The organism is Aquimarina intermedia, assembly GCF_008124785.1.
In the GTDB taxonomy this organism is placed as follows: domain Bacteria; phylum Bacteroidota; class Bacteroidia; order Flavobacteriales; family Flavobacteriaceae; genus Aquimarina; species Aquimarina intermedia.
The window spans coordinates 57,672-115,342 of record NZ_VNHU01000007.1; the positions used below are offsets into that span (position 1 = coordinate 57,672).

The 57,671-nt window shown below is 36.6% G+C and carries 46 protein-coding genes (2 of these 46 cut by a window edge); 13 read left to right on the forward strand and 33 right to left on the reverse strand.

Annotated features, from left to right (window positions below):
- The 3 genes from BD809_RS11115 to proC (BD809_RS11125) form a co-directional block, all read right to left on the reverse strand.
- On the reverse strand, positions 1 to 3,939 hold the 5' portion of the coding sequence (locus BD809_RS11115) for a CusA/CzcA family heavy metal efflux RND transporter (RefSeq protein ID WP_148783049.1). The gene continues 402 nt to the left of window position 1, outside the view; the window shows 3,939 of its 4,341 coding nt (coding positions 1-3,939); the start codon lies at positions 3,937 to 3,939; the stop codon falls past the left edge of the window.
- Between the two features lie 95 nt (positions 3,940 to 4,034).
- Positions 4,035 to 4,337 (reverse strand): DUF6660 family protein, encoded by a 303-nt coding sequence (locus tag BD809_RS11120; RefSeq protein ID WP_246131517.1) that lies wholly within the window; start codon positions 4,335 to 4,337, stop codon positions 4,035 to 4,037.
- Between the two features lie 185 nt (positions 4,338 to 4,522).
- The gene (gene proC, locus BD809_RS11125; protein WP_148783051.1) at positions 4,523 to 5,326 is read right to left on the reverse strand and encodes a pyrroline-5-carboxylate reductase; all 804 of its coding nucleotides are present in this window, start codon (positions 5,324 to 5,326) and stop codon (positions 4,523 to 4,525) included.
- Between the two features lie 286 nt (positions 5,327 to 5,612).
- On the opposite strand from proC (BD809_RS11125), the gene BD809_RS11130 reads away from it, so the two are divergent.
- From BD809_RS11130 to BD809_RS11150, 5 genes are all read left to right on the forward strand, one after another.
- Complete coding sequence (locus tag BD809_RS11130; protein WP_148783052.1) at positions 5,613 to 6,101, forward strand: acetyl-CoA carboxylase biotin carboxyl carrier protein subunit; 489 nt, start codon at positions 5,613 to 5,615, stop codon at positions 6,099 to 6,101.
- A 74-nt stretch (positions 6,102 to 6,175) separates the two neighbouring features.
- Complete coding sequence (accC, locus tag BD809_RS11135; RefSeq protein WP_148783187.1) at positions 6,176 to 7,618, forward strand: acetyl-CoA carboxylase biotin carboxylase subunit; 1,443 nt, start codon at positions 6,176 to 6,178, stop codon at positions 7,616 to 7,618.
- A 3-nt stretch (positions 7,619 to 7,621) separates the two neighbouring features.
- Positions 7,622 to 9,163 (forward strand): acyl-CoA carboxylase subunit beta, encoded by a 1,542-nt coding sequence (locus BD809_RS11140; RefSeq protein ID WP_148783053.1) that lies wholly within the window; start codon positions 7,622 to 7,624, stop codon positions 9,161 to 9,163.
- Between the two features lie 164 nt (positions 9,164 to 9,327).
- Positions 9,328 to 10,332: a metal-dependent hydrolase gene (locus tag BD809_RS11145; protein WP_148783054.1), complete on the forward strand. Its 1,005-nt coding sequence runs from the start codon at positions 9,328 to 9,330 to the stop codon at positions 10,330 to 10,332.
- A 38-nt stretch (positions 10,333 to 10,370) separates the two neighbouring features.
- A complete protein-coding gene (locus tag BD809_RS11150; RefSeq protein ID WP_148783055.1) occupies positions 10,371 to 10,718 on the forward strand; it encodes a hypothetical protein in 348 nt (115 codons plus the stop codon).
- 429 nt (positions 10,719 to 11,147) lie between these two features.
- On the opposite strand, the gene argH is transcribed toward BD809_RS11150, so the two are convergent.
- The 10 genes from argH to BD809_RS11200 form a co-directional block, all read right to left on the reverse strand.
- Positions 11,148 to 12,425 carry an argininosuccinate lyase gene (argH, locus tag BD809_RS11155; protein ID WP_148783056.1) on the reverse strand — a complete coding sequence of 426 codons (1,278 nt, stop codon included), beginning with the start codon at positions 12,423 to 12,425 and terminating at the stop codon, positions 11,148 to 11,150.
- A 16-nt stretch (positions 12,426 to 12,441) separates the two neighbouring features.
- Positions 12,442 to 13,539: a M20 family metallo-hydrolase gene (locus tag BD809_RS11160; protein WP_246131518.1), complete on the reverse strand. Its 1,098-nt coding sequence runs from the start codon at positions 13,537 to 13,539 to the stop codon at positions 12,442 to 12,444.
- A 9-nt stretch (positions 13,540 to 13,548) separates the two neighbouring features.
- Positions 13,549 to 14,331 carry an acetylglutamate kinase gene (gene argB, locus BD809_RS11165; RefSeq protein ID WP_148783057.1) on the reverse strand — a complete coding sequence of 261 codons (783 nt, stop codon included), beginning with the start codon at positions 14,329 to 14,331 and terminating at the stop codon, positions 13,549 to 13,551.
- Between the two features lie 4 nt (positions 14,332 to 14,335).
- On the reverse strand, positions 14,336 to 15,292 hold the full coding sequence (locus tag BD809_RS11170) for an N-acetylornithine carbamoyltransferase (RefSeq protein WP_148783058.1): 957 nt from the start codon (positions 15,290 to 15,292) through the stop codon (positions 14,336 to 14,338).
- Positions 15,293 to 15,315: 23 nt separating this feature from the next.
- On the reverse strand, positions 15,316 to 16,488 hold the full coding sequence (locus BD809_RS11175; RefSeq protein WP_148783059.1) for an aspartate aminotransferase family protein: 1,173 nt from the start codon (positions 16,486 to 16,488) through the stop codon (positions 15,316 to 15,318).
- Between the two features lie 40 nt (positions 16,489 to 16,528).
- Positions 16,529 to 17,323, reverse strand: a complete 795-nt coding sequence (gene proC / locus BD809_RS11180) for a pyrroline-5-carboxylate reductase (RefSeq protein ID WP_148783060.1) — start codon at positions 17,321 to 17,323, stop codon at positions 16,529 to 16,531.
- 18 nt (positions 17,324 to 17,341) lie between these two features.
- Positions 17,342 to 18,319, reverse strand: a complete 978-nt coding sequence (argC, locus tag BD809_RS11185) for an N-acetyl-gamma-glutamyl-phosphate reductase (RefSeq protein WP_148783061.1) — start codon at positions 18,317 to 18,319, stop codon at positions 17,342 to 17,344.
- Positions 18,316 to 19,509, reverse strand: a complete 1,194-nt coding sequence (locus BD809_RS11190; protein WP_148783062.1) for an argininosuccinate synthase — start codon at positions 19,507 to 19,509, stop codon at positions 18,316 to 18,318. The genes argC and BD809_RS11190 overlap by 4 nt, the downstream gene beginning before the upstream one ends.
- Positions 19,497 to 20,129, reverse strand: a complete 633-nt coding sequence (locus BD809_RS11195; protein ID WP_148783189.1) for a GNAT family N-acetyltransferase — start codon at positions 20,127 to 20,129, stop codon at positions 19,497 to 19,499. The genes BD809_RS11190 and BD809_RS11195 overlap by 13 nt, the downstream gene beginning before the upstream one ends.
- A gap of 493 nt (positions 20,130 to 20,622) precedes the next feature.
- A complete protein-coding gene (locus tag BD809_RS11200) occupies positions 20,623 to 21,180 on the reverse strand; it encodes an outer membrane beta-barrel protein (RefSeq protein WP_148783063.1) in 558 nt (185 codons plus the stop codon).
- 452 nt (positions 21,181 to 21,632) lie between these two features.
- Between BD809_RS11200 and BD809_RS11205 the strand changes: the two genes are divergently transcribed.
- On the forward strand, positions 21,633 to 21,965 hold the full coding sequence (locus BD809_RS11205; protein WP_148783064.1) for a hypothetical protein: 333 nt from the start codon (positions 21,633 to 21,635) through the stop codon (positions 21,963 to 21,965).
- A gap of 4 nt (positions 21,966 to 21,969) precedes the next feature.
- On the opposite strand, the gene ilvA is transcribed toward BD809_RS11205, so the two are convergent.
- The 8 genes from ilvA to BD809_RS11245 form a co-directional block, all read right to left on the reverse strand.
- Entirely contained in the window at positions 21,970 to 23,235 is a 1,266-nt protein-coding gene (ilvA, locus tag BD809_RS11210; RefSeq protein WP_148783065.1) for a threonine ammonia-lyase IlvA, read from the reverse strand.
- Between the two features lie 89 nt (positions 23,236 to 23,324).
- Positions 23,325 to 24,800 carry a ketol-acid reductoisomerase gene (gene ilvC / locus BD809_RS11215; protein ID WP_148783066.1) on the reverse strand — a complete coding sequence of 492 codons (1,476 nt, stop codon included), beginning with the start codon at positions 24,798 to 24,800 and terminating at the stop codon, positions 23,325 to 23,327.
- 72 nt (positions 24,801 to 24,872) lie between these two features.
- A complete protein-coding gene (gene ilvN, locus BD809_RS11220; RefSeq protein WP_148783067.1) occupies positions 24,873 to 25,406 on the reverse strand; it encodes an acetolactate synthase small subunit in 534 nt (177 codons plus the stop codon).
- Positions 25,407 to 25,423: 17 nt separating this feature from the next.
- Positions 25,424 to 27,151 (reverse strand): biosynthetic-type acetolactate synthase large subunit, encoded by a 1,728-nt coding sequence (gene ilvB / locus BD809_RS11225; protein WP_211356716.1) that lies wholly within the window; start codon positions 27,149 to 27,151, stop codon positions 25,424 to 25,426.
- Between the two features lie 53 nt (positions 27,152 to 27,204).
- Entirely contained in the window at positions 27,205 to 28,881 is a 1,677-nt protein-coding gene (ilvD, locus tag BD809_RS11230) for a dihydroxy-acid dehydratase (protein ID WP_148783068.1), read from the reverse strand.
- A 508-nt stretch (positions 28,882 to 29,389) separates the two neighbouring features.
- On the reverse strand, positions 29,390 to 30,043 hold the full coding sequence (locus tag BD809_RS11235; protein WP_148783069.1) for a response regulator: 654 nt from the start codon (positions 30,041 to 30,043) through the stop codon (positions 29,390 to 29,392).
- 12 nt (positions 30,044 to 30,055) lie between these two features.
- Positions 30,056 to 30,847 (reverse strand): sensor histidine kinase, encoded by a 792-nt coding sequence (locus BD809_RS11240; RefSeq protein WP_148783070.1) that lies wholly within the window; start codon positions 30,845 to 30,847, stop codon positions 30,056 to 30,058.
- 673 nt (positions 30,848 to 31,520) lie between these two features.
- Positions 31,521 to 31,916 (reverse strand): hypothetical protein, encoded by a 396-nt coding sequence (locus BD809_RS11245; protein WP_148783071.1) that lies wholly within the window; start codon positions 31,914 to 31,916, stop codon positions 31,521 to 31,523.
- Between the two features lie 288 nt (positions 31,917 to 32,204).
- On the opposite strand from BD809_RS11245, the gene BD809_RS11250 reads away from it, so the two are divergent.
- Positions 32,205 to 33,035 (forward strand): N-acetylmuramidase domain-containing protein, encoded by an 831-nt coding sequence (locus tag BD809_RS11250; RefSeq protein ID WP_148783072.1) that lies wholly within the window; start codon positions 32,205 to 32,207, stop codon positions 33,033 to 33,035.
- 1,478 nt (positions 33,036 to 34,513) lie between these two features.
- Here the strand turns inward: BD809_RS11250 and BD809_RS11255 are convergent.
- Together BD809_RS11255 and BD809_RS11260 are read right to left on the reverse strand one after the other, a co-directional pair.
- On the reverse strand, positions 34,514 to 36,052 hold the full coding sequence (locus tag BD809_RS11255; RefSeq protein ID WP_148783073.1) for a YifB family Mg chelatase-like AAA ATPase: 1,539 nt from the start codon (positions 36,050 to 36,052) through the stop codon (positions 34,514 to 34,516).
- Between the two features lie 187 nt (positions 36,053 to 36,239).
- Positions 36,240 to 37,577: an aspartate kinase gene (locus tag BD809_RS11260; RefSeq protein ID WP_148783074.1), complete on the reverse strand. Its 1,338-nt coding sequence runs from the start codon at positions 37,575 to 37,577 to the stop codon at positions 36,240 to 36,242.
- Between the two features lie 100 nt (positions 37,578 to 37,677).
- Here BD809_RS11260 and BD809_RS11265 point away from each other — a divergent pair, with 100 nt between their 5' ends.
- Positions 37,678 to 38,322, forward strand: a complete 645-nt coding sequence (locus BD809_RS11265) for a hypothetical protein (RefSeq protein ID WP_148783075.1) — start codon at positions 37,678 to 37,680, stop codon at positions 38,320 to 38,322.
- Positions 38,323 to 38,390: 68 nt separating this feature from the next.
- On the opposite strand, the gene BD809_RS11270 is transcribed toward BD809_RS11265, so the two are convergent.
- From BD809_RS11270 to BD809_RS11285, 4 genes are all read right to left on the reverse strand, one after another.
- Positions 38,391 to 40,466: a M13 family metallopeptidase gene (locus BD809_RS11270; RefSeq protein ID WP_148783076.1), complete on the reverse strand. Its 2,076-nt coding sequence runs from the start codon at positions 40,464 to 40,466 to the stop codon at positions 38,391 to 38,393.
- A gap of 137 nt (positions 40,467 to 40,603) precedes the next feature.
- Positions 40,604 to 41,062, reverse strand: coding sequence for an RES family NAD+ phosphorylase (locus tag BD809_RS11275; protein WP_148783077.1), 459 nt, complete (start codon positions 41,060 to 41,062; stop codon positions 40,604 to 40,606).
- The gene (gene parS, locus BD809_RS11280; RefSeq protein ID WP_148783078.1) at positions 41,062 to 41,514 is read right to left on the reverse strand and encodes a type II RES/Xre toxin-antitoxin system antitoxin; all 453 of its coding nucleotides are present in this window, start codon (positions 41,512 to 41,514) and stop codon (positions 41,062 to 41,064) included. The genes BD809_RS11275 and parS overlap by 1 nt, the downstream gene beginning before the upstream one ends.
- A 38-nt stretch (positions 41,515 to 41,552) precedes the next feature.
- Positions 41,553 to 43,883, reverse strand: a complete 2,331-nt coding sequence (locus BD809_RS11285; RefSeq protein WP_148783079.1) for a patatin-like phospholipase family protein — start codon at positions 43,881 to 43,883, stop codon at positions 41,553 to 41,555.
- A 319-nt stretch (positions 43,884 to 44,202) separates the two neighbouring features.
- On the opposite strand from BD809_RS11285, the gene BD809_RS11290 reads away from it, so the two are divergent.
- The 5 genes from BD809_RS11290 (at position 44,203) to BD809_RS11310 (ending at position 50,163) form a co-directional block, all read left to right on the forward strand.
- Positions 44,203 to 44,736, forward strand: a complete 534-nt coding sequence (locus tag BD809_RS11290; protein ID WP_148783080.1) for a hypothetical protein — start codon at positions 44,203 to 44,205, stop codon at positions 44,734 to 44,736.
- Between the two features lie 271 nt (positions 44,737 to 45,007).
- Positions 45,008 to 46,405 (forward strand): response regulator, encoded by a 1,398-nt coding sequence (locus BD809_RS11295; RefSeq protein ID WP_148783081.1) that lies wholly within the window; start codon positions 45,008 to 45,010, stop codon positions 46,403 to 46,405.
- 169 nt (positions 46,406 to 46,574) lie between these two features.
- The gene (locus BD809_RS11300) at positions 46,575 to 47,891 is read left to right on the forward strand and encodes a carboxypeptidase-like regulatory domain-containing protein (protein ID WP_246131519.1); all 1,317 of its coding nucleotides are present in this window, start codon (positions 46,575 to 46,577) and stop codon (positions 47,889 to 47,891) included.
- A gap of 152 nt (positions 47,892 to 48,043) precedes the next feature.
- Positions 48,044 to 49,498, forward strand: coding sequence for a S41 family peptidase (locus BD809_RS11305; RefSeq protein WP_148783082.1), 1,455 nt, complete (start codon positions 48,044 to 48,046; stop codon positions 49,496 to 49,498).
- 74 nt (positions 49,499 to 49,572) lie between these two features.
- Positions 49,573 to 50,163, forward strand: coding sequence for a DUF4202 domain-containing protein (locus tag BD809_RS11310; protein WP_148783083.1), 591 nt, complete (start codon positions 49,573 to 49,575; stop codon positions 50,161 to 50,163).
- A 19-nt stretch (positions 50,164 to 50,182) separates the two neighbouring features.
- On the opposite strand, the gene BD809_RS11315 is transcribed toward BD809_RS11310, so the two are convergent.
- The 6 genes from BD809_RS11315 to BD809_RS11340 form a co-directional block, all read right to left on the reverse strand.
- Positions 50,183 to 51,049, reverse strand: coding sequence for a BadF/BadG/BcrA/BcrD ATPase family protein (locus BD809_RS11315; protein WP_148783084.1), 867 nt, complete (start codon positions 51,047 to 51,049; stop codon positions 50,183 to 50,185).
- A 73-nt stretch (positions 51,050 to 51,122) separates the two neighbouring features.
- Positions 51,123 to 52,124, reverse strand: a complete 1,002-nt coding sequence (gap, locus tag BD809_RS11320) for a type I glyceraldehyde-3-phosphate dehydrogenase (RefSeq protein ID WP_148783085.1) — start codon at positions 52,122 to 52,124, stop codon at positions 51,123 to 51,125.
- Positions 52,125 to 52,174: 50 nt separating this feature from the next.
- Entirely contained in the window at positions 52,175 to 53,161 is a 987-nt protein-coding gene (pfkA, locus tag BD809_RS11325; RefSeq protein ID WP_148783086.1) for a 6-phosphofructokinase, read from the reverse strand.
- A gap of 239 nt (positions 53,162 to 53,400) precedes the next feature.
- Positions 53,401 to 54,783, reverse strand: a complete 1,383-nt coding sequence (locus BD809_RS11330; RefSeq protein ID WP_148783087.1) for an alpha-amylase family glycosyl hydrolase — start codon at positions 54,781 to 54,783, stop codon at positions 53,401 to 53,403.
- 5 nt (positions 54,784 to 54,788) lie between these two features.
- Positions 54,789 to 56,645: a glycoside hydrolase family 13 protein gene (locus tag BD809_RS11335; RefSeq protein ID WP_148783088.1), complete on the reverse strand. Its 1,857-nt coding sequence runs from the start codon at positions 56,643 to 56,645 to the stop codon at positions 54,789 to 54,791.
- Positions 56,646 to 56,722: 77 nt separating this feature from the next.
- On the reverse strand, positions 56,723 to 57,671 hold the 3' end of the coding sequence (locus BD809_RS11340; RefSeq protein WP_148783089.1) for a glycoside hydrolase family 65 protein. It continues 1,358 nt past the right edge of the window; only the last 949 of its 2,307 coding nucleotides appear in the window; its start codon lies beyond the right edge, outside the window; the stop codon is at positions 56,723 to 56,725.

Sequence of the window (57,671 nt, forward strand, 5' to 3'; positions counted from 1 at the left end):
CAGCCCACCTTGTAGATTTAATTTGGGAAGCCTGTCAGAGCGTGCTGTACGATATCCTGCTTGTGAAACTTCGAGACGCTCTTGTATAATCTTAAGCTCCGGATGCAAAGTTTTCTCGATACTTCCCAAAAACATCAGTGCATCGGGAGCGATGGTATCGGTTACGGTATAAAACATCGTGTCGCCCAACCACAAATTGAATTGTTCTAAGGCAATCGTATAATCATGCGCCAGTTGCTCCATTTTATTTTGGATCTGCGCAGCTTGATTTTGTGCGGCTTTAAACTCCAATTTCGAGATAGCTTCTACTTCATAATTCAACGCTACGGCTTTAGAAAAATTACTGTATATGGAATCCAGTTCTTTATATAAGGCAAGTTTTCTTTTTGCTAAATAGACAGCAGTCCATAGTGTTTTTACCTCCTTTTCTACCTCAAGCACAGATTGATCATAAAATGCCTCTGCTAACAGTACACGTTTGTTCTGGAGTCTTTTTTTTGCTGTGATTCCAAAAAGATCAATATTCGATTGCCCTACACCAACAAGCGTATAAATTCCGCGAGTCTCATTTATTTCTTCTCCTCCCGTGAAAATTTTGGTAGTTCCAAAATCATATGCTGCACGTTGTTGCGCTACTTGTTTATCTATTTCTAATTGTCGTATTTTTAATAACGGATAATTATCTTTTGCTAAGGCTATTGATTGTTCTAAAGAAATCTCCGGATATTGATTTTGAATACTTTGCGCTTCCGCGGAAGCTGAATAGAAGAACAGTACACCCACAAATGATGCTACAATAACGGACTTTTTTAGGAGGAATCGTTTTTTAGAACGCTTTTCAATCCATTGGTAACATATGGGCAGTACAAAGAGGGTTAATAAGGTGGAAGTCACCAAGCCACCTATCACTACTGTTGCCAAAGGGCGTTGCACCTCTGCCCCTGCCGATGCTGATATCGCCATAGGTAGAAAGCCCAGAACATCGGTTAACGCGGTAAGCATGATAGGACGTATTCTTCGTTTTGTACCCTGCACAATTCGATCTTTTAAATTTGTGACACCTTCATCTTTTAATTCATTGAGTCCGCTTATCATAACGAGTCCATTAAGCACTGCGACGCCAAATAAAACTATAAAACCAACGCCTGCCGAAATACTAAAGGGCATATCCCGCAACCATAAGGCAAAAATACCTCCGATAGTCGCCATAGGAATCGCCAAATAAATCATGAGCGTTTGAGAAAAGGATTTTAAGGCAAAATAAATCAATATAAAGATGAGCAATAACGCAATAGGAACAACGGTTTGTAACCGTTTGCTGGCTCTTTCCAAATTTTCAAAAGCACCACCATATCGAATAAAATAACCGGGAGGCAAAGTAAAGTTTTGATCGAGACGTTCTTTTATCTCTTCGACTACCGATTGCACATCACGTCCCCGAATATTGATCCCAACATACGTTCTACGATTCGTATTATCACGACTTATTTGCATCGGTCCCTGTTCATACCGTACACTGGCTATCTCGCGTAAAGGAATCTGGGATCCACCCGGTAAGGTCACAAACAGCTCCTGAATATCGTTAATACTAGTCCGATCCTCCTTTTGAAAGCGTACCACCAGATCAAATCGTTTTTCACCCTCAAAAATAACCCCTGCTTTACTTCCTGCAAAGGCTGCCTGAATAGTTGAATTGACTGTTTTAATATTGAGACCATATTGCGACAGCTTATCTCTATTATAACGCACCGTAATTTGAGGGAGTCCATCGGTAGCCTCTACTTTGTAATCGGCAACCCCAGGGACCTTACTTATAATGTTCCCCATTTCTTCAGCTTTGCTGGAAAGCACATCTAGGTCTTCGCCAAACAACTTAATAGCAACATCTTCCCGTACCCCGGTAAGCAATTCGTTAAAACGCATCTCGATAGGTTGGGTAAATTCAAAATTAACGCCGGGAAGTATGCTGATCTCTTCCTTAATTTTTTGAACCAGTTCTTCTTTCGTTTCCGCCGAAGTCCATGCATCCATGGGTTTAAGGATCGCAAATACATCGGCTATGTCCATTGGCATGGGGTCAGTCGGTACATCTGCGACACCGATGCGACTCACTACAGTCTTCACTTCGGGAAATTTGGCCTTAATTATCTGTTCTATTTTGGTGGTGGTCGCTATGGTTTCCTGTAAGGAGCTTCCGGGTTTTAAAATTGCGTGAAATGCAATATCTCCTTCATCGAGATCGGGTATAAATTCGCCTCCCATGCGACTAAATGTAAACAGCGCTATTCCAAATAACAGGATGGAAACGCCTATAATCAGTTTGCCTTTTCTAAGGGATTTAATTAGTACGTTCTCATATTTTGATGCTATCCAATACACAAATCTGTCACCATATGATTTTTTTGAATGTGATACTTTTCTAATAACCAATGAAGTCACCATAGGGACATAGGTCAGACATAAAACCATCGCTCCCAACATGGCAAATATAAATGTAAGTGCCATAGGTCGAAACATTTTTCCTTCCACCCCTTCCAGCGCTAAAATCGGTAAAAAAACGATGAGAATTATTAACTGCCCAAAAAATGCGGTGTTCATCATTTTTTTGGAAGCTTTTGCGGTGATCGTATTGCTTTCTTTTGAGGTAAGCTTGCGGACCTTGTCCTTTACGCTGTATCGATAGATTATAAAGACGGTACTCTCAACAATTATCACGGCACCATCCACTATAATTCCAAAATCAATCGCACCCAAACTCATGAGATTGGCCCACACATCAAAAATATTCATAAAGATAAAGGCGAATAGCAATGATAACGGAATTGTCGAAGCAACAATGAGTCCTGCTCGCCAGTTACCTAACAAGAGAACCAACACAAAAATGACGATAAGTCCACCCTCTAGTAAATTACTAAACACGGTAGTTGTCGTTTTTTGAATAAGTTCACTACGATCCAGAAAGGGTTCGATGACAACACCGTCCGGCAGAGATTTTTGGATTTGACGCATCCGTTCTTTCACTTCTGCAATTACAGCATCAGAGTTTGCACCTTTGAGCATTAAAATCATACCACCTACTGCTTCGCCTTTCCCATCTTTGGTCAAGGCTCCGTATCGTACAGCACTTCCTAAGGTCACAGTACCAATATCTTTAATCCGAATAGGGATATTATTTACTGTTTTAATGACCATGCGCTCTATATCACTAACCGTTCTGGCAAGTCCCTCTCCTCTTATAAAGTTTGCTTGATGATTTCTTTCAATATAGGCGCCGCCTGTATTTTGATTGTTATTATTTAGTGCTGTAAACACTTCTGATATGGTGATACCAATCGCCCGCAATTCGTTGGGATTGATTGCAACCTCGTATTGTTTTTTATTCCCTCCAAAGGCATTTACTTCGATGACACCGGGTACCATTGCCATTTGACGTTTGATAATCCAGTCCTGCATGGTACGTAGCTCTGTCGTAGTATATCTATCTGTATAAGCTTCCTCTACTGTTAAAGTATATTGGTAGATTTCGCCTAATCCCGACGAAATGGGACCCATAGTAGGTTCGCCAAAACCTTCAGGAATTTGGTCTTGCACTTCGGATAACTTTTCGGCAACTAACTGCCTTGGTAAGTAGGTGCCAACGTCGTCATCAAAAACAATGGTAACTACCGATAATCCAAATCGTGAAATCGATCGAATTTCTTGGACATTGGGTAAATTACTCAGGGCAACCTCTACCGGATAGGTTACAAATTGTTCAATATCCTCGGTTCCCAAATTTGGAGATTGCGTGATGACTTGCACCTGATTATTAGTAATATCAGGAACGGCATCGATGGGAACTTGGGTTATACTCCATATCCCAACGCCAATAAGTACGCAGGTGAGTAACCCAATAATAAATTTATTTTGGATTGAAAAATCAATGATTTTATTAATCATGAACTATGTATTAATTCAGTTAAAACTAAAAGAATAGCTTTCGCGATAGCGAAAACCAGTATAGTAAGGACATAGGTGTCCTAAAAAGAACTGAATTATACCCTGGGAGGTTGTAAAATGGTATGAGGTATATCTTTGCCCAAACTATCAAAGTGTACAAACACCTCTGAGGTAATTTCGGTAATAATAGGCGCAAATGCGATCATATTAAAATTGATAGTATGTACATGACAGCAGTGACATTGACAGAAGGGAGAACACAACTCTGCGGAATCATGGGTATGATCATCCTCCAATTCAGCAGCAATCTCTATAGCTGCCTCCTCTGAATGCTCTTCGGCATCACTGCACGCCAGAAAGTTGAGTGACAAAAAATAAATGGATAGTATGACGGTCATAATTTTCACATGACAAAAATACAAATAAAATGATGCACAACTGTTGCAAAAGGTATTTTGAATAAATGAAAGTTTTAATTAGTTTGAGGTTTTAAATGCCCTTCCCTCGAGGGAAGGGTTAGGGATGGGTGTTCTAATCTATGACTCGTCCTAAAAAAAGTTTACTTTACTTGAGCTTTTAAACTCTACTCCTCCCCTAACTCAACCGCTCTATGAAACGCGGCAAAAGCAGCTTCTTTTATCAATTCGTTTACATTATTATCCTCCATAGAGTCCAGAGCAGCACGTGTTGTACCACCTTTAGATGCTACACGCTCCATCCATGAATTGGGAGAGAGATCTGATTGGTTAAAAAGTTCCACCGCTCCTGTAAACGTCTGACTAACCAAGTCTTTAGAATCATCTGCTGAGAATCCCATTTGCAATGCAGCCTCCATCATGCTCTGCATAAAATAAAAAACATATGCGGGACCACTTCCGGAGATCCCTGTAGAGGCATCGATGTATTTTTCATTTCTTACCTTTATAGTCTTCCCTGTAGTACACAATAAGTCTTCTATGGTTAATAATTCTATTCGCGATACTTCCTCAGAAGCGGTGTAGGAGGTTAAACCTTTACCAATTTGGGCTGGTAAGTTAGGCATGGCACGCACAACCTTAGGCAACCCTATTTCATCTTGCATGGTTTGTATTGTAACCCCGGCCATAATCGAAATTACAATCTGTCCTTCAAAAACTAGCGATTTTAATCGGGTAAATAAATCTGTACTATGATAAGGTTTTACTGCTAAAAAAATTAAATCGGCTTTTGGTACGCAATCTTCCGGTCTGTGAAAAACATCAAAATGAGATATTTTATCTAAGCGTGTTCGCGTTTCTTCTGAGTTGTCCAGGATCATAATATTACGCTTCTTTAAAATTTTTGATTTTGACATGGCTTCAGCATATGTCAAACCCATGTTTCCTGCACCTATTACTAATACTTTCATTCGATTGTTTATCATTTTTATTAGAATCCATAGTATAACGTTTTTTTTCCGTTTCTTAAAATTTGAATTGCTTTACGCCACTCCAACAATACAATCATGCTAGCAATACTTGCATACAATCCCAAGTAAATTCAAAATTTCTCAAAGAAATCCTCCATTTTAATCATTTATCGCAAAAAAAATAACTAAAAAACTATTTTACTACTAAAAATGCGATCAAAATCCCGAAAGCATTATGGTATGCTCTACCGAATACATTATATTTACTCTCTAAAATATTTCTCATATGACGACTAATAATTTCAAAGTTAAAGTGGATGACACTTTCGAATTTGATTTTAATGATACAACTCTATCCGAAATTGACGCAGTTGCTACCGGTAAGAATTCATATCACGCATTGGATAAATCCAAATCATTTCACAGCGAAATCATTGATCAAAATTTTACTGACAAAGAATATACAGTTCGTGTGAATAACACCGATTTCAAAGTTCATATTGACAATGCCCTGGATATAGCAATCAAGGCAATGGGTTTTACCATAGGTGCAACCAAAAACGTAAATTCAATCAAAGCTCCTATGCCGGGGTTAATTTTGGATGTTCAGGTACAAGTTGGAGATACCGTAACACAGGACACTCCTTTACTAATTTTAGAGGCTATGAAAATGGAAAATCTTTTATCTTCTCCTCGGGATGGCGTTATTAAATCTATCACAGCAGCTGTTGGTGACGCTGTAGACAAAGGACAACTCTTAATTGAATTTGAATAATCAATGCATTATAACTGAAAGTTTATAGCAGTATAAGAATCAACATTTTCTATTCTATGAAATCAAAAAAAAATATACATAAAATACTGATTGCCAACCGTGGCGAAATTGCCATTCGCGTTATGCGAACTGCCAAAAAAATGGGAATCCGCACCGTGGCGGTATACTCGACCATTGATCGCAACGCTCCACATGTGCGCTTTGCAGATGAAGCGGTACTTATTGGGGACGCACCCTCCAATAAATCCTATTTGTTAGGAGATAAAATTATTGAAGTTGCAAAGCGTCTCGACGTGGATGCCATACATCCAGGATACGGTTTTTTGAGTGAAAATGCTGAATTTGCGGAAGCTGTGACTGCAAGCGGACTTATTTTTATTGGTCCGGAATCCAAGGCCATTAAAGTGATGGGTAGCAAACTCGCCGCTAAAGATGCGGTAAAAGCATATGATATTCCTATGGTTCCGGGTATCGACGAAGCTATTACAGATGTGGTAAAAGCAACTAAAATTGCTAACGAAATTGGGTTTCCAATCCTAATCAAAGCATCAGCCGGTGGTGGTGGTAAAGGGATGCGTGTGGTAGAGAAAGAAAGTGATCTCGAATCACAAATGCAACGAGCCATTAGCGAAGCTGTATCTGCCTTTGGTGACGGATCCGTGTTTATTGAAAAATATGTTGGATCTCCGAGGCATATCGAGATACAGGTTATGGCAGATGAACATGGTAATGTGATTCATCTGTTTGAGCGTGAGTGTAGCGTACAACGACGCCATCAAAAAGTAGTTGAAGAAGCACCTTCGGCCGTCTTAACACCTGCGTTACGTCAGAAAATGGGAGAAGCTGCTGTAAAAGTCGCTAAAGCCTGTGATTATGTAGGAGCGGGTACGGTTGAGTTTCTTCTGGATGAACAACATAACTTCTACTTTCTTGAGATGAATACTCGTTTACAGGTAGAGCATCCGGTGACCGAGCTTATCACCAACTTGGATTTAGTTGAACTTCAAATAAGGGTGGCACGTGGCGAAAAACTACCGCTTCAACAAGAGGAAGTACAACTTAAAGGGCATGCCTTAGAATTGAGAATTTATGCCGAAGATCCGTTGCATGACTTTTTACCGAGTGTAGGAAATCTGGAGGTCTATCAATTACCACAAGGTGAAGGTATCCGTGTGGATAATGGATTTGAGGAGGGTATGGATATTCCAATTTATTATGATCCAATGCTGGCCAAATTAATTACTTATGCCGATACGCGAGAAGAAGCTATTCAACGTATGATTGATGCTATCGCACAATATCAGGTAAAAGGAGTGGAAACTACTTTACCGTTTGGAAAGTTTGTTTGTGAACATGAAGCGTTCAGAAGTGGAAATTTTGATACACATTTTGTAAAGAATTACTACTCTGCCGAATTTTTACACCAAGAAATTGAGGAAGAAGCCAAAGTTGCTGCCATGATAGCCTTGCAACATTATTTAAAAGATCAAAAAAAATTACGCTTACCGATACATTAGACTATGGAATCCAAAATAAAAACTTTAGAAGAGAAAATTGATAAAGCCCATTTAGGGGGTGGTGAACATCGTATTGCAAAACAGCATGAAAAGAAAAAACTTACTGCACGTGAGCGTGTGAACTATTTGCTAGATGAGGGTTCGTTTGAAGAGATCGGAATTCTTGTAACACATCGTACCACCGACTTTAATATGGACAAAGAACTATATTATGGTGATGGTGTAATTACAGGTTACGGAACGATTGCAGGTCGATTGGTGTATGTGTTTGCACAGGATTTCACCGTGTTTGGCGGTGCCTTATCAGAAACGCATGCCGAAAAAATTTGTAAAATAATGGATTTGGCAGTTAAAGTGGGGGCACCATTGATTGGCCTTAACGATTCTGGTGGCGCACGTATACAAGAAGGCGTACGTTCTCTTGGTGGATATGCCGATATATTCTATCGTAATGTACAAGCATCGGGGGTGATCCCACAGCTATCTGCTATTATGGGACCTTGCGCCGGGGGCGCCGTATATTCTCCTGCGATGACAGATTTCACCCTGATGGTAGAGGATACAAGTTATATGTTTGTTACCGGACCTAATGTTGTAAAAACGGTTACGAATGAAGAAGTAACCTCTGAAGAACTTGGAGGTGCCAGTACACACTCAACCAAGTCGGGAGTCGCTCATATCACTTCTGCCAATGATGTACAGTGTCTGGAGGATTTAAAAAGCTTACTGAGTTATATGCCTCAAAGTAATGCCGAAAAAGTACCGGCACTACCTTATACCCTTGGTGACGAAATACGTGAGGAATTGATGGATATTATCCCGGAGAATCCTAACAAACCGTATGATATGCATGAGGTAATTAGCGGAATTATCGATACCGATTCTTTCTTTGAAGTACATAAGGATTATGCTGAAAATATAATTGTAGGTTTTGCGCGTATAGGCGGAAAAAGTGTTGGAATAATAGCTAATCAACCCCTATTTCTTGCCGGTGTACTGGATGTAAACAGTTCGAAGAAAGCAGCACGATTCACACGTTTTTGTGACTGTTTTAATATACCATTGTTAGTGTTGGTTGATGTACCGGGCTTTTTACCGGGTACCGATCAAGAATGGAATGGTATTATAGTACACGGTGCCAAATTATTGTATGCGTTAAGCGAAGCGACTGTTCCAAGAGTAACGGTGATCACTCGTAAAGCATATGGTGGTGCGTATGATGTAATGAACTCAAAACATATTGGTGCAGATCTTAACTTTGCGTGGCCATCTGCCGAAATCGCAGTGATGGGAGCCAAAGGTGCCAGCGAGATTATTTTCAGAAAAGAAATAAGCAAAGCTGACGATCCGGCTGCAAAACTAGCCGAAAAAGAAGCAGAATATGCCGAAACTTTCGCTAATCCTTATAAAGCAGCACAACGTGGTTTTATAGACGAAGTTATTCTGCCAAAAGATACGCGTCGTAAATTAATTAAAGCGTTTAGCATGTTGGAGCATAAAGAAGTGTTGCTTCCGAAGAAAAAGCACGGCAATATCCCTTTATAACCAACTAGATAAAAGGAGGGGGTCTATAAAGTTAATTCTATTGTCAACTCGAGCGGAGTCGAGAGATATTTATCCTTGATTTTGACTACATTTCGACTCCGCTCAATGTGACATTTAATTTAAAAATTTATTTTTCACACACCCTCTTTAAAAAACAAACAACTATGGATTCGTTGACTCAAATTGTACTGGGTGCTGCGGTGGGCGAACTTGCTCTGGGTAAAAAGATAGGCAACAAAGCCATCCTTTGGGGCGCTATAGCTGGTACCATTCCCGATTTGGATGTCATAACCAAATGGTTTTTTGATCCTGTACGTGCCAACGAATTGCATCGTGGTTTTTCACACTCTATTCTCTTTAGCCTCCTTGCAGCGCCACTCTTAGGTTGGGTGCTTGCAAAATTATATAAAAATTCACACGCCACTTGGCGAGATTGGACGCTACTCATGTTTCTGGGATTGTTTACGCATCCCTTGCTCGATGCATTTACAACTTGGGGCACACAACTATTCTGGCCGTCGCCATACAAAGTGTCTTTTAAATCTATATTTGTTATTGATCCATTATATACACTTCCTTTTTTACTTTGTGTAGTATTAGCCATGCGGCTTAAACGTGAGAACCCCAAACGTAGATATTATGCAAAAAGCGGACTTATCATTAGTAGTTGTTATCTAGTGCTAACTGTAGCTATAAAGGGATATACATATAGTAAATTTGAAGCGAGTCTGATCGCACAAAATATTGAGTATCTAGACATTCAGACCAAACCTACACCGTTTAACAGTATCTTGTGGACTGCCAATGTACAAACTGCAGATGCGTATCATATAGGCTATTATTCTATTTTTGATCGGACTGATACCATTGAATTTAGTATCATTCCAAAAAATCATCACCTTTTGGGCGCCTCAAGAGAGCATCCTTTGGTTGAAAGGCTCATCAAACTTACTGAGGGCTGGTACACCATTGATCAACAAGAAGACTCACTTCTTTTTAATGATTTACGCTTTGGTCAATTAGACTTTGAGGATCCTGAGAGTCCCTTTGTGTTTAGTTATGAGCTATATTACAATGATAATGAATTGCACGCTAAAGAACCTGAAAAGAAATTTCGAGATGGGTATGCCTTGCTCAAAAAGCTCTTTAATCGTATGGGCGGAATTTAGATATAAAAAGTAGTCATCTCCGATATGCTTTGTTCGCTTTGGCGAAAGTAAAAGAAAAAAACCTCCTGTACGGCCTAACTAGTAGCTTTGTCTCCTCCCGCAAACTGCAGGAAGGAAAAAAACCGTTTGCATTGCTCCTACAAACTACAGGAAGAAAAAAAACCATTTGCATCGCTCCTGCAAACTGCAGCAAGAAAAAAAACCATTTGCATTGCTCCTGCAAACTGCAGCAAGAAAAAAAACCATTTGCATTGCTCCTGCAAACTGCAGCAAGAAAAAAAACCGTTTGCATCGCTCCTGCTAATTGCGGAAGGAAAAAAAACCGTTTGCATCGCTCCTGCAAACTGCGGAAGGAAAAAACTGGATGGAATCATACTATGAACTAAATACACTACACTACAAACTTTTAGTCTTTATGAGTTCTTCAACGCTGATCAGCTACAAATTATAATAGTGAGAATGTTTCCTATGAAATCAGGTTCCGATTAGGATCTAGCTGCCAAATGTCGAAAATGGATTTTGTAGTAGCTAAACAATATTATTTTAGCTGAAGGATACAATATAAGAGTGCTTAAAACAGGAAGAAACTTAGAGAATGACACAGTGTTTGAGTTAAATTTTTCATTTTAGTGTCAAAAAATCCCTGGTAAAGACATCTTTCCTGCCCGAATTATATAGGCGAGTTCTTTGTTTCCTTTCTTTTGAATGAGTTAAAAAATGAAAGCACTAGGTCTCCATATATAAAACAAAAAGGTACGTGCATCACACACGTACCTCTGGTTGGTTTGCTCTATCTACCCAAAAGTATGATAAAATTAAACCGAACTCAACTTTGCTTTTATATGTGACAGGCCCAGATTATTGATACTCCCAATATGTGTGTGTTTCGTATCTTTGATTGGAACATAGGTACCGGCTTCAATATCTTTTCCAATTTTCACATAAGCATCCCTAAACGACATACCATCCACTACCAATTGATTGAGCGTATCTACACTAAATAGATATTCGTATTTTGAGTTATCAAGAATGCTTTTGTTAACGGTGACCTGTTGCAATGCATAATCTGCCATTTCTAAAGAAGCCTTCATATCCTGAATCGCAGGAATAAGGTTCTTTTTGAGGAGTTGTAAATCTCGATGATAGCCACTAGGTAAATTGTTGGTTAGCAATGTCAACTCATACGGAAGCGCTTGTATCACATTACATTTTGCTCTGATCAGCTCAAACACGTCTGGATTTTTTTTATGCGGCATAATACTGGATCCTGTGGTATACTCTGAAGGTATACTCATAAAATTAAAATTCTGACTCATGTATAAACACACATCCATCGCCAATTTTGATAACGTGCCTGCTATACTACTCAATGCAAATGCCGTTGATTTTTCTGACTTGCCTCTACTCATCTGTGCGGCTACCACGTTATACTTCAAAGTTTCAAAACCCAATTCCTGAGTGGTAAACTCCCGATCGATGGGAAATGAGCTTCCGTATCCAGCTGCACTCCCAAGAGGGTTTTGATCTACAATTTGCAGCGCTGCATTTACGACATATAGATCATCCACAAAACTTTCGGCATAGGCCGAAAACCAAAGACCAAAGGACGATGGCATGGCAACTTGTAAATGTGTGTATCCAGGTAGTAAAACTTCTTGATGAGTATCTGCAAGATCCAGTAAGGTGGTACTTACGTCTTTTACCAACGTTTTTATTTGCTGTAGTTCGTCTTTTAAATATAGATGCATTGCCACCAGTACCTGATCGTTACGTGATCTTGCAGTATGTATTTTTTTTCCTGCTTCCCCGATAGTTTGGGTGAGCTCGAATTCGATTTTGGAATGTCCATCTTCAAAATCCTCTTCGATAACAAAGGTCCCTTCAGCAATCTGTACTGATAGTTTTTGTAATGCTCCCGTGATAGCTGTAAGATCCTGATCAGACAATAAATTGACTTTACATAACATCTTGGCGTGAGCTAATGTAGCTTGAACATCATACTTAGCCAAAACCAAATCTAATTCACGGTCATTGCCTATCGTAAATTGATTTATCTTTTCGTTGGTTGGTAATCCTTTATCCCAAAGTTTCATTTTTCTATTTTTTATACTAGAGTATTCCTTTTAAAATTTTTATGTAAAGTGCGATACCCTCTTTGATCTCGCTGACATAAATAAATTCGTCTGCCGAATGGGATCGCGTTGAATCTCCCGGCCCCAACTTAAGCGACGGACAAGTAAGTACAGCTTGATCAGATAAAGTAGGTGACCCATAAGTAGCTCGGCCAAGTGCTATACCGGATTGAACAACCGGATGTTCAATAGCGATGGATGATGCTCCTAAATGCATAGATCTTGGAGTTACTTCAACCTGCGCTGGTAGTTCATTTTGTATGCTTTTTAAAATTTCCTCGTTTGTGTATAAATCATTTACACGTATATCTACAACAAAATCGCAGGTTGCCGGTACAACATTGTGCTGTTTACCGGCATTAATCTGAGTAACCGTCATTTTTACGGCTCCCAAGGTTGATGAAATCCTTTCGAAATGATACGTTTTAAACCATTGTATGAACGGTAACGCATTATAAATGGCATTATCATCATTAGGATGTGCCGCATGACCAGCCGTTCCTTTAACTGATACGTCTACTACCAACAATCCTTTTTCTGCAATGGCCAGTTGCATTAGTGTGGGTTCTCCCACGATAGCAAAATCAATCGGCTTAAGTTTGGGTAACACACTGTTTAATCCTTTTTTACCACTACTCTCCTCTTCTGCAGATGCGACCATAACGATATTATAGCACAACTGCTTCTCTGCATAGAAATACGTAAATGTTGCTAATAAACTTACCAAGCACCCACCTGCATCATTACTTCCTAACCCAAACAATTTTTCGTCTTTTACAAATGCCTTAAAAGGATCATTGGTATAATTACCGTTAGGGCGAACCGTATCATGGTGTGAATTGAGTAAGATTGTAGGCTTATTTTTATCAAAATGCTGATTATATGCCCAAACATTATTGTTTTCACGTTGGTGCGGAATGTTATGATCCCGAAACCATTGTTCTAATAGTGTTGCAGTTTTATCCTCTTCGGAAGAAAAGGAAGGCGTCTCAATTAACTGCTGAAGCAATTGGATCGCTTGCTTTGTCAGACTTTCTATGAGTAGATTTTCCGTATCGGTCATTTGTTCTTTCATAAGATTATATTATAAAGTGAGGGTCGTATGTAGGATGTTTGGATTGGTCAAAAAATCAGCATTTGCAATATGTATCGTTTTAACCTCCTGTTCTAAAGCCTTAAAACAATTATGAAGCTTCGGAAGCATCCCATGACTTATTGCATTGGTATCCAGAAGTTCGGCATATTTATTTTGATTAATATGAGGTATCACGGAATCCTTATCCTGAATGTTTGTTAGCACGCCTTTAAGCTCAAAACAATAAAACAAAGACACTTCATAGCGTGCTGCCATAGCCGACGCTACTTGCGAGGCAATCGTATCAGCATTGGTATTTAGTAATTGCCCTTCTAAATCATGAGTTACTCCGCATACTACTGGTGTCATACCCATGGACACAATTTCTTTTAGGAATGATGTATTAATCTCAGTAATATCGCCTGCATACCCATAATCAATAAACAGCGGTTCGCGTTTTACAGCCGTAATTACATTGCCATCTGCTCCCGAAAGTCCTAACGCATTACATCCATTTTTTTGCAAACCGGCAACTATCTTAGTATTGATCAAACCTGCATAGGTCATGACCACCACATCAAGCATTTTGGCTGTTGTGATTCTACGTCCGTCGATCATCTCGGTAGGTATCGCTAACTTTTCTGCTAATTGTGTTGCTGACTTCCCTCCTCCGTGTACTAAAATTTTTGGTCCTTTGATCTTTGAGAAATCTAACAGGAACTGAGATAATACTTCAGGGTTCTCAATAATATTCCCACCAATTTTAGCGATAAAAAGTGTTTCCTTTTTCATAATGTTACTCTTGGCAATTGGCTTTTAATAATTTTTGCAGTACAAGCTGCGCGGCAAAGGTTCTATTATTTGCTTGTTCGATAACGATTGAACTTTCACTATCAAGTACAGCATCATCAATAACGACGTTACGACGTACCGGTAAACAATGCATTACTTTTGCTTTGTTGGTAGCCGCTATCTTTTCCTGAGAAATTCTCCAAGACATATCTGTTTCTAGGATCTTACCATATTGTTGATAGGAACTCCAATTTTTTACATATACAAAATCAGCATCCTTCAAGGCTTTGTCTTGGTCATATTCAATATTAGAAGCTCCAACAATCTCGTCCTGCAATTCATAACCTTTGGGATGCGTCACCACAAAATCCACCTCCAGTCGTTGAGCAATTGCGGCAAAAGAATTGGCTACTGCTTGCGGCAGTGCTTTGGGATGTGGCGCCCAGGAAAGAACAACTTTTGGACGTTTTTTAGCTTGAAATTGGTTTATTGTAATGGCATCGGTCAACGCCTGAAGCGGATGACCTGTGGCGCTTTCCATATTTAATATGGGAATGGATGCATATTTTATAAAACCTTTGAGCACTTTCTCATTATAGTCATCGTCCTTGTTTTCTAATGTTGCAAATGCTCTAATTGCAAGTATATCACAGTACTGAGAAATCACCTGAGCAGCTTCCTTAATGTGCTCTGAAGCTCCTTGATCCATCACCGTGCCATCGTCAAATTCTAATGCCCAACCTTCTCCGGTAAAATTCATTACCATTACATTCATTCCCAAATTAAGCGCTGCTTTTTGAGTACTTAATCGGGTACGAAGACTTGGATTAAAAAATAGCAAGCCCAAAGTTTTATTTTTACCCAACTCGCTATGGGCTCCAGGATTTTTTTTTAAATCATTGGCTTCTGAAATCCAATTGGATACCGAATCTATATCATTGACTGAAAAGTAGTTTTTCATTTTATTTCTTATTACTAATTAATTTATTTCAAAGACACTTTGGTTTTAAAATGCTCAGGGATTTCTTTTTCAACTAATTCTGAACGTAACGCTTTTATAAACTGATCAACTTCTATCTCCGTAATGGTCAGCGGTGGTAATATTCGTAAGACATGTTTATCTTTTGCAGCACCGGTAAAGATGAGATGCTTATAAAGCAACGCATTACGCAAAGGACCAACCTCAAAATCAAATTGTAATCCGAGCATTAAACCGCGTCCTTTTACTGCTTGTACTTGTTGAATAGTGATCACTTGTTCGTAAAAGTACTGCCCAATTGCTTTAGCGTTTTTGAGGAGACTTTCTTCCTCAATCACTTCCAAAACTGCAATTCCGGCTGCACAAGCCAGATGATTGCCACCAAAGGTTGTCCCGAGTAGACCATGACTCGCTTTTATGTGAGGCGCAATTAAAATTCCGCCCATTGGAAAACCATTTCCCATACCTTTAGCCACCGAAATAATATCAGGTGTTATCCCATGATGTTGATGCGCAAAAAATTTACCGGTCCTTCCGTATCCTGCTTGCACCTCATCAAGAATCAATAAAACGTCATTGGCTTTACAAACTTTTGCTAATGCTTGAAAAAATTGCGAGGATCCTTCGTCCAATCCTCCTACCCCCTGTATGGGTTCAATAATCACGGCACATACATCTCCTTTACCTAATTCTTTCGCTACCATCTCAATTTTATTAAGAGGCAGTAAGGTGACGTCATGTTGTTTGTTTAAAGGTGCAATAATATTTGCATTATCAGTCACTGACACTGCTGCAGATGTTCTGCCGTGAAAACCATTGGTAAAGCCTACAATTCTAGCTTTATTGGTGTGAAATGATGCCAATTTCAAAGCATTTTCATTAGCTTCTGCACCAGAATTACATAAAAACAATTGATAGTCAGAGTAGCCTGAGAGTTCCCCTAATTTCTTAGCTAATTTTAGCTGTAAACTGTTTTGTACTGCGTTTGAATAAAAACCGATTGAATCCAATTGATTTTTTATACTTTCCACATAATGCGGGTGCGCATGACCTATCGATATCACTGCGTGTCCACCATATAGATCCAGATACTGTGTATTATTTACATCCTCAACGGTGCAATTCAAGGCTCGTACAGGTTCTATATCGTATAAAGGGTATACATCAAATAATTTCATATGATTATATTTTAAAAGCCAAGATCCCTCAACCTCAGGCCTATTTTATTGAATTGATTTTTTCGTAAGAAGCCATAACTCCCTTTATTACAGATGAACTTAACCCCTGATGCTCCATCTCGTTTAAACCCTGAATAGTACATCCCTGAGGAGTGGTTACTTTGTCGATCTCACATTCGGGATGTGTATCATTTTCTGACACCAAGGTCGCGGCTCCCATAGCCGTTTGCACTGCGATTATTTGGGCTTCATGAGGATGAAATCCCATTTGAATACCCCCTTGAATCATAGCACGCAGGAAACGTAGAAAAAAAGCAATTCCGCTCGCTCCCAACACCGTTGCCGCTTGCATCAATGGTTCTTCAATTACTAATGTTTTACCAATAGTTGAAAACATTTTTTCTACTGTTTTCAACTCTTCAGTACACTCATTGTTGGCAGCTATACACGTCATGGACATCTTTTTTGAGGCTCCAGTATTAGGCATCACACGAATTACTTTATTAGTAGATAGCACCTTATTAATTTCTTGAATTCCTACTCCGGTAACCGTAGAAATCAGCATCTGGTCAGGATGTATAGCTTCTTTTATCTCGTCCAAAACTGAAGCCAATTGTTTGGGTTGCACACAAAGTAAAATCCATTTTGCATTTTGAATTGCCTCTGTATTGGATTGTGAAACTACTACGTTGAAAGTTTGCTTGATTGCTGTTAGATTTTTCTTGGATTTACCTGAAACAGTTATCTGCGTGGTACCAAATAACCCACTTGTTAAGAGTCCCGAAACAATTGATCTCCCTAAATTCCCTCCGCCTATTATTGCTAGATTCTCCATAATTCTCACGTTTTGTTATTAGAAAGCACTTGCCTTCAAATCGAGTCCGGTAGTCTCACCTAACCCGAACATTAAATTCATATTTTGTACCGCTTGTCCGGATGCTCCCTTTATCAAATTATCTAACACCGTCGTGATCACGAGCATTTCACCAATCTTCTGCAGATGGATCACGCACTTATTCGTATTCAGTACTTGTTTTAGGCTAATTGGATCTTCAGAAACCAGCGTACATGGTGTGTCTTTATAGTACTGTTTATATAAAGTTATAGCTTCCTCTATGTTTCCATCAAACTGAGTATATAAAGTAGCGTAAATACCTTTGCTAAAGTTTCCTCTGTTAGGGACAAAAAAGATTGGAGCTTTGAAACCGGCCTGTTTTTGGTGTAGGGATTGTTTAATTTCATCTAAATGCTGATGCTCGAAAACTTTATAGCTTGAGAAATTGTTATCTCTCCAGCTAAAATGTGTTGTCGATCCAGGTAGCACACCCGCTCCAGTACTTCCCGTAGTAGCATTGGCGTGTATGCTATGTGTTAGCAAACCATGAGAGGCAAGTGGTAAAACACCTAGCTGAATGGCGGTAGCAAAACATCCGGGATTTGCAATATTATCAGCTGCTGCTATCTTATCCTTTTGCAACTCTGGTAATCCATAAATAAAATCTCTTCCTTCAAAATATTGATCCTGTTGCAGTCTAAAATCATTGCTGAGATCTATTATTTTCGTTTTGTTTGAGAACTTTTTGTCAAAAAGAAAATGTTTTGATTTTCCGTGTCCAAGGCATAAAAACACCACATCAACATCCGGATTAACTTTATTGGTAAAATCCAACCCGATCGAACCTAATAGATCCGGATGCTGTTTTGCGATTGAAACTCCGGCGTTGGTCGTACTGTATACAAAATTAATTGCGACCCCATTATGGTGAACTAAAATCCTTAAAAGTTCACCAGCTGTATAACCTGACCCTCCTATAATTCCTACCTGTATCATACTATTTCAGAATTTAAGTGGTGATGAATTTTATTAGCATTTCCATAGATCTTAATAAATCCCTTGGCTTCATCAGCAGTCCATGCATCATTTTCTTCTCCGTAGGTAGCAATATCTGATGTCATCATGTCAAATTTGGAATCAATCCCATCAATAGTAAAGTGATACGGTTTTAAGGTTATAAAAACCTCACCTGTGACCGATTTTTGTGAATCTTCCAAAAACGTTTCGATATTACGCATCACAGGATCCAGATAGTTCCCTTCATGCAGCAACATCCCATACCAATTGGCAAGTTGTTCCTTCCAATATTGTTGCCATTTGGATAGCACATGTTTCTCTAATGTATGGTGCGCCTTAATGGTAATCATTGCAGCTGCTGCCTCAAATCCAACTCTTCCTTTGATCCCGATAATCGTATCCCCCACATGGATATCTCTACCTATTGCATACGAGCTCGCTATTTTCTCTAATTGTTTGATGGTTTCAACAGGAGAATCAAGAGCGTCATCTATACCTACGAGTTCTCCCTTCTCAAAATTTAAACTCAGTTTTTTTTCTTTAATTCCGTCTTTTAACTGACTTGGATATGCAGATTCTGGTAAGGGTTGAGAAGAAGTTAAGGTTTCCTTACCCCCAACACTGGTTCCCCATAATCCTTTATTAACTGAATACTGAGCCTTCTCCCAGCTGTAATGAACGCCGTGTTTTTCTAAGTAGTCAACTTCCGCTTGACGCGAAAGTTTAAGATCTCGTATCGGAGTGATAATTTCAATTTCTGGAGCTAGTGTTTGAAAAATAACATCAAATCGAATTTGATCATTCCCAGCTCCTGTACTTCCATGCGCGATATACTTAGCGCCAATAGCCTTTGCATAGGTAATTACTTCTATTGCCTGAAAAATTCGCTCTGCACTTACGGAAAGTGGATACGTATTATTTTTTAAAACATTCCCGAAAATCAAGTACTTAACCGCCTTGTTGTAAAATTCGTTTAGAATAGTTCTATTAACATGTTTCGTACTTCCTAATTCATAGGCTCTTTCTTCGATATTCTTTAATTCATCTTCTTCAAAACCACCGGTATTAACCAAGATGGTATGTACCGCTAGTCTTTTTTCATTTATTAAATATTTTACGCAAAAGGAGGTGTCTAATCCTCCGCTATATGCCAAAATTACTTTTTCCATGATGTTACTTTTTTATTGTTCTCAAGCAATCTCTGCTTTTTGTCTTTTATTAATTTTACAATGGTTTTATTGAACCAGCTTTGTTTTTTCTGTACCTGCTTTGCGGGATCAAACAACATTCCTGTACATAAGCACATTTTGTAATCCTTAGAAGTAAGTATAGAGAAGTTTGTGCACGTCTGGCATCCCTGCCAGAATTTAGGGTCATCGGTGAGTTCTGAAAAAGTAACAGGTTTATACCCTAACTCTGAATTTATTTTCATCACCGCAAGACCCGTTGTAATTCCGAATATTTTGGCATCGGGAAACTTTTTGAGTGAATGGTTGAAGGTGAATTCTTTCACTTTTTTTGCCAAACCCAAGTTGCGATATTCGGGATGTACGATGAGCCCAGAATGCGCCACGTATTTATTATGGCCCCAAACCTCGATATAACAGAATCCGGCAAAAGTGTCACCGACAAGTGCGACTGTGGCATTTCCATTTTCTATTTTGGTTCGAATATATTCTGGAGTCCGCTTAGCGATACCCGTACCTCGTATTGCTGCAGAAGCTGCAATAACCTCACATATCTCTTCTGCAAAATGTGTATGACTATGATTTGCTATGGTAATAACTATCTGTTCCATATTATAGTATAGAAAAGTGCACCCTCTCCTTACGAGAAGAATGTGCAATACAATAAATTGTTTATCAATAGATTGCTCTATAGATAACTACTATTAAAAATGTTGAATTTTAAATCCAGATCAGAACTGATCACATTGAATAGAATTAAGACTTTCTTTTTTGAAAGAAACTTACTCTGATAAAATTATGGATTTGACCTCACGGGAAAGCAGGACACACCCACTTTAAAAATTAATTACAGCCCGATGGGACGTCGAAAGCGTCGCACGCAAATTAAGAGGTCTTCTAAAAAAATTGATTGATTAAAATCGGAAGTAAAAAAATGTAGTGTTTTCATAATAGTAACTCTAAATCGTCGGCCTTGGCCCCTTTCGTTAACTAACGCTGCAATAGTACAAATTTTTTTGAAGTAAGAAAAGAATTAATTAAAAAAAAGAGTCGCCAGTTGGCGACTCTCTATAAAATTGTTTGTTTAATTACTTATTAGTTTCCTCCAAAAGTAAAAAGTAAACCAATATTTACTGTTAAATCACCAACTGATTGATCAAGATCAGTTTTACCAGCACTCAAATACGCTACATTAAAGTTTAATACTTTGTATTTGAAACCAAGTGCCGGACGAATACCAAAGTTAGATTTGCTGTCCGTTTTCAACTCCAATTCTGAATTATTATTACTAGCTTCAAGTTCGACACCACCAACATTAGCCATACCTAAGCCAAGACTCGCATATGGACGGAAACCTTCTTTCTTAAAGAAATAACGTGTATTGACTAAGTAAGAACCAATAGTTAAATTCCCATAAGAGTCATTTGCAATATCAGCCCCTACTAAGAAGTCTCCTTGATAAAGAAAAGATACGTCAATATCCTCAGTCACTCCGTATCCTACTTCTAAATGTGCAGAAATACCACCATCTAAGAAATCAGAAGCGTCACCCATTGGAGAAGCATATCCTAATCCAAATCCAAACTTAACCTGAGCGTTTGCTGAAGCGAAGCTCAACATAGCGATACCTACAAATAGTAAAAATTTTTTCATAATTGTTGTTTTAATAAAAATTATTAAATCGGTTTAACGGGCCGAATATATCGATTAAAAACACATATTAACAAATAATTTAGATTATTTAGCAATTTTAACATTTGTTGAGCTTTTAAAATTTTTAAAAGAAATTTTGCTAATAACTTTGTAGAAACTGGAGTCTCAGATAATTAGGGATATCTTTTTTTAAGTTTTTTTTTGTAATCTAAATCCCTCGACTACTTGCCTTGCGAAGTTAAAAGCGTTCTCGTAACATCCTTTTATATAATTATATCTATTTACTAACTACTTCTAAGTTCCTATGTATCGTTTTACCACCTTGTAACACTCACTAATTATAACATATCTCTCACAGTATTTTAACTGAGTATTGCAGGAAGTAGAGCTTATTTAAGGATATTTTTGTCGAACACAATCATCTATACAAATCATCTTAATTGGCTTTTTCAATGAAAAAAACACTTCTTTTTACCTTATTTTTCGGTACAGCTTTAACTACATTCTCTCAGTCTTTTTCTGAGGAATTTGGAGATGATAACTTAAGCTCGTATAAAGTATTTGAATATATATCCGAGTCTGATACTAATACAAATATAGGCACCAAAGAAGCTACTGCAATCGGCAACTTGGTTGAAGCACCTGCTATTGTTTCAGAAACAATTACTATAATTAAGGGACTTAAAAATGAAGAAGTTCATCACTATGAACATTTTAAAAAATTAGAAAAAAGCTACAAAACTGTTGCTTTAATCGAAGAATCAGAGGCTTATACTTCGTTCTAATTGCTTATATCAAATATTGAAATAGATCTGGTTTGTTATTAAGATAATCTCCAAAAAAGTTATAACACTTCATACGTTGAATTAGAGGTTCTAAATCTTCTTTGTATTTCAACTCAATCCCCACCACAGCTGGACCATTCTCCCGGCTTGACTTTTTTGAATATTCAAAATGAGTAATATCATCATCCGGTCCTAATACCTCAACAACAAACTGTTTTAAAGCTCCTGCACGCTGTGGAAATCGAACAATAAAATAATGTTTTAGATTAGCATATAACAAAGCACGTTCTTTTATCTCTGCTGTACGGGTAATATCATTATTACTACCACTTACAATACAAACAATATTCTTTCCTTCAATTTTGTCTTTATATTCTTCTAAGGCAGCTAATGTTAAAGCTCCGGCGGGCTCAACTACTATTGCATCTCGATTATAAAGATCTAAAATGGTTTGACATATCCAGCCTTCAGGCACCGTAAGCATATCATCCAAGTGATTTTTACAAATTTCAAAATTAAGATCACCAACACGCTGTACTGCTGCTCCATCAACAAATTTATCGATGTTCGTAATTTCTGTGTTTCTACCCTCCTTTGTAGAAATTGACATCGATGGTGCGCCCAAGGGTTCAACACCTATAATCTTCGTTTTTGGAGACAATACTTTAAGTGCTCCGCATAAACCGGATGCTAATCCCCCACCTCCTACCGCAACAAAGACGTAATCTATCGATTGATCGGATTGTTGCAAAATTTCAAGACCAATAGTCCCCTGCCCTTCTATTGTTTTGGGATCATCAAAAGGATGTACAAAAACTTTGTTTTTTTGTTTACATAACTTTACTGCCGCCTTTGAGGCATCATCAAAAGTATCGCCTGCTAATACCACATTGACAAATTCTCCTCCAAACATCTCGGTTTGTTCCACTTTTTGCTTAGGTGTCACCGAAGGCATATAAATAGTACCTTGTATTTTTAAATGTTGACAGGCAAAGGCTACGCCCTGTGCATGATTGCCTGCACTTGCACAAACAACTCCTCGCTCTCGCTCTTTCTCTGTTAGTGAACTTATTTTATTAAAAGCTCCTCTTATTTTATAGGACCTTACGCGTTGTAGGTCTTCGCGTTTCAAGAAAACATTGCAACCATATGCTTTGGAGTAGCGAACACTATTCATTAACGGAGTTACCATGACTACCTCTTCAATAGTAATTGCAGCTGCTTTGATGTCTTTTACATCTGGGAAGTATGTTGTTTCGGTCGTATTCATATTATAATTTATCTTTCTGAGCCCATCACAGGATTCACAATACACATCAAAAGAACCTAGACAGGCCCAGTCAGATAAGCTTTACATCATTAAATTATAGGTTTCATAGCTGTCATTGATGCTCTAAGCTGCTCGCCTATCATTTCTATTGGATGATTTCTTATGATGCTGTTAACTTCAATCAGTTTTGCATTATCAACATGATTATCCTTTTCTTTATCATAGGCTTCTCCAATAACATCGGTATCAACTGTAGCCATAAAATCTTCTAACAAGGGCTTACATGCATGATCGAATAAATAACAACCATACTCTGCTGTATCCGAAATCACACGGTTCATTTCGAATAATTTTTTCCGAGCGATCGTATTTGCAATCAACGGAGTTTCATGTAATGATTCATAGTAGGCTGAGGCATCGATAATACCAGACGCTGTCATTGCTTCATACGCTAATTCTACTCCGGCTCTAACAAATGCTACCATAAGTACACCATGATCATAAAACTCCTGTTCAGAAATTTTCATATTGCCAGCAGGAGTTTTTTCGAATGCGGTCTCTCCGGTTGCCGCTCTCCAGGTTAGTAAATTTTTATCATCGTTTTGCCAATCCTCCATCATGGTTTTTGAAAAACGTCCAGATATGATATCATCCATGTGTTTATGAAATAAAGGACGCATAATGCCCTTTAGTTCTTCAGAAAGTTCAAATGCTTTTAGTTTAGAAGGATTCGACAAACGATCCATCATATTGGTAATTCCACCGTACTTGAGTCCTTCTGTAATTGTTTCCCAACCATGTTGAATTAATCTGGAAGCGTATCCCGAATCCAAACCTTTTTCAATCATTTTATCAAAACAAAGTATGGAGCCTGTTTGTAATAAACCACAGAGGATAGTTTGCTCACCCATTAAATCCGATTTTACTTCGGCCACAAAGGATGACTCCAACACTCCTGCTCTATGTCCTCCCGTTGCCACTGCATACGCTTTTGCTTGTGCTAAACCGTGTCCTTGAGGATCATTTTCCGGATGTACTGCAATCAATGTTGGAACCCCGAAACCTCTTTTATATTCTTCTCTCACTTCAGATCCCGGACATTTTGGTGCTACCATAATAACTGTTACATCCTCCCGAATTTTCATACCTTCCTCGACAATATTAAATCCGTGAGAATAGGAAAGTGTAGCCCCTTTTTTCATTAACGGCATAACCGCATTAATTACCTGAGTATGTTGTTTATCAGGGGTTAGATTGATTACTACATCAGCCTCGGGTATGAGTTGTTCATACGTACCCACCGTAAATTCGTTATCTGAAGCATTTTTAAAGGAAGTTCGCTTTTCATCTATTGCTTTTTGCCTAAGAGCGTATGAGATATCCAACCCGGAGTCTCTCATATTGAGTCCTTGGTTTAGGCCCTGTGCCCCGCAACCGATAATCACAATTTTCTTCCCTTTTAAAGCTGTCACCCCTTTATCAAATTCATTTACAGCCATAAATCGACATTTGCCTAATTGAGTGAGCTGTTCTCGCAGTGATAATGTGTTGAAGTAATTGGTCATTTTATTATTTTATTTTTAAGTTTTTCCGCAGTAGCGGATGGTAAATTGGTTACATGTTTTTTTCTTTTACTATTACGAAGATGCTATAGAAAAGTTTTCCAGAATTTTAGAAATGTGCATTTTATCTTTGGTGATGGCAATACGACCTGATCGTACAAATTGCATTAACCCATATGGCTCTAAACGATCATACAACAGTTCAACTTCCTGTCGGCTACCTGTTTTCTCTAATACAAAATATTCTGGAGTAACGGTCACTATATGAGCGATATGCTCTTTTATGACCAATTGAATCTCTCTATCCTCAAAAAGTAGTTTTGAAGCCATTTTAAATAAGGCTGTCTCTTGAAAAATAGTCTCCTCATCTTTATGATAAAATGCTTTAATCACCTCTATTTGCTTTTCAATTTGACCGACTAATTTTCTAGCCTGATCTTCTGTGACCTGAACCACAATTGTAAAACGATATACATCTTTAATTTCGGACACCGATGTTGTCAGACTATCTAAATTAATATGTCGTTTTGAAAAAATTGATGAAATACGATTGAGTAATCCAATGTTATTTTCTGTATACGCCGATATGGTATAATTTTCCTTTTTCATTGTTTTTTTTCTTTGTGTTAGCTCAGTCTTATATCGGATACTGAAGCCCCGGTGGGTATCATAGGAAATACGTTACTTTCTTTTTCTACACATACTTCTAAAAAATGTGCTTCATCCGAGGAAAGCATTTTAGCAATGGCGCTTTTTAAGTTTTTTCTTTCCGAAACGCTGTTAGCTTCAATCCGATAGCCTTTAGCGATAGTTACAAAATCGGGATTGATCATTTCTGTTGACGCATAGCGTTTATCAAAGAAGAGTTGTTGCCATTGTCTCACCATCCCTAAAAAATCATTGTTAAGAACAACTATCTTAACCGGCACTCTTGTTTGAAAAATAGTTCCTAATTCTTGAATAGTCATTTGATATCCGCCATCACCAATTATAGCAATAACCTGACGCTCCGGAGCACCCATTTTTGCTCCTATTGCTGCTGGCAGAGCGAAGCCCATAGTCCCTAAACCACCCGAAGTTATATTACTTTTAGTTTTATTGAATTTAGCGTAGCGACAGGTTACCATCTGGTGCTGGCCCACATCAGAAACAAGAATTGCGTCACCGTTTGTAAACTCATTAATATGGCGAAGTACCTCTCCCATTGTTATGTTGCCCGAGGATGGATTCAATTCGCTATCTATGACCGTTTCATGTTCTATCGTTTGAAACTCTTTAAATTTTTTGAGCCAATTAGAATAATCATTCTTAATCAGGTGCGGAAGTATTTGATTTAATGTTGTTTTGACATTTCCCATGACTGCTACATCAACAGAAACATTCTTATTTACCTCGGCGGGATCAATTTCAAAATGAATGATTTTTGCTTGTTTGGCATAGGTTTCTAGATTTCCTGTCACACGATCATCAAATCGCATCCCGATAGCAATTAAAACGTCGCATTGATTCGTCAATACATTAGGTCCGTAATTACCGTGCATACCCACCATCCCTACATTGAGCGGATGTATCGTTGATAAGGCGGAAAGCCCAAGGATTGTCCAAGCCGCAGGGATACCGGTTTTTTCAATAAAGGTTTTAAACTCATCTTCAGCCTCACCAAGTATAACTCCTTGCCCGAATACAATCATAGGTCGCTTGGCTTGATTAATTAGCTCCGCCGCTTCAAGAATACTTTCAGTAGTAGTTGTGGGTACCGGAATATAACTTCGCACTCCTTTGCATGGTTTATATTCAAAATCCAAACTACCAAATTGTGCATCCTTTGTGATATCGATTAAAACCGGACCAGGTCTTCCAGAACGCGCGATATAAAATGCTTTTGCCATAACTGTAGGGATGTCTTCGGCTTTGGTTATTTGACAATTCCATTTGGTCACCGGAGTAGATATTCCAATGATATCAGTTTCCTGAAATGCATCGGTTCCTAATAAGTGCGACCCAACCTGACCTGTTATACATACCATCGGTGTAGAATCGATCTGAGCATCTGCAATTCCGGTTACAAAATTAGTTGCTCCCGGTCCAGATGTGGCAATAGCGACTCCCACTTTACCGCTGGCTCTTGCGAATCCCTGAGCTGCATGAGTAGCTCCTTGCTCATGACGTGTCAACACATGATGCAGTTGATCTCTGTATTTATAAAGTTCATCATACACGGGCATGATGGCACCTCCCGGATATCCATAAATCAAATCAACTCCTTCTTCTAATAAACATAGAATGACAGCTTCTGCGCCTGTTACCGTTTTTTTCTTCAGATTTATTTTTGCCGGTGCTGTTTGTGTTTGCATAGCTGTTGATTTTTATTGATTAAGCTCCCTGAAGGATAGCATTTTTGATTTTGTTAAAATTCGTCGGTAACACAACCTTTTGAGGCCGAAGCAACCGTTTTTGCATACTTATACAGTACTCCATTTTTAAATTTTAAGGGAGGCTGTTTCCAATGTTTTTTTCTTTCCGCAATTTCTCGCTTTGTCAATTGTACAGCGATGGTGTTTGTAACCGCATCAATGGTAATAATATCCCCATCTTGCAGTAAAGCAATTGTACCACCATCTTGAGCTTCGGGTGTAATGTGTCCTACCACAAACCCATGAGTGCCACCTGAGAATCGACCATCAGTGATTAACGCAACATCTTTACCTAAACCTGCTCCCATAATAGCAGCTGTAGGCTTTAACATTTCGGGCATACCAGGACCACCTCTAGGTCCTTCGTAGCGTATAACAACCACATCTCCTTTTGTCACCCTTCCGTTACTAATGCCATCATTTGCGGCATATTCTCCATCAAATACGATCGCTCTGCCTTGAAACGTCAAGCCTTCTTTTCCTGTTATTTTTGCGACGCATCCTTCTTCAGCCAAATTGCCAAACATTATTCTCAAATGCCCGCTTTTTTTAATAGGATGTTCAATAGATTTAATCACATTTTGATCCTGAGTAAGATCCGGAACATCCAGCAAGTTTTGAGCTAATGTTTTTCCGGTAACGGTAAGACAATCTCCATGCAAAAATCCTTTTTTGAGCAAATACTTCAAAACTGCGGGTACACCGCCCACACGATGCACATCTTCCATCAGGTACTTTCCGCTTGGCTTAAGATCAGCCAAAAATGGCGTGGTATCACTAATTCTTTGAAAATCTGCTAAGGTAAATTCGATATTTGCAGCGCGAGCAATAGCTAAAAAATGCAAGACAGCATTGGTGGATCCCCCTAAAACTGTTACTAAGGTGATTGCATTTTCTAAGGCTTTTTTAGTTACAATATCAGACGGTTTAATGTCTCTTTCAAGTAAGAGACGAATTGCTGCTCCTGCTGCGATGCTTTCCTCTTTTTTCTGATCACTTATTGCTGGATTGGACGCGTTATACGGTAGTGCCATTCCTAGCGCCTCGATAGCCGCCGCCATCGTGTTTGCGGTATACATACCACCGCACGCTCCCGCTCCCGGACACGCTTTTTCTATTACTGCTTTATACTCGGCCTTGGTTATAGTACCGGAAACTTTTTCTCCCCAAGCTTCAAATGCTGAGACCACATCAAGTTTCTTCCCTTCATGACAACCTGATGCGATGGTTCCGCCGTATACAAGAATCGACGGTCTGTTAAGTCGAAGCATAGCCATTAAGGCTCCTGGCATATTCTTATCACAACCCACCACGGTAATTAAGGCATCATAAGACATGGCTTGTACCACCGTTTCCATCGAATCCGCAATAACATCGCGGGACGGTAATGAAAACCGCATGCCAGGTGTTCCCATAGATATACCATCACTTACACCAATTGTATTGAAAATCAAACCAACCACATCTTCCTGTTTAGTACCTTGTTTCACCAGTTTTGCTAAATCATTGAGATGCATATTACAAGGGTTACCTTCATATCCTGTACTGGCAATACCCACAAACGGTTTGGTCAAATCCTGCTCGGTTAAACCAATGGCATGTAACATAGCTTGTGCTGCAGGTTGAGAATCATCTTGAGTGACTTGTTTACTATACTTGTTTAAGCCCATGTATGCTATTTATTTTTAATTACTTTTAAAAAGTTTTGATAAAATTATCTCACTTCTTGGATTACACCTTATTGTTTTACAGGAACTTACAGTTTTCAATGCATTATAAATTCTAATAAAAAACTGAAAATCAATCAGCTATACAATTCTATTTTACACTGTTAAACTCAATTTATTATCGTTAAACAAAAAATCCCTTCAGACAGCTGAAGGGATTTTTAAAAGCATTAAAAATCATTCCCCTCATGGTGATCCAATAATAATAATGATAATAATTACCGCAGTAAAAACTGTGCTTAGAGGTAGAAGAATGGTTGTAATCGATTTCATACGGTGTTAAAATAAAAAATCCCTTTACGTTTTAGGTAAAGGGATTTTTAAATATCATCACAGTACCTTATCAAGATGAACTAATCACCACGATACTAATACTAATAATATTTAATTGTAAATTTATCATTATTGACACAAAGATAGTTAGTTTACCGAAAATTGTTTATAAATTTTATTAAATTTTAAAAAAATTATTTTTTAAACAGTAAATTACCATACCTACCCTAGTTTTGACCTCTAATTTTCTAAATACTGTTTCTCTGTAATTTTCGACAGTTTTTGGACTTAAACTCATCTCAAGTGCAATGGCCTTATAGGTAAGTTCTGAACAGGCTAGCTTTAGAAATTCCCATTCACGGTCGGTCAGTTTTTCAGCTGGACGATGTTCCTTTTTAAGGATCGTATCCTCTGAATTTTTCATGAGGTTTTCAACTTTCCCCGAATAGTAATACCCTTGCTCGATGACCACATTCATAGCATATTCAAAATTGTCAGGATGAATATCCTTTAACAAATAACCTCTGGCACCTGCTCGTAACATTCTAATGATAGTTTCTTCATCATCCTCCATGGTGAGCGCAAGTACTTTTTGATTTGGCTGATTTTCTTTTAACCAGTGCATGGTTTGCACCCCGTCCATCACAGGCATTTTTATATCCAGCAGGATCAGGTCGGGTTTTTTACGTTTATGCAGATAATATCGGGTAAGCTCTTTTCCGTTTTTTAAAATTTCTAGAACATGATATCCCTCTATTTTTAAAATCAGGCTTTCCAGAGATTGAGCAAATAATAAATGGTCATCAACAATAACGACAGTTTTCTTTTTCATATTCCCTAACGATTAATCGTTTTTAATTTCATTGGTAAGGGGGTAATTAATTTTTAACGTGGTACCTTTTTCAAGCTGTGATTGGATTTCAAACGAGGCATTGACTAATGCTGCACGGCTCTTCATATTTAATAATCCTGAATTAGCTACCACCGACTCAGTATCAAATCCAATCCCGTCATCTTTAATGATTATAGTGAGTTCATTATTTTGAAAATCAATGCCAACAAATAAATTCTCAGCTTCTGCGTGTTTTATGGTATTAGAAAAGAATTCCTGAACAATTCGATATAAAATAATTTCGTCTTTTGGATTTAAAACATATTCCTCACCGGTAACCTCTAAGGTAGTTTTCAAAAAGTTTAACTTTTCAAAACGACGTAGTTCGACTTTAATGGAAGATTCAATCCCCACATTTTGAATTACTTCATGATTAAGCGTTTTGGACAGGCTTCTTATTTCCTGTAGACTACTACTCACAAGATTTCTTACATCCTTCATTGAATCATCATATTTTTCCTCTTCCCGTGATCCCAACATATTCATTTGCATGACGGCTGTCGACAAGAGTTGCCCAATATTATCATGAAGCTCCCAACTTACATTTTTTAAGGTTTGTTCCTGTATTTCCAATTTAGATTTAACCAATTCATCATCAAATCGACGTTGTGCATTTATATTCTCCAGGATAAGTTTATTTTTTCTTTTTTGGAACGTTATAAAAAATATAATTCCAAAAATTATAAAAAAGAGAATAACAAGCGTAAAATAGACAATTAACCAAATCTGTTCTTTCGGTAGCATAGTATAAAACCTAAAATGTAGCAAGTATAAAGAAAAATATTTGCACCATAGAGTATTATTGTTCTAATACTTACAAATTCCGGATTTTCATCAGAATAGTATTTTCCATAAATAAAAATAGGCGTAACTAACAAATGAAATGAAAGCGCTCCAAAAGCTACATATGATGATAGATTTCTGTAAAAGTTTAAAATTTTATCTCCTTTTAGTATTTCGTAAGAATACCATAGTATACTTAGCGATATCATAATTGAACCTAAGACATAAGTAAAGATAGAAATATTACTAAAAAAAATCTCTGTAGAGATATATACATAAACAGACGATAGAAAATATACTATGATAAATAAGATCAAAAAAAACTTTACAAGTTTAGTTTTAATGTAAAACAAGAAGTATACGGTATAGAATATAAAACTAATTACAAAGTAAGTATTATAGATCCAGTGATTGCTTACCAACCAAGTATTTTTATAATAAGATAACGATTCATAATAATATATAAACCAAGGTATCCAACCAAAAATAATCTCAACCAATGCCGTCAACCAAAGAAAATAAACAAAGTACCGAGTTATAGAATCAACTCGATACTTTGTGATATAAAAAGTTCCTACGATTGCCGAAGCTAATTCTAATAAATTTACTACAATCAAAAAATCCATTATTCGTATTAATATATATGTGGAGGATTGCCACTTCCAGCACCATTCAAAGGATCAATATCATAATTATTTTCCGCATCGTCCCCACCTTTCCCTAAACTCTTTGCAGGAGAACCGGTAGGTGCTAAGAAAATCGTAGCATAGCCATGATTATGCTTACATTGTTTTTGTGGATAGGCTCCAAAATAAATACGAATTCCCGGATCTTTAATATTTTGTTTTAAAGACTCTCTTTTTACGTAATCTAGATACTCTTCTAATTCTTCAACGGTATAGTAAAACTCTCGAGTATCTTGAAACTTCATGCATTTATCAATGTCTTTGGCTCTTGTATCGCACCAAACTTGTTGCATTTCCTTCGCTTCGCCAACGGTAATACACTTTTTAGGTTTGTTTTTTCCCATAACTCTAAAAATTTAAGATTTATTTGGCTAATAAATTAAAAAAGAATCGAGTAAACAAACACAATATAGAACAAAAACAATATTCTTATTGAACAGGAATAAGCTAAAACCTTAATAGACAGTAGCATAACCACACTCCAGATGATTATCTTGTCATCCTAACATTTTTTGAATCAGATCTCAAGCAGGGGGAAAATCCCCCCATACTTTATTAGCTAAACTTTTGGACATACAATTATGTATAACCATACAGGTTCTTATTTATAGATAAATAAGTATTTTAATAGTATGAAAACACTTAGATATAAATCCAGAGGTCAAGATGTATATTTCTTAGAAGAAATTCTCTCAAGTCTCAACTATCAGATTGTAGTTTCTAACTATTTTGGAAAAGACACACATAATGCTGTGCTTGATTTTCAAAAAACACATAAACTGGTAGTAGACGGCATTGTTGGACCAAAAACCTGGAGCAAATTGATTGCTGCTCAAAATAACTTACTACTACATCTTGATAAGTTGTTATCAGAAAAGGACCTTATCAACTTTGCCGACCGTTATCAATTGGAAGTTGCTGCAGTAAAGGCTGTGAATGAGGTCGAGAGTAATGGTAAAGGATTTTTACTCGATGGTCGACCACGAATTTTGTTCGAAGGACATATCTTCTGGCAGCAATTAATTAATCGTAACATCGATCCTGCGGATTTTTTAAACACTTTTACACAAAATGTGCTCTATCCCACTTGGACCCGTAAGCATTATCTTGGTGGTTCAAAGGAGTACTCTCGGTTAGAAAAAGCAGCTGGGATGAGTGATTTATCTCAGGTACATGAAGCTGCCTACGCCTCTGCATCTTGGGGCTCTTTTCAAATTATGGGTTTTCACTATGAAAGTCTAAACTACGCATCTATCGATGAATTTGTCTCTACGATGTATATTTCTGAAGCGAAGCATTTGGATGCTTTCGGTAGATTTTTAGAATTTAATAATTTAATACACCCTTTGCGAGACAAAAATTGGAAGGTTTTTGCAAGAGGATATAACGGATCCTCCTACGCCAAAAACAACTACGATACAAAGTTAGAAAGGGCCTATTTAAAATTTTCAAATATGATTTAGCGCATTGCTTATCTTCCAGATCTCAGGTTAACTCTTGTACTAGATAAAATTGAACTAATCTTTGAAAAATTATTTACGTTTTTTAAAATTTTGAAATAATGAATCAAGAACATACATCCAAAATATTATAAATCTTCTATGAAAACCAGTAATTTACAAAAGAATTATCATGCATAAATCGACAGGTAAAAAATTAAATATTTTGACTTTCATATTTTAATTCGAACAAATATAAATTAAAATTTCTTGAAAAGAGATTGCTTTTCGATTCAGATTACAACAAGAATAAAATTGCAAAAATCTACATGGATTTCATATATCGTAGCGAAGCCTATTTCGTAAAAATTACCGAAAACACCTTTAAGGTGACGATATTAGAATATCCAGTTAATTGATTTTAGTCGAAATAAGTAAAAAAATTCACAGGGCAGTAAACAAAAAAAATAGAACTTCAAACGATATTTATCTCTACAACTATTTCATTCAAACAATTTACCTACATCCACAAAAAAAGTTCGTTCGGGTTAATGAATTGTGCATCAGAACACTCTCAACTTAATACTCAGTTTACCGATAAATATTCTCGAAAAACAAAAAAAATCAATGTGCTATTAAAACTTTTATTTGATGAGAAAATAGCGTAAAGTTTTTTTTCTAGAATCCGTGGCGAAATCAAAATATAGATAGAATAATTAATCACATTTCACAAAATAAAGCTGGGCTACAAATGATAATTTAACAGTATAGACAACCTCTATAATTACATATAAACTATTTAACTATCAGAATATAAATAAAGATTATTTAAAGTATAGAATTAAGTAAAATATTTTTAAGATCACTATATAAGGTAATAGTGATTTACACGAAAATTCACTATTATTAATCGCTTTTCACAGCAATAATTATGGAATAGTGAATCATTCTTTAATCAATAGATAGTAAAGTCACTATAAATTCCTCAACCATTCTAGCACTCCATTGTGATAACAATCTAAGAACCCTTGGAGAACTCACAAATTATTATTCCACTCTTCTATCTCATGTATTTAACTAACCTTAATACAATTGAAAAAGTCACAAATAATAAAAAGAAACTTGACAACTATCCAAACAAATATAGGAACCTTTATCGACACTTTAGCATTTAAATTAATAAACAAAAATAGATCACGGCAAATGAAATAAGGAAATTTATTGAAAATTATTTCTCTCAACTTTGCTAAATTATTAACTAAAATGAATTTGAAGAAGTATGGAGATATACTATTCTCGAAAATCCAATCGAAATAAAAGGGCTAATCTCCCCAATTTGATACAAACTAATTTTGAAAAAATTTTAAATTACTTAATACAATTTCATAGTGGGCCAAAAGTCAATTCTACAATGTATAAGTTTGTTGCATTTCAATATAAAGGGGAATATTCCCTTTTAACCTAGTCAGTACAAAACAAATAAATTGATCCATAAGACTTTATCACCCCAACCAACCATCACGATCCAAACTACGATATTGGATAGCTTCTGATATATGAGTCCCATCTACTAATTCTGATCCTTCTAAATCAGCAATCGTTCTTGACACTTTTAAAATCCTATCATAGGCTCTTGCAGATAAATTTAATCGTTCCATAGCGGTTTTTAGAAGTTGTTTTGAATCTTCCTCTAAAGCACAGTATTTACGAATTTGTTTTACTCCCATTTGGGCGTTGTAATGAATATTTGTGAGTTCTTCAAAGCGCTTTGTTTGTATATCACGCGCTGCAGTGACACGTTCTCTTATCGATACACTTGACTCCCCTTTCTGTTCGTCACTTAATTTATCAAAAGGTACAGGTGTCACTTCAATGTGTATATCTATTCGATCTAATAATGGTCCTGAGATCTTACTTAAATAGCGCTGCATCTCTGCCGGTGAAGATGTCACCGGGGCATCAGGATCATTAAAATAGCCACTCGGACTCGGATTCATGCTTGCTACCAACATAAAACTGGAAGGATACGTAACAGTAAATTTTGCCCGTGAAATAGTAACCTCCCGATCTTCCAAAGGTTGTCTCATGACCTCTAAAACACTCCGTTTAAATTCTGGTAATTCATCCAGAAACAATACTCCATTGTGACTCAAGGAAATCTCTCCCGGCTGCGGATACGCGCCGCCTCCCACCAATGCTACATCAGATATGGTATGATGCGGACTCCTGAAGGGTCGTTGTGCCATAAGCCCAACATTCTCCTTTACCCTACCTACCACGCTATGAATTTTGGTAGTTTCTAAGGCTTCTTGTAAAGACATAGGAGGCAAAATACTCGGTAATCGCTTACTTAGCATTGTTTTACCACTGCCGGGTGGTCCAACGAGAATAATATTATGTCCGCCTGCTGCCGCTATTTCCATGCATCTTTTAATGCTTTCCTGTCCTTTGACATCAGCAAAATCAAATTCAGGATTATTTAATGCAGTATAAAATTCTTCTCGAGTATCTACCACAGTCTGCTCTAATTCACATTTCTCATCAAAAAAATCAATAACTTCCCGAATATTCTCAACGCCATACACCTTTAGGTTATCGACAATTGCTGCTTCTTTAGCATTTTGTTTAGGAAGAATGAACCCCTCAAAACCCTCTTCTCGCGCTTTTATCGCTATCGGCAAGGCACCTTTAATCGGTTGGAGACTACCGTCTAAGGAAAGCTCCCCCATGATAACATAATTAGCGATAGTTTCTGCTTTAATTTGAGAACTTGCGGATAGAATACCCAAGGCTAACGTAAGGTCATAAGCTGAGCCTTCTTTTCTTAAATCGGCAGGTGCCATATTGATCGTAATTTTCTTGCCGGGTAATTTATAACCGTTGTTTTGAAGTGCCGCAGCGATACGGAAACTACTTTCTTTAATCGCGTTATCGGGCAATCCTACAAGATGATATCCGATTCCTTTATTGATATTCACCTCCACAGTAATCGTGGTGGCTTCAACGCCAAAAACAGCGCTGCCGTAGACTTTAATAAGCATGGTTTTAAAAGTTTACACTAAAATAACCAAATATGTTAAACAAGCATTGAAATGTTAAAAAAATGTCTAACCAATTTATGATTATGACTCATACTCTTGAGACCAGACCGGTTGATAAATTCACTTTGGCAAAGCTTAATTCAATCCCTACAACCGGTCTTAGTACTCAAGTACAAAACAAACAAAATTAGTTAGCGCTTATAAGTGGTGCTGCGTCAAAAAGCTTAGCATTTAAGAAGCGTAAGGTTTCAATTTTCCTTTCTTTCTCTACTAAAAGAGAAATGTTATTATTGCTTCCTCCATAGGAAATCATTCGAACAGGTATATGATTTAAAATATCAAACAGTTTAGACGTTTTTTTATCATCAATTACAGCTTCTCCCACAATACAGATGATACTATAATCTTCCTGAACAGTTATATGTGCATATTGCTTGATCTCCTTGATAATTTCTTCTAAATTTTTTGTATCATCAATCGTTAGTGATATCGCGATTTCTGAGGTAGTAATCATATCTATTGCGGTTTCAAACTTATCAAACACCTCAAAGATTCTGCGCAAAAACCCATGAGCCATCAACATGCGATTTGATTTGATTTTAATAGCAGTAATACCATCCTTCGCGCTTATCGCTTTCAGCCCCATTGTTCCTATTGCATTAGAAATTACCGTTCCTTGTGCATCTGGATTAAATGTGTTTTTGAGCAATACAGGAATTTCTCTATCTACCACAGGAGATACCGTTTGCGGATGCAAGATCTTAGCTCCAAAATACGCTAATTCTGCAGCTTCATTATAAGTTAAATGCGCGATTGGGTGTGTGTTTTCGACATAGCGCGGGTCATTATTATGCAAACCATCAATATCTGTCCATATCTGCACCTCAGAAGCATTTATTGCAGCGCCTATAATCGTCGCTGTATAATCACTACCCCCTCTTTTAAGGTGACTAATATTCTCTTCCCTGTTACGGCATACAAAACCTTGTGTCAGATACACAGTCGCTGTTGGTAGATCCTCAATCTGTTCATGAAGTTTTTGTGCAACATTATTAATGTTAGGTTGATCTGTACTCTCCACATACATAAAGTCCTTGGCATATAATAACTGCACGGAACAACCGGATTCTTTTAAGAACTCAGCAAAAATTTCAGTTAACAAGGTTTCTCCACTCGTAATAATTAAAGAATTTACCTCATTAGAATAGGATTGGCAAGAGATATCGAATAGCTGTGTGATAATTCTTGACACTTTATCATATAACAAGTTTCTCGAAGTCTCTTCCTGAATGAGCTGCGCTATTAAATCAAAATGTTTTTTTTCTAATGCATCCAAATTCTTGGCTATTGCAACAGTATCTGCAAATTTGATATTCTCGGTCAGTCGTACCAGTTGATCGGTTACTCCAGACATTGCTGAGCAAACTACTATCTTAGTTTCGTTATCTCTGTTAATGATAGAAGTTACTCGTTTGAGATTCTCCACAGATCCTACGGAGGTACCTCCAAATTTTAAAACTTTCATAGCCTACAATTTATGCTGCATAATTAATCATTATTAAACTTGAAATAAAGAATTTACAATAAAATGGATATATTTGTACAATATGTTAAATATATAACAAATGAAAACGATTACTGATTGTGTACATGATATTTTAAGACACGAACCTTTTCTTGAGGATGCACTTTCCCGAGATATTATAAACTACAGTTCTCTTGCTATCGATTTGACTCCGCAAGTTGAAAAAGTGTTACGTAAGAAGGTGAAACCGGGTTCAATTATCATGGCACTGCGACGATACTCTCCAAAAAGAATTAAACAATCCCACTCGTTGCGTAATCTGGGAGATATTGTAGTTCGATCGGGAATTACTGAATATACTTTTCTTAATTCTAATAGTATCTTAACTAGTCAGTCAAATTTACTAAATGCTGTCAAGGATAATAGCAAGACTTATTTTACATACTCAAGTAATTTTCAAGAAAGTAATATTTTGGTATCCTCCTCTTTAAAAGAGGTGGTGGAAAATCATTTTAAAAATGAGACCTGTATATCGATATCTGACAATTTATCATCAATGTCTATTGAGTTACCCGAGGACAACTCCAAAACCGTAGGGTTATATTTCTATATTTTTAAACTGCTAGCATACGAAGGAATTCCGGTGTTTGAAATTATTTCAACTTCGAATTATTTTACCCTATTCCTCGAAAAGGACTTTGTAAATAAAGCTTTTTTACTTCTTAATGAAATTAAAAGCAAATAGTTTGGTAAGTTACCAAACAAAAAACCCCACGTAGGTGGGGTTTAGCTATAAGTTTTTTTAAAATCTACTTACCAGATTTGTACTCTCTTCTCGGGCGCCAAGTACATTTTATCACCTTCTTTGATGTCGAAAGCTTCATAAAAAGCAGGCACATTAAGTAACGGCTGTATAGCACGATTTGTTCCCGGAGAATGCGGATCAGTTTTGATCTGCGTACGCAATGCATCTTCTCTGATTTTGGTTCTCCAAACAGTAGCCCATGACATAAAGAAACGTTGCTCCGGAGTAAAGCCATCGATATTCTCTGGACGACCATTTTCTGCATAATACATCTGTAATCCATCATAAGCTCCAAGAACTCCACCAAGATCACCGATATTCTCACCCAAGGTGAATTTACCATTGATATATACACTATCCATTACTTCGATAGCACTATATTGTTCTGCCAATGCATCACCGCGTTCGGTAAAATTCTTCAGATCCTGCTCTGTCCACCAATTTACAAGGTTTCCATTTGCATCAAATCTAGCACCGGAATCATCAAATGCGTGCGAAATTTCGTGACCAATTACAGCACCAATTCCACCATAATTTACAGCTTCATCTGCGGTATAGTTATAAAAAGGTGGCTGAAGTATTGCTGCAGGAAAAACGATCTCATTGAATAATGGATTGAAATATGCGTTTACTGTTTGCGGAGACATTCCCCATTCAGTTTTATCAACTGGCTCGCCAATTTCTTCCATATTCTTTTTGAATGCCCATTCTGAAACAGCAGTTCTGTTTTCAAAATAGGAATTTCCTGTCTTTACACCTAATTTTGAATAGTCTTCCCATTCATCAGGATACCCTATCTTTACCGTAAATTTATCAAGTTTCTCTACTGCTTTAGCCTTTGTACTATCGCTCATCCACTCTAACGCTTCGATACGCTTTTGATAAGCTTTGATAATATTAGCAATCATTTTTTCTGCTTTAGCCTTTGCCTCTGGCGGAAATTTTGCATCTACATACAGTTGACCAATTGCCTCTCCTATTGAACCATTTACTCTTGCTAGTGCTCTTTCTTCTAAAGGTCGTTGCTTAATAGCACCGTTAAGTGTTTTGTCATAAAACTCCCAATTTGCTTGATCAATCTCTGTAGACAATGCACCCGCAGCGCGATTAACAGTTGACCAACGCATCACACGTTTAAGGTCTTCAATACTTGTATCTTTTAATACCGTTTGAAGTGCTTTCATATACTTTGGTTGCATTACAATAACGGTGTCCAAAGTTTTAGTTATCCCTAAGTCCTTTACAAATTTTGTCCAATTTACCGCCGGAGTCATTGCCGAAAGTTCTTTAATTGTTCTTGGGTTGTTGAACTTTCTCGTATCACGACTCTCCACTTTATCCAAGCGAGGTTCTGCTAATTTTGTCTCAATAGTCAAAACAGTTTCTGCAGTCTTACGTGCTTCTTCTTCTGTATCACCAACAAACTGAAGCATACGAGTTATATGATCAACATATTGTCCTCTGATTTCCTTCGATTTAGCATCTTGATCCAAATAGTAATCACGATCCGGTAGTCCAAGACCTCCTGTCGATACGTAAGCTGCATTGATCTCACTATTGCTCAAATTAGGAAAAGACACAAATCCCATAAACGGTGCAGATGCCGCGGTTTCTGTCGCCAAAACAGTTTGAATATCTTCAATAGTTTTGATGTTTTGTATTTTTTCTAAAGTCGGCACTAATGGAGCAACACCTGCTTCATTACGTGCGACCGTATCCATTATAGACTCAAAAATCAATAACGCCTTGTGCTGATCTGTTCCTTCTGCATATGCGTTTTTCTCTTTAGCCTCCTTAATGATCTCTAACACATCATTATCTGTTTGCTTTCTCAAAACTCCAAAGCCGCCCCAACGTGTTCTGTCTTCCGGAATTTCAGTGTTTTTCATCCAACTACCATTCACATAATTGTAAAAGTCTTCTTTTGGATTTACCAAAGTGTCCATATTTTCAAGAACTATTCCAGGTATTTTTTCTACCTGAGCAATGTCTTTGTTACCTTCATTTTTGGCGTCATCTTTACAACTTACAAAAGCTACCAAAAGTACTGGCAAAAAATACAAACTTTTAAATTTTGTACTCATTTAATTATTAATTTAAGATTAGTTACTTATATAAGACGTGAAAATACTCAATTTGTTACCAAAAAAATAAACAACATGCTATTTTAAGGTGTTAAGTAGATAATCAAATGATTTGCAGATTTTTGAGTGCTGTAAAACTACATGGTTAGCAATCTAGGGTCAAAACTAAAGGGCTCGACATCAATTATTTTTACACTTTTAAAGTTAGGATGACTTGGATTTAGGAGTAAATTCTGTTCTTTAGGTATGATACTACTCGGAATTTTAAAACCCACATACTTCTGTTGATGAATCCAATTCATTGTAAAATCATGATTTTCGATAGGTGGTGGTATCTTATCCCATCCCATAGGAAGCGATTGTTCAACAAAGGAGCCTACAAATTTATCGGGTATGTCAATCGTAGCAATCGACATATTATCCGGAAAAAACGACGCTGGTAAATGTGCCAGTACTTCAAGAATAGATAAAGCTGCTGATGTACTTGTATATAAAATTGCAACCCCCTTGGCATTCCATCGCCCACCAACAGTCTTTGCACCTATACCGGTCAAATCTCTTATATATTGATCTTTTGCAATTCTAAAGACGCGCATTAAGCAAAAATTCCATGTTCAATACGTACCAATTCTTCATTAAGTAATTGAAATCCAAAAGTAGTATCCAAAAGATCTTTAGGTTTTTTGGAAGCCAAAGCAATATTAGGATGCTCCATCCATCGCTTAAATCGAGTCAGATCTCCAAAAACATGCTCTCCTTTGGCATACAATTTTGCCAATTGTAAAACTTTTGAACTTGCTTCAGTAGTTAACTTTCGACTCAAAGGATATCGCTGTATGGTACGTTCTGATATATGAATAACGTGTGATAAAGCTTTGAGATCAAAATCAATAGTTTTGCCCAGATACAATAATGCTTTTTTGTCTATTCCATTTCTGGAAAGCTCTATAAAATCATACATATTACGCAAAGGCATATCGATGTTAAGATACCGTAACAGTCCTTTGTGCTCTAATCCGTCAAAATCTAATGGTGTTACTGCGCTCATATCACACTTGCTTTACGACAAAAATACAAAAAAATATGTCATTTGTCGTTATTTAGCTCCACAATTTTATCCAATTGTGGAGCGACTTCTTTTAAACGTGCTTCCATGGACCGTATTGCTATCGTAGATAAGTATCTTCCTAGCGGGAGTACAGGTTTTATTCTCAAATTATCATTATTCTTTTTCTTAGGAGCTATATTTTTTAAAGGAAGAATAGTAGTTTGTTTAAGCTTCACAGCATATCGTTCTCCTAGTTTTTGAACGATTTCTTGCGTATGACCATATCTAACGTTCCTTAAAGTTGTCAACGGTGCTGCCAACTGAGATTCGGTTTTAGCAATTTTCCGCTCCTCATCGTTAACCAAAAGAACATGCTTAATCTGCACCTTATCCATTAGTTCTGGAAAAGAGTCACGTAGCACTTTTTTAAATATCTCTTCTACTCCAATACTTACGGTACCACCAATATTGTCATAATAACCGGCATCAGCATACTGATCTGACCATTCCTGATTTGATATACCAGAATTCTCGATCTCTCCAACGGGTGTTATAAAAGGGAAGCTTGCATTGATTCGCAGCGCGGTAGACAAATCAATTGACGCATTAGTGTGTCCTGACTGCAACTTTGTAATAAAATCATTCATTCCGTTTAACGGCCGTAAATGATCATATTTTACGGGACTGATAATGTTATAATTTCCAGTCTGTGTATGCGTAGTATTTACTAGAAGTAATGGAGGAACCTTACGATCTTTATTCTGAGTAGTGGATGTTATTTGCTCATAAAATGACAAAAATTCCTTTGATAACAACCCTTCTTCCTCGCGAGCGTCAAAAAATGTTTTATGGCTTCTTTTCCATTGGTCTTCTAATAATTGTCCGCGATTACGAAAATTGAATAAGTTTGTCACACTCTTGAACAGATCCCTGCCCAAAAGGGACAATATAGCTTCTGACAAAAAATTCTCTCTATAAATGACGCTTGCCTTATACTGCAATTGCGGAAACTTTGAATCCTTCTGTTGTAAAAATCTCGCATCTCTATTGTTTAACTGAGCATCCCGTGCTTCGGCAAAAAACATTCCGTTACCAACGCCTCCTCCAGACGCGCCACTTAAGGATAATAAATTATCCTCAAAATACTTACCGTTTGTTCGTTCATACAAATAGCTATGAATTAAGAATGACCATAATCCTGCTCTAGACCCACCTCCTTCTGCGCTTACAATTAGCACCGGAAAAACCTCTTTTGACTCAATTAATTTTTTTCGAGTCTTGAGCCAATAAAACATATAGTTGTCCATCGCCATTCTTTCAGTGGACGCAGTTCTTAATTCAAGATGGTAATGGTCAGAATTTTTGGTGAGATATTCTGCTGACAAAAAACTAAGTATTAAAACAATTGAGAGTAAAGGAAGTTTAAGTTTTTTTCCTAATAGAATCAAAATAAAACTAAACATAAACAGGCTAAGTAGAGAAAGAACTAAAATTGACAATGGATTTATCAAGCTTGCCCATTTTGGTATAAAGTTTAGTACAATGAAAGATATAAGCACCATAAATCCAGCGCTAAGAATGCTACCATAAAATATATTTTTAGACACCTTTTGTAATACTATATAACTATTGAATGACAATGACAAGAAAAATAAAGCCAGTGCGCAATTGGATAAAAATAAATTACCCAAGTCTTTCTCTGTTTGGGTATTCAACGTACCTAAGGATATAATTAATGCTAGTAAGGCAATGGAAACCAGAAAAACGATCAAATTGGTTTTAGGAATTTTAAAAAATACAATCTGTAACAGTTTGTAGATCCTTGGCTCAGAAAAGAGCAATAACACAAGAATACATAACAAAAGTGTATTATCCGGATTTAAAACATCCGTATAGGTGTTTCTCAAATCAAACAATTCCATCGCATTCAAGATACTCAAGGCTGAAATGCATAATAGCAAGACCGCCAATATTCTTGGAACGATTTTACGCATATGAATTTTAACTACATATGAATAACGTCCGTTTGTATTGCGATACTGGTGCCGATAATGTTGATTAGGGACAAATCTCAAAAAATTACTCCATGTTATATCTTTATAATTGTGATAATAAAAGTATTTCGGAATATTCCAAATAAGAAAAGCTGACGTCATAAGTAAAGTAAAGTATAACGGAACTTCAAACATAAAAGCATCTGCCTGATTCAAAATCAACAATAAATCAATAGTTTGAGGAAAATGCCATAAGGCTAAATATATTGCTAAAATAAAAGCCACACTGATTACATTATTTAACAATTCTCCCAAAAGGGTCTTAAACCAAATGCTAAAAAGCTGAAAAACCCGAATTACAGAAGAGACGAACATAATGTTGTGATTTGCTGGTTAATTGGCAACTCTCTTATGATGGTAAGAGATATTGCTCCTTTGACAAATGTAAAAACAAACAATAAAAATTAAATCATAACTATGAATTAAAAAAACACATTCTATTAAAAACTTTAAGACATTCTCAATAATATTCCCATTTAAAAAAAAATTCGTAAAAATTCGTAAAGACTGAAAATATTCTACGGTTTTAACGTAATAATTTGTATATTGACCATAACAAGCAGGTTTTAATAGATTAATACTATTTATTGCGTAAGTTAAAACCTACCTTTTATGAACCCCAAAAAATCTACATATGAAAAAATTACTACTCTTTACATTCTTAATTGGTACTCAATTCGGTTTCGCCAATTTAAAGGTTGACATTTCCTATAAGCTAATGTCAGTAACCGAAAATACTGTAATCGATGGACTTGATGAAACATCAAATGAAGCTGTCATTTTTATTACGGAAAGTTTACACTTGGAGCAGGGTGTCCGAATAAAGATCAGAAACGCATGCTTAATCATATTGGGCAATCTTACGGGTGAAGGTATTTTAGATATCGATACTACTGCCACAGTTACATTAGAAGGAGATAAGCAAGGACGTATTACTTTTATAAATCGCTTACTTGCAGATGCTACCTGTCAACAAAGTACGAATCAAAAAACTTTTAAAAACATAAAAGATGTTCCTCAAGGTCTCAACTATAGCCTTTATAATTTGACGGGAAGGCTCATGGATAAAGGCGTGGTAGATGATTATATCCATAATTACAGAGACCCTAAAACATATTTAATCAAAATTGACGGATACAAATTAAGAAAAATAATTTTTAAAGGATAACAATTTTTAATGCTAGGTTTCATATCCTAAAAATCCATGGTACACTAACTGCCATGGGTTTTTTGTGTATTCAAGTTGTAGTTTTTGCATTAGTAGATACATAAAAAATTATTCTATTTTTTTGAGAAAATCAGACTACTTTCATCTTAATATCTCAAAAACCTTATGAATTTCAGGGATTTAGTATCCAAAATGGTATATTTAAAATAATATTTTTTGATAACATCCCATACCTATTTCGAAGAATTTTTAGATCGCAATTTTTAAAATTATGAAGCAACTTTTTTCATTTCGTAATGAAATGACCAAGTACACGCTGTATGGCGTTTTATTTGGATTATGTTTTCCTGCAATCGCTACCTGTTTTGATATTTCAAGGCAAGAACTTCCATTTAATTGGAATTCCGTAATAATGGTTCAACAAAACAATCCAATTCATTTTATGGTGGATACAGCACCTATATTTTTAGGATTATTCTCCATGTTTATTGGTATTAATCTAGATAAATTGAAAGCTAAGAATGAACAAGTTACTGCTGCTTCAAAAATACGCCAGGATTTTTTGGCTAATATGAGTCACGAGATACGAACTCCGATGGTAGGTGTTATTGGAATGATTGATTTATTATTCAAGAACACAGAGCTCAATCCCTTGCAAAAAGAATATGTTACCATTATACATCAATCATCTCTCAATCTTTTGGATATTTTAAATCAAATATTAGATCTCTCAAAAATTGAAGCTGGCAAATTTACTTTATCTCCAAAACCAGTACATTTTAAAACCTTAATTTCACAAAATATCAATTTATTCTTAGCTACTAGCAAGTCTAAAGATCTTTATCTCAAAACTGAAGTATCCAGTGAAATTCCTGAAACACTTCTGATTGACGCCAACAGATTTACACAGATTATGTCAAATCTAATTGGAAACGCTATTAAATTTACCAAAAAAGGGGGTATTACGATTAAAGCATTCATGGTAAGCACTAAAAAAGGATCCCTTACGATTAGAGTCGAAGTAATTGATTCGGGAATCGGTATTTCACAAAAAGATCAAAAAGAATTGTTTCAACAGTTTAGTCAATTTCATAACGAAGCAATTCTCGCTGGAGAAGGAAGTGGATTAGGCCTTACGATTTGTAAAAAATTAGTCGATCTCATGCATGGTACATTAGGTGTGCAAAGCACCCCTAGTATTGGAAGTAATTTTTGGTTCACATTTAAAACCAAAGTGGTAGATGCTTTACCCGAAAAAAGTTTGGACAAACCCCTACCCGTTACTTCATTTAATATTCATGTGCTATTAGTTGAAGATTCTGAGACAAGTATCATCGTTTCTAAACAGATTTTAAAATATTTAGGATGTACTGTAGACATAGCCAAAAATGGTCATCAAGCCCTTGAAATGTTTGAAGAAAATAAATATCAATTAATATTAATGGACATCAACCTTCCAGAAATTAATGGTATACAAACTTGTCAACTCATAAAAGAGAAAAGTAAGCACACCCCTCCCATTATTGCACTCACATCGAATGCATTGCCGGGAGATTCAGACAGATTTATCGCTCAAGGATTAGATGATTACATTACCAAGCCTTTTACCACAGAAATTATGAATATAAAATTGCAAAATTGGTTTGGAGATCATAATGGCTATCATTAAATTCTAGTTATATACTGAATAATATTACAACTGATATAGATCATGAAGTGATAAGATTTTATTTATTATCTTGTATAGATATTTCACATTCTTAAAATGTAGATCGCTAAGTTAAGAGAGTATCTTTATTAACCATAAAGTACATTTTTAGAACTTAAATACACTAGGTATGAAAACTGAATTAATGAAAAAATATAAAAAAATGATACACCTACCTATGAAGAAACTTTCTTTCATTTTTTTAGTTATATGTTTCTCATTTAAGCTAAATGCTTTTCAAGTTGAAGCACAAGAATCTTCTCAATACCAATTGTATACAGGTACCATTGAAGATAAATCAAACAATGATGCGCTACCTTCGGCAACAGTGATTTTATCAGGAACAAATATATCTACTGTTTCCAATGCTTCTGGTGAATTTTCTATTAAAGTACCGTATCAAAATAGAAATGCAAATTTAATCATTAGTTATCTAGGCTATAAAAATAAAACTGTTTCACTTGTGCAACTTCAAAACATGGAAGATGCAATCCAACTGGAAAGAACCGTTACAGAGCTAGATGAGGTGAGCATCGGCGAGCGGGATGCAAAGGAAATAATGAAACAGGTCATAAAGAAAATTCCTGATAACTATCTTGCTTCTCCAATCATCCAAACTGCCTTTTATAGAGAAACCATTCGAAAGCGAAGAACCTATGTCTCGCTCTCTGAAGCTGTGATTGATATTTATAAGAATCCGTCACCACTTAACAAGGTCGATGATGTCAAATTATTTAAGGCTCGCAAAAACACAGACTATAAACGTTTAGACACTCTTACTCTGAAACTTCAGGGAGGGCCGGCTAGTGCTTTATATTTGGATCTTGTAAAGCATCCAGAAGCTCTTTTATCAAATGACATTTTGGACAGTTACATCTTTACGATGGACAAAAGTGTTCGTATGAACAATAGAAATATGTATGTTATTAATTTTAAACAACATCCTAATATACCTGATCCAATGTATTATGGAAAATTATATATTGATGTTACTACCTATGCCCTAACCAAAGCCTCCTTTAGTCTTAACCTGGAGAACAGGAAAGAAGCAAGTAAAATTTTTGTTAGAAAAAAACCTGCAAGAGCAAAAGTGTATGCTACACAGGCCGATTATACTGTGAACTATCGTGAGGATAATAATAAATGGTATTACGGGTATAGTAAAATGGAATTAGCCTTCAAAATTAATTGGAAGAAACGATTATTCAACTCTGTATACAAATTAGATGTAGAACTTGCTGTCACCGATTGGAAAGAAAATGTTGAAAAGAAATCTCTAAAAGCTAAAGAACGTCTTAAACCAAGTACTATTTTGAGCGACAAAGCAAGTGGATTCTCTGAACCTGACTTTTGGGGGGAATACAATATTATAGAACCGGAAAAGTCAATTGAATCCGCTATTAAAAAAATCCAAAAACAGTTAAAAAAGCGAGAGGAATCAAGATAGAAAAATTTTTGAATACTAATTTATGGTATGTCGTAAGTGTTATTCTCCAAACACTGTAGAATTCCCTTATATTTAATGTATCTTGCATCCAGTGAAAGCGCAACATTTTATAGAATTTAACGTCTTTATTTAGAATTCTATCATTGGTAAAAATGAACCCGAAACATATCCTCTTTGTGTGTCTTTTTCTCTCTGAGATGCTTATTTTCGCGCAAGCTAATGCACGCCTTGAAGCTACTCAAAATGACTTATCCATTTTCAAAGCAATTCTCGAGCAAGGACACCCTACTTTATATAAACATACTAACAAATTTTCGTTAGATTCATTAGTCAGCGCCCTTAATAAAGAGACTAATAGCAGCCAACCGCTCAGCCTACTCAAAAATCTTTATAAGATTGCTAATGTTATTCGAGATGGTCATATCAATATTTATCCCCCTGCAAATTTAATATTGAATAGCACTAAATTTCCTTTGACTCTTAAGATCATACAAAATGAGGTATATAATGCTATTGAAAATGACCATATCCCGATAGGCGCAACATTAAAATCCATCAACGGAGTTCCCATTAAAAGGATTATTTCCAGCATGAAAAAATATATTCCTGTCGATGGCCACTTAGAGCAAAAAAGGCATCGTTTTATAGAGCAGAATTTCAATATCTATTATCATTTAGAATATGGGAAAAGTAAGAAGTACACTATTCATTTTATCGATTCTTTAGGAATTGAAAAAATTGTAGAGCTTACTGCAATAACACAAACAGAATTGAATATTTCACGAGATCAAGGTAATAACATACCTCCTCAATTCATCAAAAAGAGTCAAAATCCATACGTTGGCGCAAATTCAGATAAAATTTCAGTTTTGTATGATACTAAGAATCATATCGCCCTTTTAAAAATAAAAAGCTTTTCAATAGGTTCTTCTAATTTTAATAAATTGATGGATCAACTCTTTACGGAGTTTAAAAAACATAAAATTTCTAATCTCATACTTGATATCAGAAACAATCACGGGGGACTTCGTGCCAATACCTTACGATTAATGTCTTATATCACCAATGAATTTTATAAACAAAGAACAACCGAGCATATCGGTGTGTTAGAAATTCCGTTTAAGGAGTTTACCTTAGGTTCATATTATGAAGAGGAACTTGGTTTAAAAGAAAAGTTTAAAAATCATCCAGTATATAACGGATGGACTTCAAGTTTTGATAATTTAGAATCACTAATGGTTCCAACTAAAACATGGTTCACCGGTTCGGTATATGTTTTGATAAATGGAGCAACCTTAAATGAAGCTTCAGATTTTGCATTGTTAGCGAAAAATAATTCTCGAATCACGCTCGTGGGAGAGGAAACAGGCTGTTCCTACGACTCTCACAACATAGGACTCACCGTTCATTACAAACTACCTCACTCAGGAATTCAATTTAGCATCAATTTGAAAAATGTACAAAACTATGTTAGTAATCCCTCGGTCAATAAGAGCAGTGGTGTGACACCCGATCGTTTTATACCTTATACATTCAATGATCTTGTTACTTGTAACGATCCTCAACTCACCTATGTCTTACAACTACTTAGTAATAAGAAATCATAAGGTTTCACTAAATTCGATTGATTTATAATACTTCTTTTAGAAAAGAAATACCTTTGCGATTAATTACTTGATTTATGAAACAAACTTCAAAAATTAAACTTGCTTATCAGCATATCGACAGAGAAAATGCTGAAGATCCTAATAAGGAGACGATAAATGACCTGCCTGTAGCAAAAGAACTTGTTTATGGACAACGTATGACAGAAGCATTGATGCAATATTTCCCCGAAGCCTCCGAAGCCTTAAAACTTGCTGCCAGAGCACAACATATCTGCAGATGGCAAATACCTAGAGACCGTTTCCCTATGGATCGGACAGGCTATTTACAATGGCGTACGGATCTCAAAAAATTTCATGCGGATAAAGCCTCCTCAATTCTTTATCAACTAGGATATGATAAAGAAGTCATTGAACGTGTTTCTTTTTTAATTCAGAAGAAAAAATTGAAAAGAGACGAAGAAACGCAATGTCTTGAAGATACTATTTGTCTGGTATTTCTTCAATATTATTTTGAAGACTTTCTGACTAAGCATACAGATGATAAAATCATTAGTATACTGCAAAAAACGTGGGCTAAAATGTCTCCAAGAGGTCAACGCGAAGCCTTAGCACTTGATCTTTCTAATAAAGCCCAAGCTTTAATAAAGCAAGCATTGAACGCATAAAAACAGTAATTAAAAGTAGTTAATCTACTTTCACCTTTAAAACCTCTTTTCTGTAATATTCAATAATACCATCGATAGGTCGCCGCACAATATTACCGATTTTTAAATGATAAGGCCAAACAGCTGCACGTATTATATCTTCGCTAAAATGTGCTATGGATCCTATAAAGTGGATGGGGACATTCTGCGCTTCAGGAAAACAAAGCACACGCGTTTCTACAAATTCTTGAATACCTTCTGTTATTATCTTATAGAAATATCCATTACGCTCACTTGTAAAGATAAACTCTGCAAATGATGCCAAATACGTGTTAGGATTTTCTTTTTTATACAGGTTTTCTTTAATTACATCTGAGGATAAATCGTATTGCTCATTAAAAGCTTCTGCCACCTCTGGAGGCATTCTTTTGTAATAAAAATCTCGTATTAAGCGTTTTCCAAAGTAATTACCACTTGCTTCATCCATCAAAATATACCCTAAAGAATCTACTGCCATATGAATATGCTCTCCATCATAATAACAACTATTAGACCCGGTCCCTAAAATACATACGATTCCTGGTTCTGTAGTTGCAGCATACACAGCTGCCACCATATCCTCTCTCACAATCACTTCGGTAGCGTTTTCGAAAAAATCTTCAAAAATTTGCTTTAACAATGCTGCCGGTTTTTTAGTTCCACAACCTGCACCATAAAAATGCACAGTTATAATACTATCCTTATGCTTTGTAAGTTCCTCATTCTTTCGAATTCGTTCTTCTAAAACATTAGGTTTGAATACAGCAGGGTTTAATCCTTCAGTTCGTGTTTTAAAGATGATCTCTCCTTCATCTCCTAAAAGTATCCAATCGCATTTTGTAGAACCACCATCAGCCAATAAAATCATGTTGTAAGAGTTTTATCGTAAACAATTTATCTCAAAATATACTATTTTGAGATAAATCAATTACAAAATATTGTTATAAATTTCCAACGTGTTCTGATAAATCTACCAATTTGGAAGAATATCCAAACTCATTATCATACCATGAGATAAGTTTAAAGAAATTATCGTTTAAAGCAATTCCCGCTTTTGCGTCAAAAGTTGACGTACAGGTTTCCCCCACAAAATCTTGTGAAACGACATCATCTTCTGTATATCCTAGAATTCCTTTAAGTTCGTTTTCTGAAGCATGCTTCATCACTCGTTTAATTTCTTCATAAGAAACAGCTTTCTTAGTCTTAACGGTAAGATCGACAACTGATACATCTGCCGTTGGTACTCTAAAAGCCATTCCGGTAAGTTTTCCATTTAATTCCGGGATCACTTTACCTACTGCTTTTGCAGCTCCTGTTGACGACGGAATGATATTATTTAAGGCCGATCGACCTCCTCTGTAATCCTTTTTTGATGGTGCATCCACAACGGCTTGCGTTGCTGTAGCCGCATGAACGGTAGTCATCAGACCCTCAACAATCTCGAAGTTATCGTGTATTACTTTTGCTAAAGGTGCCAAACAATTTGTTGTACAGGAAGCATTCGAAACTATCGTATCTGATGCTTTCACCTCTTTATGATTCACTCCCATTACAAACATAGGCGCATCTGCAGATGGTGCAGAAATCACTACCTTCTTTGCTCCTGCCTTAAGGTGACCATTTGCTGTTCCAAGGGTAGTAAAAATCCCTGTACAATCCATAACAACATCTACACCGGCTGCATCCCATTTAAGATCTTCGGGATTACGCTCTGCGGTCACTCTTATTTTTTTATTATTGACATACAGATTTCCTTCCTTTACCTCTACTGTTCCCTTAAACTTTCCATGAACAGAATCAAATTTCAATAGATATGCTAAATGCTCGATATCCAGAAGATCATTGATAGCTACAACCTCAACGTTAGATCGCTCAGCAGCGATTCTAAACGCTATTCTTCCGATTCGACCAAATCCATTAATTCCTATTTTAATTGTACTCATACTATATTATGGTTATTTGTTGATTAAAAAAATGTGGTTACCTTTTATTACTAAACCGATGTGATATCGGCTACTTTTATTAAACGATCATGTTGATGATCTCTTTTTTCTAACGCTTGCTTTAGTGGAATGGAAGTAACGTCTTTGTGCACTATACCAATCATAATGTCTCGTTTACCTTCTAGCAGTGCTTCCACAGCTCCGACTCCGAGTTTGCTGGCTAAGACTCTATCATAACAACTTGGGGCTCCACCTCGCTGAATATGACCTAACACCGAAACACGGACTTCATATCCGTCTAGATGTTGTTCTACATGCTCGCCGAGTTCAAAAATATTTTTACCGGATTTATCACCTTCTGCAACTACTATAATACTGGAAGTTTTCCCAGTTTTCTTACTTTTTTTGAGAGAATCAATTAATCTGTCAATGCCCATATCCTCTTCTGGGATCAGAATTTCCTCTGCTCCGGCACCAATACCTGCGTTGAGTGCAATATCCCCCGCATCACGCCCCATCACTTCGATAAGGAATAAGCGGTTATGAGAGCTTGCAGTGTCTCTAATTTTATCAATAGCTTCGACCACAGTATTGAGTGCTGTATCATATCCTATGGTATAATCGGTACCATTAATATCATTATCAATTGTACCAGGTATGCCTATTACAGGAAAATCAAATTCTTCAGATAATTTTAAGGCTCCCGTAAAACTACCATCACCCCCAATAACTATTAAAGCATCGATTTGATTTGCTATTAAATTACCATGCGCCTTTTTTCTTCCTTCGCTAGTCATAAAAGCTTTGGAACGCGCAGATTTGAGAAATGTACCGCCTTTATTGATGATATTACGCACAGACCTTGCGTTAAGGGGTTCCATTTCATTATTGATCAGACCTTCATAGCCTTTATATACACCAAAACAATTCAAATCATAAAAGCTACAAGCTCTTACTACGGCACGTATTGCTGCATTCATTCCCGGTGCATCTCCACCGGAAGTAAGCACTGCTATATTTTTTAATTTTTCTGTCATCTCTCTCAAAACTATTCCTATTGTAGGTAATAACCTAATACTGCTAAAAACTAAAACGTTTTCGGTTAATAAGTTCTTTATTTTATCTTTATAAAATAAGAATTACATATTTTATGAGTGGTTTTTTAGGTATATCGTATTGAATTTATCCTAAAACTCTATTGTTTTACTTCTACAAACTAAAAACGACCCATTTCAAATGAGCCGTTTTATCCAGGGTTGCGTTTTAATAAATTGGTTTATTCTGCAATCAAAATTTTATACTCCCAGGGTTTGATAACTGTTTTCTTATTGCTATCAAAAGTCTCGGTAGTAGCAGTCATGTAATTTTTAAAGGTACCTTGTACATCCACAGACACTTCCTTAGTTACTTTACTCAAATTAGCTATAAAAACAATTTCTTGATTCGCTTTTGTACGTGAGAATGCTAAGACATTTTTATCATCAGACGTACTGATTCTTTCATAATCTGCCGCATCACTACCTCCGTTAAGCGCAGGATACTCATTTTTCAATGTACCCAGTTTTTCATATAAAGGATAGAACACTCCTTTTTGCTTAGCAATAGAATCTTTTTCAAAAAATAAAAGTCTTTTATTTAGATCATATTCTTGTCCTGAGTAAATTAGCGGCATACCCGGTGCAACATAGGATAGCGCAGCAAACACTTCCTTTGCATCTCCCATACGCTCCTCCACAGTACCGTTCCATGAATTTTCATCATGATTAGAAGTGAAGTTCATTAAGATATCATCCGCATCATACATAGTATCGATTTGATTCATTCGCTTATCCCATGCAGATACGTCTGCTTCGCCATTAGCAATTTTATTCATGACATGATGCGTGTCCCAACCATATCCCATATTGAAAGCATCGTCTAACAATTCAGGTTCCCACGCTTCTGCCAGCATGAAAACAGGCTTTATCTCTTCTAACGCAGCAGTTGTTTTGTTCCAAAATTCGACAGGTACCATTCCGGCTACATCACATCTAAAGCCATCTACATTTTGATCTGCTACCCAATACTTCATTGCGTCTCTCATTTTCTGACGCATTTCCATACTATCATAGTTCAAGTCAGCAACATCTGTCCAGTCAGTTCCTTCGGTATGGGTTATGTTACCTTCCTTATCTTTTGTATAAAACTCAGGATTAGATTTTATCCATGAATGATCCCATCCTGTGTGATTAGCAACCCAATCAAGAATTACTAACATCTCATTTTCATGCGCCACTTTTACTAAGTTTTGAAAATCTTCTAAACTACCAAACTCTGGGTTTACCTTGGTGTAATCTGAAACCGCGTAATAACTACCTAAAGAGCCTTTACTTTTAGTTGTCGAAATAGGATATACCGGCATTAACCAAATTACTTTAACGCCCAGATTTTTGAGTGTTGGAATATCCTTGGTAAAAGCGTTGAAGGATCCCTCTGATGAATATTGACGAATATTTGCTTCATAGATGACAGCCCGTTCTGCAATACTATCAATATCAAAGCGTGTCAATTGATTTTCTGATTGCTTTTTAGCTGGTTCAATTTCTTTTTCTTTTGCTGCTTTTCCGCACGACAAAAGTGCTATCATTCCTAAAATTAATGTGGTGGTAAGAATTCTCATAATTTTTATTTTAAATCTAAAATTAAAGCGGTTTTTGGCTGAATTGTTATTTTTGATGTTAGGTCAAAATTCTCATCCGATATTACATCTGTACCCTGGGTAAACGACTGTATACCTTCTTTAAAACGAGATGTATCAAGTTTTCTAATTTTTGAGCTATTGTTAATAAGGACCATAACGGTTTGTGTTTCATTGGATCTAAAGTACACATACACATTATCAAAAGGAATATATTGTAACAAATTACCGTTGTGAACTGCTGTTGCTTCTTTGCGCCAATTTAATAGTTTTTTTGTGAATTTGTGATATGCTTCCTGATCACTGGTACGGCCATGATTGGTAGACGCTGATTTGAAAGCACTGCGACCATCTACAAACCACCCTCCGGGAAAATCTCTTCGTATATCGCCATCCCCTTTTTCGTCGCGATTACCTAACATACCAATTTCATCGCCATAATATAACTGAGGAATTCCGCGTGTAGTCAATAGCAACGAAAGCACTAATTTATATTTTTTTATATCACTTTGGAAAATTCCATTTATACGATTCGTATCATGATTTCCGGCAAACACCATGATATTATTGACATCAGGGTATAAGAAATCATTAACAAAATTGTCATACGCCCGAATCATTCCTTTATCCCATCCCGTTTCATCTTCAGAAAACATTGTGGTAACGGCGTCATGTAAGGTAAAATCCATCACTGAAGGAAGATTGGAGTTGTAATTATCCAATGCTCCTATTTTACTATCCTTCTGCCAATAGGAAATCTGCGCTTGGTCATGCATCCATACTTCACCAACAATATTAAAGTTGGGGTACTCATCCATAATAGCTTTAGTCCATTGAGCTATGCCTTCTTTATCATTGTAAGAATAGGTATCTACACGCAATCCATCCAGACCGGCATATTCTATCCACCATATAGCATTTTGAATCATATACCTTAAAACAAAAGGATTGCTCTGATTCATGTCAGGCATCGTAGTATCAAACCAACCATTCATACACCCTTTTTTGTCTACTTCGGAGGCATAGCTATCAAACTGAGTTGCCATTCTGTAATTACTTCTGGTAAAACCTTCGGGCCACTGGTGAATCCATTCTGCAAAAGGTAAATCCTGTATAATCCAATGCTTGGATCCCCAATGATTCGTTACATAGTCCATGATTAATTTCATATCACGCTCGTGCATTTCATCAGCTAACTTTTTATAGTCTTCGTTAGTTCCATACCGAGGATCAATACGATACAAATCACTTTGGGCATACGTATGATAAGAGTATTTTGGCTCGTTATCTTCTAAGAGCGGCGTACTCCATATAGCAGTAGCTCCCAAATCATGAATATAGTCCAGATTATTGATCACCCCTTGAATATCACCACCGTGTCTGCCGCCGCCATTAGAACGCTCAACTTTTTCGCTCATCTCGGGATGAGAATCATTATCCCGATTGCCATTTGCAAAACGATCCGGCATAATAAGATATACGACATCACTGCTATCAAAACCTTTGCGTTCGCGAGAAGAAGGGTTTCTAGCTACAATTTCGTAAGGATGTGTAAATGCAATGGAGCCATCTTTCGAAAAACTAAAGGATGCAGTGGATGGTACTACATTTTTAGTGTTTACAGTAACAAAAAGGTAATTAGGATTCACAACTTTATCTACCTTGATGATTTGAAGTCCATCCGACTTTACCTCATAATTAGCGAGACTATCGCCATAAAATAATATTTGAATTTCAGAGGTTTCCATATCACTCCACCAATGTGGGGGTTCAACTTTTTTAATCTGTGCATTGCCAAAGGCTATAAAACAGCAGATACATACTATAAACAGTTTAATTTTCATCGTTACTTCTCTTTTAATTACTTGCGTGAATCACTAACTACAAAGTTAATGAGAGTTTTCTATACAACTTACTTTACTTACACTGTTATCAAATTATCGGGCGCGACAAGAATTGTTTTGTTATTTACAAGAATAGTCAACTCTTCACTCCCTTCTAATACAAAAGATACCCCTTCATGAGAAACAGAAACTTTTAAAATTTGATTTCTAAAATTCACTTTAAATGAATAGGCAGACCACTGTAATGGAATTTTGGGTGTAAAGGACAATTGATCATTTATGATACGTAGTCCACCAAATCCTTCCACAATACTCATCCATGTACCAGCCATACTGGTAATATGTAGGCCTTCTTCAACCTCTTTATTATAATCATCCAAATCCAATCGGGAAGTCCTTAAATAAAAAGTGTAGGCCTGATCCACTCTTCCCAAGCTTGCTGCCTGAATACTATGTACACAAGGCGATAATGATGATTCATGAACAGTGAAAGGCTCGTAGAAATCAAAATGTTTTTCAAGTTGCTCCTTTGTGAAATGATCTTCAAACAAATAAAAACCTTGTAATGTATCCGCCTGCTTGATATAGGGTGAACGCAAAATACGATCCCAACTCCATTTTTGATTTATAGGACGTTCTGAAGGATCCAAATCTGAAACCGTAATCAACTCTTTATCCAGAAAACCATCTTGTTGTAGATATACATCATGCTTTTCAGAATATGGAAAATACATACCTTCCGCCACAGCTGACATTTTTACTATTTCTGAAGCCGTTAAGTTAGTCTTCTTAATAATTCTGTTATAGTCTTCTGTAAAATCAACTTTTACTCGGTTAAGATTCTCGATACAATAGTTTATGCACCACTGCGCTAGGTAATTCGTGTACCAATTATTATTGACGTTATTTTCATACTCGTTGGGACCCGTAACACCAAGAATAACATACTTATCCTTATCTGTAGAAAACGTCGCTCGTTGCTGCCAAAATCTAGCAATGGCTATCATAACTTCCAATCCCTTCTCC

Excerpts from the sequence above, each read along its gene's own strand:
- BD809_RS11120 (WP_246131517.1), bottom strand. The coding sequence starts at position 4,337 with ATGACCGTCATACTATCCATTTATTTTTTGTCACTCAACTTTCTGGCG.
- proC (WP_148783051.1), bottom strand. The coding sequence starts at position 5,326 with ATGAAAGTATTAGTAATAGGTGCAGGAAACATGGGTTTGACATATGCT.
- BD809_RS11130 (WP_148783052.1), top strand. The coding sequence starts at position 5,613 with ATGACGACTAATAATTTCAAAGTTAAAGTGGATGACACTTTCGAATTT.
- BD809_RS11140 (WP_148783053.1), top strand. The coding sequence starts at position 7,622 with ATGGAATCCAAAATAAAAACTTTAGAAGAGAAAATTGATAAAGCCCAT.
- BD809_RS11145 (WP_148783054.1), top strand. The coding sequence starts at position 9,328 with ATGGATTCGTTGACTCAAATTGTACTGGGTGCTGCGGTGGGCGAACTT.
- argH (WP_148783056.1), bottom strand. The coding sequence starts at position 12,425 with ATGAAACTTTGGGATAAAGGATTACCAACCAACGAAAAGATAAATCAA.
- BD809_RS11160 (WP_246131518.1), bottom strand. The coding sequence starts at position 13,539 with ATGAAAGAACAAATGACCGATACGGAAAATCTACTCATAGAAAGTCTG.
- argB (WP_148783057.1), bottom strand. The coding sequence starts at position 14,331 with ATGAAAAAGGAAACACTTTTTATCGCTAAAATTGGTGGGAATATTATT.
- BD809_RS11170 (WP_148783058.1), bottom strand. The coding sequence starts at position 15,292 with ATGAAAAACTACTTTTCAGTCAATGATATAGATTCGGTATCCAATTGG.
- BD809_RS11175 (WP_148783059.1), bottom strand. The coding sequence starts at position 16,488 with ATGAAATTATTTGATGTATACCCTTTATACGATATAGAACCTGTACGA.
- proC (WP_148783060.1), bottom strand. The coding sequence starts at position 17,323 with ATGGAGAATCTAGCAATAATAGGCGGAGGGAATTTAGGGAGATCAATT.
- argC (WP_148783061.1), bottom strand. The coding sequence starts at position 18,319 with ATGATACAGGTAGGAATTATAGGAGGGTCAGGTTATACAGCTGGTGAA.
- BD809_RS11190 (WP_148783062.1), bottom strand. The coding sequence starts at position 19,509 with ATGGAAAAAGTAATTTTGGCATATAGCGGAGGATTAGACACCTCCTTT.
- BD809_RS11200 (WP_148783063.1), bottom strand. The coding sequence starts at position 21,180 with ATGAAAAAATTTTTACTATTTGTAGGTATCGCTATGTTGAGCTTCGCT.
- BD809_RS11205 (WP_148783064.1), top strand. The coding sequence starts at position 21,633 with ATGAAAAAAACACTTCTTTTTACCTTATTTTTCGGTACAGCTTTAACT.
- ilvA (WP_148783065.1), bottom strand. The coding sequence starts at position 23,235 with ATGAATACGACCGAAACAACATACTTCCCAGATGTAAAAGACATCAAA.
- ilvC (WP_148783066.1), bottom strand. The coding sequence starts at position 24,800 with ATGACCAATTACTTCAACACATTATCACTGCGAGAACAGCTCACTCAA.
- ilvN (WP_148783067.1), bottom strand. The coding sequence starts at position 25,406 with ATGAAAAAGGAAAATTATACCATATCGGCGTATACAGAAAATAACATT.
- ilvB (WP_211356716.1), bottom strand. The coding sequence starts at position 27,151 with ATGCAAACACAAACAGCACCGGCAAAAATAAATCTGAAGAAAAAAACG.
- ilvD (WP_148783068.1), bottom strand. The coding sequence starts at position 28,881 with ATGGGCTTAAACAAGTATAGTAAACAAGTCACTCAAGATGATTCTCAA.
- BD809_RS11235 (WP_148783069.1), bottom strand. The coding sequence starts at position 30,043 with ATGAAAAAGAAAACTGTCGTTATTGTTGATGACCATTTATTATTTGCT.
- BD809_RS11240 (WP_148783070.1), bottom strand. The coding sequence starts at position 30,847 with ATGCTACCGAAAGAACAGATTTGGTTAATTGTCTATTTTACGCTTGTT.
- BD809_RS11245 (WP_148783071.1), bottom strand. The coding sequence starts at position 31,916 with ATGGGAAAAAACAAACCTAAAAAGTGTATTACCGTTGGCGAAGCGAAG.
- BD809_RS11250 (WP_148783072.1), top strand. The coding sequence starts at position 32,205 with ATGAAAACACTTAGATATAAATCCAGAGGTCAAGATGTATATTTCTTA.
- BD809_RS11255 (WP_148783073.1), bottom strand. The coding sequence starts at position 36,052 with ATGCTTATTAAAGTCTACGGCAGCGCTGTTTTTGGCGTTGAAGCCACC.
- BD809_RS11260 (WP_148783074.1), bottom strand. The coding sequence starts at position 37,577 with ATGAAAGTTTTAAAATTTGGAGGTACCTCCGTAGGATCTGTGGAGAAT.
- BD809_RS11265 (WP_148783075.1), top strand. The coding sequence starts at position 37,678 with ATGAAAACGATTACTGATTGTGTACATGATATTTTAAGACACGAACCT.
- BD809_RS11270 (WP_148783076.1), bottom strand. The coding sequence starts at position 40,466 with ATGAGTACAAAATTTAAAAGTTTGTATTTTTTGCCAGTACTTTTGGTA.
- BD809_RS11275 (WP_148783077.1), bottom strand. The coding sequence starts at position 41,062 with ATGCGCGTCTTTAGAATTGCAAAAGATCAATATATAAGAGATTTGACC.
- parS (WP_148783078.1), bottom strand. The coding sequence starts at position 41,514 with ATGAGCGCAGTAACACCATTAGATTTTGACGGATTAGAGCACAAAGGA.
- BD809_RS11285 (WP_148783079.1), bottom strand. The coding sequence starts at position 43,883 with ATGTTCGTCTCTTCTGTAATTCGGGTTTTTCAGCTTTTTAGCATTTGG.
- BD809_RS11290 (WP_148783080.1), top strand. The coding sequence starts at position 44,203 with ATGAAAAAATTACTACTCTTTACATTCTTAATTGGTACTCAATTCGGT.
- BD809_RS11295 (WP_148783081.1), top strand. The coding sequence starts at position 45,008 with ATGAAGCAACTTTTTTCATTTCGTAATGAAATGACCAAGTACACGCTG.
- BD809_RS11300 (WP_246131519.1), top strand. The coding sequence starts at position 46,575 with ATGAAAACTGAATTAATGAAAAAATATAAAAAAATGATACACCTACCT.
- BD809_RS11305 (WP_148783082.1), top strand. The coding sequence starts at position 48,044 with ATGAACCCGAAACATATCCTCTTTGTGTGTCTTTTTCTCTCTGAGATG.
- BD809_RS11310 (WP_148783083.1), top strand. The coding sequence starts at position 49,573 with ATGAAACAAACTTCAAAAATTAAACTTGCTTATCAGCATATCGACAGA.
- BD809_RS11315 (WP_148783084.1), bottom strand. The coding sequence starts at position 51,049 with ATGATTTTATTGGCTGATGGTGGTTCTACAAAATGCGATTGGATACTT.
- gap (WP_148783085.1), bottom strand. The coding sequence starts at position 52,124 with ATGAGTACAATTAAAATAGGAATTAATGGATTTGGTCGAATCGGAAGA.
- pfkA (WP_148783086.1), bottom strand. The coding sequence starts at position 53,161 with ATGACAGAAAAATTAAAAAATATAGCAGTGCTTACTTCCGGTGGAGAT.
- BD809_RS11330 (WP_148783087.1), bottom strand. The coding sequence starts at position 54,783 with ATGAGAATTCTTACCACCACATTAATTTTAGGAATGATAGCACTTTTG.
- BD809_RS11335 (WP_148783088.1), bottom strand. The coding sequence starts at position 56,645 with ATGAAAATTAAACTGTTTATAGTATGTATCTGCTGTTTTATAGCCTTT.